Source organism: Streptomyces sp. NPDC058240 (assembly GCF_042882135.1).
Classification (GTDB): domain Bacteria; phylum Actinomycetota; class Actinomycetes; order Streptomycetales; family Streptomycetaceae; genus Streptomyces.
The window spans coordinates 911,657-967,862 of record NZ_JBHVWT010000001.1 but is presented as its reverse complement, the minus strand read 5'-3'; the positions used below and the strand labels follow the sequence as shown (position 1 = coordinate 967,862).

The 56,206-nt window shown below is 70.8% G+C and carries 50 protein-coding genes, 3 tRNA genes and 5 pseudogenes (1 of these 58 only partly in view); 31 read left to right on the top strand and 27 right to left on the bottom strand.

The window, feature by feature from the left end:
- Positions 1-1,864: the 3' portion of a hypothetical protein gene (locus ACFVX4_RS04345; protein ID WP_389971755.1), read on the top strand. It extends 1,307 nt beyond the left edge of the window; the window shows 1,864 of its 3,171 coding nt (coding positions 1,308-3,171); its start codon lies off the left edge, out of view; the stop codon is at positions 1,862-1,864.
- A 5-nt stretch (positions 1,865-1,869) separates the two neighbouring features.
- Here ACFVX4_RS04345 and ACFVX4_RS04340 read toward each other — a convergent pair whose 3' ends face one another.
- Positions 1,870-2,322 (bottom strand): hypothetical protein, encoded by a 453-nt coding sequence (locus ACFVX4_RS04340; protein WP_389971753.1) that lies wholly within the window; start codon positions 2,320-2,322, stop codon positions 1,870-1,872.
- Positions 2,323-2,523: 201 nt separating this feature from the next.
- Complete coding sequence (locus ACFVX4_RS04335) at positions 2,524-3,525, bottom strand: SEC-C metal-binding domain-containing protein (protein ID WP_389972104.1); 1,002 nt, start codon at positions 3,523-3,525, stop codon at positions 2,524-2,526.
- 78 nt (positions 3,526-3,603) lie between these two features.
- On the opposite strand from ACFVX4_RS04335, the gene ACFVX4_RS04330 reads away from it, so the two are divergent.
- The 6 genes from ACFVX4_RS04330 (at position 3,604) to ACFVX4_RS04305 (ending at position 8,528) form a co-directional block, all read left to right on the top strand.
- Positions 3,604-4,407: a class E sortase gene (locus tag ACFVX4_RS04330; RefSeq protein WP_389971751.1), complete on the top strand. Its 804-nt coding sequence runs from the start codon at positions 3,604-3,606 to the stop codon at positions 4,405-4,407.
- 55 nt (positions 4,408-4,462) lie between these two features.
- Positions 4,463-4,621: a DUF3311 domain-containing protein gene (locus ACFVX4_RS04325; RefSeq protein WP_389972102.1), complete on the top strand. Its 159-nt coding sequence runs from the start codon at positions 4,463-4,465 to the stop codon at positions 4,619-4,621.
- The gene (locus ACFVX4_RS04320; RefSeq protein WP_389971749.1) at positions 4,618-6,153 is read left to right on the top strand and encodes a sodium:solute symporter; all 1,536 of its coding nucleotides are present in this window, start codon (positions 4,618-4,620) and stop codon (positions 6,151-6,153) included. The genes ACFVX4_RS04325 and ACFVX4_RS04320 overlap by 4 nt, the downstream gene beginning before the upstream one ends.
- Positions 6,154-6,303: 150 nt before the next feature.
- Entirely contained in the window at positions 6,304-6,636 is a 333-nt protein-coding gene (locus ACFVX4_RS04315; protein ID WP_266418778.1) for a DUF6412 domain-containing protein, read from the top strand.
- Positions 6,637-6,760: 124 nt separating this feature from the next.
- The gene (locus ACFVX4_RS04310) at positions 6,761-7,531 is read left to right on the top strand and encodes a YidC/Oxa1 family membrane protein insertase (RefSeq protein ID WP_389971746.1); all 771 of its coding nucleotides are present in this window, start codon (positions 6,761-6,763) and stop codon (positions 7,529-7,531) included.
- A gap of 136 nt (positions 7,532-7,667) precedes the next feature.
- On the top strand, positions 7,668-8,528 hold the full coding sequence (locus ACFVX4_RS04305; protein WP_389971744.1) for a fumarylacetoacetate hydrolase family protein: 861 nt from the start codon (positions 7,668-7,670) through the stop codon (positions 8,526-8,528).
- Between the two features lie 83 nt (positions 8,529-8,611).
- On the opposite strand, the gene ACFVX4_RS04300 is transcribed toward ACFVX4_RS04305, so the two are convergent.
- Both ACFVX4_RS04300 and ACFVX4_RS04295 read right to left on the bottom strand, forming a co-directional pair.
- A complete protein-coding gene (locus ACFVX4_RS04300) occupies positions 8,612-9,091 on the bottom strand; it encodes a heme-degrading domain-containing protein (protein WP_389971742.1) in 480 nt (159 codons plus the stop codon).
- Positions 9,088-10,263 carry a Gfo/Idh/MocA family oxidoreductase gene (locus ACFVX4_RS04295; RefSeq protein ID WP_389971740.1) on the bottom strand — a complete coding sequence of 392 codons (1,176 nt, stop codon included), beginning with the start codon at positions 10,261-10,263 and terminating at the stop codon, positions 9,088-9,090. Before ACFVX4_RS04295 ends, ACFVX4_RS04300 begins: the two co-directional genes overlap by 4 nt.
- Before the next feature lie 56 nt (positions 10,264-10,319).
- Here ACFVX4_RS04295 and ACFVX4_RS04290 point away from each other — a divergent pair, with 56 nt between their 5' ends.
- From ACFVX4_RS04290 to ACFVX4_RS04245, 10 genes are all read left to right on the top strand, one after another.
- On the top strand, positions 10,320-11,435 hold the full coding sequence (locus tag ACFVX4_RS04290) for an ROK family protein (protein ID WP_389971738.1): 1,116 nt from the start codon (positions 10,320-10,322) through the stop codon (positions 11,433-11,435).
- A gap of 213 nt (positions 11,436-11,648) precedes the next feature.
- Positions 11,649-13,067: a hypothetical protein gene (locus tag ACFVX4_RS04285; protein WP_389971736.1), complete on the top strand. Its 1,419-nt coding sequence runs from the start codon at positions 11,649-11,651 to the stop codon at positions 13,065-13,067.
- Between the two features lie 60 nt (positions 13,068-13,127).
- Positions 13,128-13,898 carry a GntR family transcriptional regulator gene (locus ACFVX4_RS04280; RefSeq protein WP_389971734.1) on the top strand — a complete coding sequence of 257 codons (771 nt, stop codon included), beginning with the start codon at positions 13,128-13,130 and terminating at the stop codon, positions 13,896-13,898.
- Between the two features lie 144 nt (positions 13,899-14,042).
- Complete coding sequence (locus ACFVX4_RS04275; protein WP_389971732.1) at positions 14,043-15,167, top strand: TIGR03364 family FAD-dependent oxidoreductase; 1,125 nt, start codon at positions 14,043-14,045, stop codon at positions 15,165-15,167.
- Entirely contained in the window at positions 15,164-15,871 is a 708-nt protein-coding gene (locus tag ACFVX4_RS04270) for a phosphonatase-like hydrolase (RefSeq protein ID WP_389971730.1), read from the top strand. Before ACFVX4_RS04275 ends, ACFVX4_RS04270 begins: the two co-directional genes overlap by 4 nt.
- Positions 15,868-16,968: an ABC transporter ATP-binding protein gene (locus tag ACFVX4_RS04265; protein WP_389971728.1), complete on the top strand. Its 1,101-nt coding sequence runs from the start codon at positions 15,868-15,870 to the stop codon at positions 16,966-16,968. Before ACFVX4_RS04270 ends, ACFVX4_RS04265 begins: the two co-directional genes overlap by 4 nt.
- On the top strand, positions 16,961-17,920 hold the full coding sequence (locus ACFVX4_RS04260) for a 2-aminoethylphosphonate ABC transporter permease subunit (protein WP_389971726.1): 960 nt from the start codon (positions 16,961-16,963) through the stop codon (positions 17,918-17,920). Before ACFVX4_RS04265 ends, ACFVX4_RS04260 begins: the two co-directional genes overlap by 8 nt.
- Positions 17,907-18,704 carry an ABC transporter permease gene (locus tag ACFVX4_RS04255; protein WP_389971724.1) on the top strand — a complete coding sequence of 266 codons (798 nt, stop codon included), beginning with the start codon at positions 17,907-17,909 and terminating at the stop codon, positions 18,702-18,704. Before ACFVX4_RS04260 ends, ACFVX4_RS04255 begins: the two co-directional genes overlap by 14 nt.
- A gap of 66 nt (positions 18,705-18,770) precedes the next feature.
- Positions 18,771-19,832: a 2-aminoethylphosphonate ABC transporter substrate-binding protein gene (locus ACFVX4_RS04250; protein WP_389971722.1), complete on the top strand. Its 1,062-nt coding sequence runs from the start codon at positions 18,771-18,773 to the stop codon at positions 19,830-19,832.
- A gap of 3 nt (positions 19,833-19,835) precedes the next feature.
- Positions 19,836-20,003 (top strand): hypothetical protein, encoded by a 168-nt coding sequence (locus ACFVX4_RS04245; RefSeq protein WP_389971720.1) that lies wholly within the window; start codon positions 19,836-19,838, stop codon positions 20,001-20,003.
- Positions 20,004-20,109: 106 nt separating this feature from the next.
- Here the strand turns inward: ACFVX4_RS04245 and ACFVX4_RS04240 are convergent, their stop codons facing one another.
- Both ACFVX4_RS04240 and ACFVX4_RS04235 read right to left on the bottom strand, forming a co-directional pair.
- Positions 20,110-20,889 (bottom strand): HAD-IIA family hydrolase, encoded by a 780-nt coding sequence (locus ACFVX4_RS04240; protein WP_389971718.1) that lies wholly within the window; start codon positions 20,887-20,889, stop codon positions 20,110-20,112.
- Between the two features lie 59 nt (positions 20,890-20,948).
- Entirely contained in the window at positions 20,949-22,508 is a 1,560-nt protein-coding gene (locus ACFVX4_RS04235) for a recombinase family protein (RefSeq protein WP_389971716.1), read from the bottom strand.
- Between the two features lie 61 nt (positions 22,509-22,569).
- Here ACFVX4_RS04235 and ACFVX4_RS04230 point away from each other — a divergent pair.
- The 4 genes and pseudogenes from ACFVX4_RS04230 to ACFVX4_RS04215 all read left to right on the top strand — a co-directional run.
- Positions 22,570-22,709: pseudogene (locus ACFVX4_RS04230) on the top strand (TIGR01457 family HAD-type hydrolase); the annotation flags it as partial.
- A gap of 112 nt (positions 22,710-22,821) precedes the next feature.
- On the top strand, positions 22,822-23,382 hold the full coding sequence (locus ACFVX4_RS04225; protein ID WP_389971714.1) for a hypothetical protein: 561 nt from the start codon (positions 22,822-22,824) through the stop codon (positions 23,380-23,382).
- A gap of 1 nt (position 23,383) precedes the next feature.
- On the top strand, positions 23,384-24,064 hold the full coding sequence (locus ACFVX4_RS04220; RefSeq protein ID WP_389971712.1) for a class F sortase: 681 nt from the start codon (positions 23,384-23,386) through the stop codon (positions 24,062-24,064).
- 78 nt (positions 24,065-24,142) lie between these two features.
- Positions 24,143-24,576 (top strand): annotated as a pseudogene (locus tag ACFVX4_RS04215) (glycoside hydrolase family 6 protein); the annotation flags it as partial.
- Positions 24,577-24,628: 52 nt separating this feature from the next.
- On the opposite strand, the pseudogene ACFVX4_RS04210 reads toward ACFVX4_RS04215, so the two are convergent.
- Both ACFVX4_RS04210 and ACFVX4_RS04205 read right to left on the bottom strand, forming a co-directional pair.
- Positions 24,629-25,084: pseudogene (locus ACFVX4_RS04210) on the bottom strand (galactose oxidase early set domain-containing protein); the annotation flags it as partial.
- 416 nt (positions 25,085-25,500) lie between these two features.
- Positions 25,501-25,574, bottom strand: a tRNA-Lys gene (locus ACFVX4_RS04205).
- Between the two features lie 184 nt (positions 25,575-25,758).
- Here ACFVX4_RS04205 and ACFVX4_RS04200 point away from each other — a divergent pair.
- From ACFVX4_RS04200 to ACFVX4_RS04185, 4 genes are all read left to right on the top strand, one after another.
- Positions 25,759-27,093, top strand: coding sequence for a peptidoglycan-binding protein (locus ACFVX4_RS04200; RefSeq protein WP_389971710.1), 1,335 nt, complete (start codon positions 25,759-25,761; stop codon positions 27,091-27,093).
- 23 nt (positions 27,094-27,116) lie between these two features.
- Positions 27,117-28,673: an SPFH domain-containing protein gene (locus ACFVX4_RS04195; RefSeq protein WP_389971708.1), complete on the top strand. Its 1,557-nt coding sequence runs from the start codon at positions 27,117-27,119 to the stop codon at positions 28,671-28,673.
- Between the two features lie 208 nt (positions 28,674-28,881).
- Positions 28,882-29,472: a lytic polysaccharide monooxygenase gene (locus ACFVX4_RS04190; RefSeq protein ID WP_389971706.1), complete on the top strand. Its 591-nt coding sequence runs from the start codon at positions 28,882-28,884 to the stop codon at positions 29,470-29,472.
- Positions 29,473-29,498: 26 nt separating this feature from the next.
- On the top strand, positions 29,499-31,253 hold the full coding sequence (locus ACFVX4_RS04185) for an AMP-binding protein (protein WP_389971704.1): 1,755 nt from the start codon (positions 29,499-29,501) through the stop codon (positions 31,251-31,253).
- On the opposite strand, the gene ACFVX4_RS04180 is transcribed toward ACFVX4_RS04185, so the two are convergent.
- The 8 genes from ACFVX4_RS04180 to ACFVX4_RS04145 form a co-directional block, all read right to left on the bottom strand.
- Complete coding sequence (locus ACFVX4_RS04180) at positions 31,250-32,773, bottom strand: MFS transporter (protein ID WP_389971702.1); 1,524 nt, start codon at positions 32,771-32,773, stop codon at positions 31,250-31,252. The two genes, ACFVX4_RS04185 and ACFVX4_RS04180, sit on opposite strands and share 4 nt — an antisense overlap.
- 131 nt (positions 32,774-32,904) lie before the next feature.
- Positions 32,905-32,978, bottom strand: a tRNA-Lys gene (locus tag ACFVX4_RS04175).
- A gap of 63 nt (positions 32,979-33,041) precedes the next feature.
- On the bottom strand, positions 33,042-33,800 hold the full coding sequence (locus ACFVX4_RS04170) for an IclR family transcriptional regulator (RefSeq protein WP_389971700.1): 759 nt from the start codon (positions 33,798-33,800) through the stop codon (positions 33,042-33,044).
- A 166-nt stretch (positions 33,801-33,966) separates the two neighbouring features.
- A complete protein-coding gene (gene ehuA / locus ACFVX4_RS04165) occupies positions 33,967-34,827 on the bottom strand; it encodes an ectoine/hydroxyectoine ABC transporter ATP-binding protein EhuA (protein ID WP_389971698.1) in 861 nt (286 codons plus the stop codon).
- Positions 34,817-35,458: an ectoine/hydroxyectoine ABC transporter permease subunit EhuD gene (gene ehuD, locus ACFVX4_RS04160; protein ID WP_389971696.1), complete on the bottom strand. Its 642-nt coding sequence runs from the start codon at positions 35,456-35,458 to the stop codon at positions 34,817-34,819. The genes ehuA and ehuD overlap by 11 nt, the downstream gene beginning before the upstream one ends.
- Positions 35,455-36,195 (bottom strand): ectoine/hydroxyectoine ABC transporter permease subunit EhuC, encoded by a 741-nt coding sequence (gene ehuC, locus ACFVX4_RS04155; RefSeq protein WP_389971694.1) that lies wholly within the window; start codon positions 36,193-36,195, stop codon positions 35,455-35,457. The genes ehuD and ehuC overlap by 4 nt, the downstream gene beginning before the upstream one ends.
- 19 nt (positions 36,196-36,214) lie before the next feature.
- Positions 36,215-37,117, bottom strand: coding sequence for an ectoine/hydroxyectoine ABC transporter substrate-binding protein EhuB (gene ehuB, locus ACFVX4_RS04150; RefSeq protein WP_389971692.1), 903 nt, complete (start codon positions 37,115-37,117; stop codon positions 36,215-36,217).
- A gap of 257 nt (positions 37,118-37,374) precedes the next feature.
- The gene (locus ACFVX4_RS04145; protein WP_389971690.1) at positions 37,375-38,334 is read right to left on the bottom strand and encodes a D-2-hydroxyacid dehydrogenase; all 960 of its coding nucleotides are present in this window, start codon (positions 38,332-38,334) and stop codon (positions 37,375-37,377) included.
- Positions 38,335-38,520: 186 nt separating this feature from the next.
- On the opposite strand from ACFVX4_RS04145, the gene ACFVX4_RS04140 reads away from it, so the two are divergent.
- Both ACFVX4_RS04140 and ACFVX4_RS04135 read left to right on the top strand, forming a co-directional pair.
- Complete coding sequence (locus tag ACFVX4_RS04140; protein WP_389971688.1) at positions 38,521-39,315, top strand: decarboxylase; 795 nt, start codon at positions 38,521-38,523, stop codon at positions 39,313-39,315.
- A gap of 106 nt (positions 39,316-39,421) precedes the next feature.
- Positions 39,422-40,519 (top strand): LLM class flavin-dependent oxidoreductase, encoded by a 1,098-nt coding sequence (locus tag ACFVX4_RS04135; protein WP_389971686.1) that lies wholly within the window; start codon positions 39,422-39,424, stop codon positions 40,517-40,519.
- A gap of 39 nt (positions 40,520-40,558) precedes the next feature.
- Here the strand turns inward: ACFVX4_RS04135 and ACFVX4_RS04130 are convergent, their stop codons facing one another.
- The gene (locus tag ACFVX4_RS04130) at positions 40,559-42,427 is read right to left on the bottom strand and encodes a putative bifunctional diguanylate cyclase/phosphodiesterase (RefSeq protein ID WP_389971684.1); all 1,869 of its coding nucleotides are present in this window, start codon (positions 42,425-42,427) and stop codon (positions 40,559-40,561) included.
- Between the two features lie 409 nt (positions 42,428-42,836).
- Here ACFVX4_RS04130 and ACFVX4_RS04125 point away from each other — a divergent pair, with 409 nt between their 5' ends.
- Positions 42,837-44,051, top strand: coding sequence for a M6 family metalloprotease domain-containing protein (locus tag ACFVX4_RS04125; RefSeq protein ID WP_389971682.1), 1,215 nt, complete (start codon positions 42,837-42,839; stop codon positions 44,049-44,051).
- A gap of 71 nt (positions 44,052-44,122) precedes the next feature.
- On the opposite strand, the gene ACFVX4_RS04120 is transcribed toward ACFVX4_RS04125, so the two are convergent.
- The 3 genes from ACFVX4_RS04120 to ACFVX4_RS04110 all read right to left on the bottom strand — a co-directional run bounded on the left by ACFVX4_RS04120 (position 44,123) and on the right by ACFVX4_RS04110 (position 45,480).
- Positions 44,123-44,196 (bottom strand) — tRNA-Lys (locus ACFVX4_RS04120).
- Positions 44,187-44,894, bottom strand: coding sequence for a hypothetical protein (locus ACFVX4_RS04115; RefSeq protein ID WP_385324084.1), 708 nt, complete (start codon positions 44,892-44,894; stop codon positions 44,187-44,189). Before ACFVX4_RS04115 ends, ACFVX4_RS04120 begins: the two co-directional genes overlap by 10 nt.
- Positions 44,895-45,138: 244 nt before the next feature.
- The gene (locus tag ACFVX4_RS04110) at positions 45,139-45,480 is read right to left on the bottom strand and encodes a hypothetical protein (protein WP_389971679.1); all 342 of its coding nucleotides are present in this window, start codon (positions 45,478-45,480) and stop codon (positions 45,139-45,141) included.
- Between the two features lie 165 nt (positions 45,481-45,645).
- On the opposite strand from ACFVX4_RS04110, the gene ACFVX4_RS04105 reads away from it, so the two are divergent.
- Positions 45,646-46,872, top strand: a complete 1,227-nt coding sequence (locus tag ACFVX4_RS04105) for a recombinase family protein (protein ID WP_389971677.1) — start codon at positions 45,646-45,648, stop codon at positions 46,870-46,872.
- Between the two features lie 99 nt (positions 46,873-46,971).
- Here ACFVX4_RS04105 and ACFVX4_RS04100 read toward each other — a convergent pair.
- The 3 genes and pseudogenes from ACFVX4_RS04100 to ACFVX4_RS04090 all read right to left on the bottom strand — a co-directional run.
- A pseudogene (locus tag ACFVX4_RS04100) lies at positions 46,972-47,697 on the bottom strand (IS701 family transposase); the annotation flags it as partial.
- A gap of 160 nt (positions 47,698-47,857) precedes the next feature.
- Positions 47,858-48,295: a hypothetical protein gene (locus ACFVX4_RS04095; RefSeq protein ID WP_389971675.1), complete on the bottom strand. Its 438-nt coding sequence runs from the start codon at positions 48,293-48,295 to the stop codon at positions 47,858-47,860.
- 212 nt (positions 48,296-48,507) lie between these two features.
- Positions 48,508-49,527 carry a DMT family transporter gene (locus ACFVX4_RS04090; protein ID WP_389971673.1) on the bottom strand — a complete coding sequence of 340 codons (1,020 nt, stop codon included), beginning with the start codon at positions 49,525-49,527 and terminating at the stop codon, positions 48,508-48,510.
- Between the two features lie 405 nt (positions 49,528-49,932).
- On the opposite strand from ACFVX4_RS04090, the pseudogene ACFVX4_RS04085 reads away from it, so the two are divergent.
- A pseudogene (locus tag ACFVX4_RS04085) lies at positions 49,933-50,250 on the top strand (Scr1 family TA system antitoxin-like transcriptional regulator); the annotation flags it as partial.
- A gap of 21 nt (positions 50,251-50,271) precedes the next feature.
- On the opposite strand, the gene ACFVX4_RS04080 reads toward ACFVX4_RS04085, so the two are convergent.
- The 4 genes from ACFVX4_RS04080 to ACFVX4_RS04065 are packed head-to-tail and all read right to left on the bottom strand — an operon-like array spanning position 50,272 to position 55,265.
- Complete coding sequence (locus ACFVX4_RS04080; protein WP_389971671.1) at positions 50,272-51,606, bottom strand: AAA domain-containing protein; 1,335 nt, start codon at positions 51,604-51,606, stop codon at positions 50,272-50,274.
- Positions 51,603-53,210, bottom strand: a complete 1,608-nt coding sequence (locus ACFVX4_RS04075) for a hypothetical protein (RefSeq protein WP_389971669.1) — start codon at positions 53,208-53,210, stop codon at positions 51,603-51,605. The genes ACFVX4_RS04080 and ACFVX4_RS04075 overlap by 4 nt, the downstream gene beginning before the upstream one ends.
- Complete coding sequence (locus tag ACFVX4_RS04070) at positions 53,201-54,388, bottom strand: hypothetical protein (RefSeq protein WP_389971667.1); 1,188 nt, start codon at positions 54,386-54,388, stop codon at positions 53,201-53,203. The genes ACFVX4_RS04075 and ACFVX4_RS04070 overlap by 10 nt, the downstream gene beginning before the upstream one ends.
- Entirely contained in the window at positions 54,273-55,265 is a 993-nt protein-coding gene (locus ACFVX4_RS04065; RefSeq protein ID WP_389971665.1) for a phosphatase PAP2 family protein, read from the bottom strand. The genes ACFVX4_RS04070 and ACFVX4_RS04065 overlap by 116 nt, the downstream gene beginning before the upstream one ends.
- 244 nt (positions 55,266-55,509) lie before the next feature.
- Between ACFVX4_RS04065 and ACFVX4_RS04060 the strand changes: the two genes are divergently transcribed.
- Positions 55,510-56,106, top strand: coding sequence for a histidine phosphatase family protein (locus tag ACFVX4_RS04060; protein WP_389971663.1), 597 nt, complete (start codon positions 55,510-55,512; stop codon positions 56,104-56,106).
- Positions 56,107-56,206: the final 100 nt, after the last annotated feature.

Sequence of the window (56,206 nt, the reverse complement as noted above, 5' to 3'; positions counted from 1 at the left end):
GAAGTCCGAGCAGCTCGTCCAGGATCTCGCGCAGAAGTACACCGCCGCGCTGAACAAGGTCGACGAGGAGATCAAAAAGCTCCAGGAAGCCAACAAGGGCCTGATCGACAAGGCGAAGGACGCGATCGTCGGCGTCATCAAGACGATCAACGAGCTGAAGAACCTCCTGCTCGGCATCCTCGCCAAGGCCGCCTCCGCCATCATGAAGATCATCAAGGACCCCATCGGGTTCCTCGGCAACCTTGTACGCGCGGTCGGCGCCGGGCTCCAGCTCTTCGTCACCAACATCGCCGAACACCTCAAGACCGGCGTCGTGTCCTGGCTGCTGGGCACCGCCGTCAAAGCCGGCCTCGAACTCCCGCAGAAGTTCGACCTCAAGGGCATCATCCAGCTCATCGGCTCCCTCCTCGGCCTGAGCTGGGCCAACATCCGCGCCCGCATCACCCGCAAAGGCATCCCCGACCAGGCCCTGACCGCCGTCGAACAGTCCGTCCCCGTCGCCAAGAAACTCGCCGCCGAGGGCCCCGCAGGCGCCGTCAAGGAAATCGAGTCCGAGGCCGGCGACCTCAAGGCCACCATCCTCGAAAAACTCACCAGCTACCTGATCCCCACCGTCATCATCGCCGGGATCACCTGGATCATCTCCCTCCTCAACCCCGCCTCCGCCTTCGTCCGCGCGGTCAAGGGAATCATCGACATCGTCACGTTCATCGTGAACCAGGGCGCCCAGATCGTCGAATTCGTCAACGCCGTCCTCGACGCGGTCATAGCCATCGCCAACGGCGGCTCGGCAGGCGTTCCGAAGATGGTCGAAGCGGCCCTCGCCGCCAGCGTCCCCCTCCTCATCGGCTTCCTCGCCTCACTCCTCGGCATCGGCTCCCTCGCCAACAAGGTCAAATCCGTCTTCCACGCCGTCGCCAAACCCGTCAACCGGGCCATCGACAAAATCGCCAACTTCATCGCCAAAAAAGGCAAAGACCTCTGGAACAAACTCAAAGGCAAGGGCAAAGACGGGAAGGACGACAAGCAGCCGGACGGTCGAACCGACGCGCAGAAGAAGCGGGATCTCGACGCCGGTCTGGATGAGGCCGAGGCCCTGGTCAAACGGGATGTGACCGAACGCGACGTGCGCCGTCAGTTCCCGGATATCAAGCGGCGCCACCGGATGACCGAGCTGACGCTGACGGTTGAACCGGACCCGGGAGGCGAACAGCTCTACAGCATCGATGGAGCCGTCAATCCGCGTGCCAAGAGGACCGGGAAGACGGACGGCCCGAAGAGGGGGGACCATGTATTCGCCCTCGGGCTGGCGGGGACGCTGGGAGAAATCCAAGCGATCGCGACCGCCGGTCCGCAGCCACAGATTCAGAATGCAAAGAAGGGTCGCTTGATAACGTCTCTGGAGGGCGCCCGTAGTGCGGCGAAGGAGATTCCAGAAATCGTCGTCCGGAAAGGTGGTTCCAGCGAGGAAGGCGGGGATGCTCATTCTCAGGCCTACGGAATGCGGTCCCGTCAAGCGGTTTTCGCTATGACGTCACTGGTTCATGGCCTTGACCAATACTATGCAGAGTTCGTCGGGGAGGATGAATCCCGGCGCGAAGAAGATTCCCTGCGCAAGGCGCGAGGCCTTGAGACGTCCGCCGTTCACGCGCGGTTCGCGGTGGAACGGTGGCTGGAGCAGGTGGTGGACAGGGATTCGGTTCCCCTCCTTTCTTCAGGCCAGAGGGCTCAATTCCTCGATGGGGAGGACAAGCTCGAAGAGATCCGTCAAATCCTCGTCGTGGCCTGTGAAAGAACGTTTCCAGGGGTGCCGCAGGGGTGGCCGAGAAGCGGGGTGGGGTCGCGGAACCGCCCGCGTAACTGAGCCGCTCAGAACCCGATTCGTAGCACGTCGTCGTCGCCCGCGACGTCCGAAGCCTCGTGGAGGAATTCCAGGTAGGCGCGGTAGGTGGGCCCATAGGCTGCCCTCGCGGTGCGCACGCGTGCCTCCCTGGAGGCATCGTCCGCCACGATTGCCTCGTGCACCACGGCGCGGTAGTCGGTCAGCTTGGCCGATGCTGTGTCGGCGCTGTCCACCACCGCGGTGGGCCCCTGCGTACGGAGCGAGGCCTCCGCAGGCCCGAAGGCTTCGACCGGTTCGTTCCAGAGCAGCCGCGCCTCGGCGAGGAACTGCGCCGCTTCCCGCTGGGTCGTTCCGACGGCCAGCGCGGCCTGGACGCCTGCCTTGCGGCACAGGTCGAGTCGCTCCTTGAACTGCGCGGCGTACGCCAGGTATGCGACCTTGCGTGAGGCGCGGTCCACGCGTTCGGATTCGGCGTCCATCCGGCCAGCCTCCTACATCGCGGCTGTGCTGTCAGGAGGGCGTCGCCGTACGGCCGACAGGAACGCCGGCGCGGCGACGGCGACCCGCTGAGGCCGCTCGGCCGGGTCGAGCAGGGACGTCATGGGGTGCGGAGTCGGGGGACGGAGACGGCCTCGACCGTGCCGGACGGATTTCGGGGGCCGTCTCCGTACCGTCGTCGTTCACTTCGCCCCGTGGCACTCCCGGTAAGCCCGCCCCGATCCGCACCAGCAGGCCGCGCTGCGGGCCGGGGGCCAGGGGACTGCCCGGCCGCGGGCGGCCAGGGTGGTGGCGTACTGGGGGAGGAGGTCCGGGTCGGTCGGGGACGCGGCCTCCGAGGCGGCGAAGGCCTCGTACGACGGGACCGTGCCGGTCACGATGCCGAGGTTCGGGGTGCCGGCCTGGTGGAGGTCGCGGAGTGAGGCCTCCAGGCGGGCCAGGTGCTCGGGGTGGGAGGGGTATTCGTTGCGCAGGTCCGGGTAGGCGGTGAGGAGTTCGGCGAGCTCGGTGGCCGGCCAGTGCAGCACCGCGACCGGGAACGGCCGGGACAGTGCCGTGCGGTACGTGCCCAACTCGGCGCGGAGGCGGGTGATCTCGGCCCGGAGCTCGCCCGGGTCCGAGGAGCCCAGCGACCACAGGCGCTTCGGGTCGTGGAGCTCGTCCAGCGGGACGTCGGCGGTGTGGAGGGTGTCGGCCAGCTCGTCCCAGGCGTCGTGGTCGACGCCCATCAGCCTGCGTACCCGGTGGCGGCCGAACAGCAGCGACTGAGTGGCATACGGGACTTCCTCGCCCGGCGTCAGGAGCAGCGTCAGCGCGGTCGAGAAGTAGTCGTGGGCGGCTTCCAGCTCGTCGTGGGCTTCGAGGGTCTCCGCCGCGATCTCCCAGGGCCCGGGGTCGAGCGGGCCCGCGGCACGGATGCCTTCGATGATCGCGCGGGCCTCCGCCTCGTGTCCGTACTCCCACAGGTTGGCCGCGTTCAGGGCCTTGACCAGGTGGGGGTGATCGAGGTCGGGGGAGCCGAGGAGCTCGTCGTAGAGGGTGGTGGCGCGGGCGCGGTCGCCGGCGAGTTCCAGATGGGCCGCGGCCTGGAGGAGCAGCGGCTCACGGTCCTCGGGGTACCGCGCCGCGGCGCGCAGCAGGCGCTCGGCTTCGGTGGTGTGGTCGGCAGGCGTGTCGGGGCGCATGAACCACACCGTACTGCTGTACGGCTCCGGGGCGGAGGGTTGTTCCAGGCCTGGAGACTTACGGGCCATGGGCCTATCGTGCGGGCCGTGCGGGAGCGGATACCGGTTGTGGTGCAGCGGAACTCGCGAGGGCGGCGGGTCGCCGCGCGCGGGCTCTGGACGGGTGCCGAGCTGGTGGTGACCCTCGGCGTCGTCCTGTTGTTGCTCGTTGTTCATCAGCTGTGGTGGACCAACCGGCAGGCCCGCGCCGGAGCCGAGCACCAGGTGCGGGCCCTTCAGCGGGAGTGGGGGGAAGAGCGTGGGGGAGCGGGAGCAGTGCCCGACGATGATTCCGACGGTGATGCCGGGGACGGGGTCGGCAAGACGGGCGGGGCCGGGGGTTCCGGTGGCCGGTCGGCCGGGAGCGGCACCGCGCACTCCGCGCCCCGCTGGGACCAGGCGTACGCCGTCATCCGCATCCCGCGGCTCGGGCTGGTCGCCCCCGTCGCCCAGGGCATCAGCAAGAGCGGCGTCCTCGACAAGGGGTACGTCGGGCACTACCCGCGCACCGCGCAGCCCGGCCGGGCCGGGAACTTCGCGCTCGCCGGACACCGCAACACCCACGGTGAGCCCTTCAGATACATCAACCGGCTGCGGCGCGGGGACCGCATCGACGTCGAGACCCGGGACGCCGTGTACACGTACACCGTCGACCGGACGCTCGCGCGGACGAGCGCACGCGACAGCGGTGTCATCGCCGCCGTCCCGCGCAGCAACGTGAAGCCGTACGCCGGGTACGCCGAGGCCGGTTCCTATGTGACGCTCACTACCTGCACGCCCGAATTCACCTCCCGGTACCGGCTTGTCGTATGGGGAAAACTCATGGATGTCCGGTCGCGGTAGCGGCGTCGCACTAAGGTTCCCTCACGTGCTCAGACGACGTCCGCAGTTGTTGTGGTTGCTGGTCCCCTACGTGCTGTACCTGGGGATGCTGCCGCTCGTGAACCGGGTCCACCCGGTGGTTCTCGGGCTGCCGTTCCTCTTCGTGTGGCTGCTCGGGGCGACCCTGCTGACCCCCGTCGCCGTATGGCTGACCCGGCGGGGGGACCGCCGGTGAACGCCACGGTCGCGACCTCCGTCTTCGGGGTCTTCATGGTCGCCACCGTCGCCCTCGGGCTGCTCGCGACGCGTGGGCGGCGCAAGGGGAACGGCGAGGGCGGCGGGCTCGCGGAATGGTCCGTGGGCGGACGCAGCCTCGGGACGGTGTTCATCTGGGTGCTGATGGCCGGCGAGGGCTACACCAGCTTCAGCTACCTGGGCGCCGCGGGATGGGGCTACAACTACGGGGCGCCGGTGCTCTACGTGGTGGCGTACATGTCCTGCGGGTACGCCATCGGCTACGTCGTCGGGCCGATGCTCTGGGCGTACGCGCGCAAGCACGGGCTCGTCGGGATCACCGACATGGTGGCGCACCGCTTCGGACGGCCCTGGCTCGGTGCGCTCGTCGCCGTCCTCGCGACCGTCTTCCTGCTGCCGTACATCCAGCTCCAGATCACCGGCATGGGTGTGGTCGTCTCGACCATCTCCTACGGTGCCATCGGCCTGAACCAGGCCTACTTCATAGCCTTCGCCGTCACCACCGGTTTCGTCGTGGTGAGCGGGCTGCGGGGCAGCGCCTGGGTGTCCGTGCTCAAGGACGTCCTGGTGATCGCCACGCTCGGCTTCCTGGCCTTCTACGTGCCGATGCACTACTTCGACGGGTACGGGCCCTTCCTCGACCGGCTCGTCACCGAGAAGAGCGAGTGGCTGACCTTCCCCGGGCACGGGGACAGCGGGCTCGGACAGGCCTGGTTCATCACCACCTCGTTCCTCAACTCGCTCACCGTGGTGATCTTCCCGACGACCGTCGCGGGCTACCTCGGCGCGAAGAACGCCGACGTGCTGCGCCGCAACGCGATGCTGCTGCCCGCCTACAACGTGCTGCTCTTCGTGCCGATGCTGCTCGGCATGGCGGCCCTCTTCGTCGTGCCGGGGCTCGTCGGCGCCGAGTCCAACCTGGCGCTCTTCCAGCTCGTCGTGGACTCGCTGCCCGCCTGGGCGGTCGGCGTCATCGGTGTGGCGGCGGCGCTGTCCTCGATCGTGCCGATGGCCGTCTTCATGCTGGTCATCGGCACGATGTGGGGGCGCAGCGTGCTCTCGCTCGTACCGCGCCTGGAGCGACGGCAGAAGGGCGCGGCGCAGGTGGTCGTCGTGATCGCGGGGAGCCTGGCGCTGCTGCTCACGTACACCGCTCCCAACACCCTGGTGCGGCTTTCCCTCATTTCGTACGAGGGGATGGCGCAGCTGCTTCCCATGGTGCTGCTGGGGCTGATGTGGCGGCGACTGACCCTGCTCGGGGCGATGAGCGGTCTCGTCGTCGGCGTGGGCGTGGTGTGCGGGTTCGTGTTCACGGAGAACGATCCGGTGTGGGGGGTGAACGCGGGCATCGTGGCGCTCGGCGCCAACCTCCTCGTCGCGCTCGCCGTGACGTACGCGGGGCCGTGCGAGCGCGACGACCGGCCGGACGACGAGGTGCTCGCGCGGGACGAGATCCGGCCCCCGGAACAGCAGGCGGAACCCGACGGCGTTCCCTCGGGAACGGGCCACTGACCGACGCCGGGCGGGCCGGCGCGCCGGACCCATCGTGTATAACGGCTGGAGAGCATCAGGCGCGCGCGTGTGCGAACGAACACGGGCGCACGAGCCCGGTCGAACGGCCGGACGGCCGACCGGCCGCGAAGGGGAAGAGGGGAGGGGCCGATGAACGGCGACACGAGCCGTCTGCGCAATGGCCTCGCCCGGCTGCTCCGCCCCGCCGGACTGCTGCTCTTCCTCATCACCGAAGTCCTCCTCGCCGAGGGCGGCAGCCTGTCCGCCGCGGTCGCGCTCGCCGCGACCGCCGCCGCCGGCTCCGCACTCGCCGTCGCCTCGCTCATCAGCGCCCGCTGCGCCGCCCCGGTGCCCCGCACCCGGGTCCGCACCGCCATCCGCGACCGGGAGAAACGCACCGCGTTCCTGCCGCAGCGGGACCCTGACGCCAAGGGGCGCAGACGCCCCCGAGCCCCCGGCCGCGCCCTTCCGACGGCCGCGTAGGGGCTCGCAGCAGCAACCACCCCAGCAGGTGCCCCCGTAGGTGCGCCATGGGCGCCCCGCGCGGTTCGTCATGCCGAGTCCGTTCTTCCTCCCGGCACGACGAGACCCCCCGGAGGGCTCACCCATGTCCGTCTTCATGTCCGCATTCGCCGGCCTGGTCGGCGCGCTGGCCGACGCGCTGCACCCGCTGTTCCAGACCGCGTCCACCGCCGCCGCCATCGTGCTGTTCACCGCACTCGTACGGCTCGCCGTGCACCCCCTGTCGCGGGCCGCGGCGCGGGGGCAGAAGGCCCGCACCCGGCTCCAGCCGCAGATCACCGAACTGCGCAAGAAGCACGGCAAGAACCCCGAGCGCATGCAGAAGGCGCTCATGGAACTGCACAAGGAGGAGAAGGTCTCGCCGCTCTCCGGCTGCCTGCCCAGCCTGTTGCAGATGCCCGCCTTCTTCCTGCTCTACCACCTCTTCTCCAGCCAGAAGATCGGCGGCGACCCCAACGAGCTGCTCGGCCACCAGCTTCTCGACGCCCCGCTCGGCGAGCGCTGGCACGACGCGCTCGCGCACGGCGGGCTGTTCGGCGCGCAGGGCGTGGTCTATCTCGGCCTGTTCGCGATCGTCGCCGCCGTGGCCACGTTCAACTTCCGGCGTACGAAGCGGCAGATGGCCGCCAACCCCGTCACCCCGGCCGCCGGCCCCGACGGACAGCCGGTGCCCGGCATGGGCGCGATGACGAAGCTGATGCCGCTGATGTCCTTCGCCACCCTCTTCACCGTGTCCGTCGTACCGCTCGCCGCCGCGCTGTACGTCGTCACGAGCACCACCTGGACCGCGATCGAGCGGGCCGCCCTCTACCGCGACATGCCGGCCGCCGGAACCGCCATGGCCACCGCGGCGTGATCGGGGCGGCGAGTGCGCCGGTCCAGTACGTGAACAGGGTCTTGCGGAGTGATCGGACGTCTTGGACGATCGGACAAGCCTGCGATGGCCGCCACCCATCCGACGGGCCCGATCACGACCAAGGAGAGACAGACCGTTGAAGCTGCTTCGTGTGGGTACGGCAGGCGCGGAACGACCGGCGCTGCTGGATGAGAACGGAACCCTGCGCGACCTGTCGGGAGTCGTCACCGACATCGACAGCGCCCTGCTCGCCGACGAGTCGGCGCTCGCCCGGGTACGGGCCGCCGCGGCTGCGCCCGGCGAGCTGCCCGAGCTCGACGCCGAGGGGTTGCGGGTCGGGCCGCCGCTCGCCCGGATCGGCAAGATCGTGTGCATCGGGCTGAACTACCACGACCACGCCACCGAGACCGGTGCGGCGATCCCCACCGAGCCGATCCTGTTCTTCAAGGCGCCGGACACCGTCGTCGGGCCCGACGACACGGTGCTGGTGCCGCGCGGCAGCGTCAAGACCGACTGGGAGGTCGAGCTCGCGGTCGTCATCGGGCGCACCGCCCGCTACCTGGAATCCGCCGAGGAGGGGCTGGCGCACGTCGCCGGATACGCGACCGCGCACGACGTCTCCGAGCGCGAGTTCCAGATCGAGCGCGGGGGCACCTGGGACAAGGGCAAGAACTGCGAGACGTTCAACCCGCTGGGGCCGTGGCTGGTGACGGCGGACGAGATCGCCGACCCGCAGGCGCTGCCGCTGAAGCTCTGGGTCAACGGTGAGCTGAAGCAGGACGGCACGACGGCCGACCAGATCTTCCCGGTGGGCGAGGTGGTCCGGTACCTGAGCCACTTCATGACGCTGTACCCGGGCGATGTGATCAACACCGGGACGCCGGCCGGGGTCGCCCTCGGCCGGCCCGAGCCCAAGCCGTATCTGCGGGCCGGGGACGTCGTGGAGCTGGAGATCGCCGGGCTGGGGCGGCAGCGGCAGGAGCTCAAGGACGCGTAGCGCGGTGGCCGGGGCGGGGAGGCCGCCGGGTGTGTCCGGCAGCCGCCCCGCCCCTCGACGCGTCTCTCCCTACGCGTCTTTCCCTACGCGTCGAGCGTCGTCGCGAACTGCTCCAGCGCCTCGACCACCATGGCGTGGTCCTCCGCCTGGGGCAGGCCCGAGACCGTGACCGAGCCGATCACGCCCGCGCCCTCGACCGCGATGGGGAACGAGCCGCCGTGCGCGGCATAGACGCTCGGGTTCAGCCGCGAGGAGTCGTCGAAGGTCGTCCCCTTCGCCCGGAACCGCGTTCCGACCAGGTACGAACTCTCGCCGTACCGTTCCACGACCTTGCGCTTGCGGTCGATCCAGGCGTCGTTGTCCGCGCTCGACCCCGGCAGCGCGGCATGGAACATCTGCTGTGCGCCGCGGCGGATGTCGATCGCGACCGGGGCGTGCCGTTTCCGGGCCATCGAGACGAGCAGGTCGCCGAGCGCGTACGCGTCGTCGTAACTGAAATGCGGCAGCGTCAGTCGGCGCTCCTGGGCGATGAGCTCGGAGATGGTCGGAGCGTCGGGGCTCATACGGGCTGCTCCTCTGTATCGGTGGAGGCGGAAGCTGCACTGGTCGAAGCCGCACCGGCGGAGGCGGAGAGCTTCACGGTGACGCCCTCGTGGGCCGAGCGGCGGGCCGCTTCCAGAACATCCAGCGCCGCCGCGGCCTGCAGGGCGTTCACCGGATTCTCGCCTTTTCCGCGCAGCGCGTCGGCGACCGCCGCGTAGTACGCGGGATAGTCGCCCGGCAGCGTGCGGACCGGGGTGCCGCCGCCGGTCAGCGGGGACTCGCCCGAACCGATCCGGCCCCACAGCTCCTCGGGCTCCTCGCCCCACGGCCGGTCCGCCGTCGGACGCACGCCCGCGCGCAGCTCGGCCTCCTGCGGATCGAGGCCGTACTTCACATAGCCGGCGGTCCGGCCGAGTACCCGGAAGCGCGGGCCGAGCTGGGCCGTCGTGGCGCTGACGTACAGATGCGAGCGGACCCCGTTCACATGGGTGATCGCAAGGAACGTGTCGTCGTCGGCGGCGGCGCCGGGGCGGCGAACGTCGGACTCCGCGTACACCAGCGCCGCCGGCCCGAACAGGGTGAGCGCCTGGTCGACGACATGGCTGCCCAGGTCGTACAGCAGCCCGCCGATCTCCTGCGGGTCGCCCGACTCGCGCCAGCCGCCCTTCGGCTGCGGGCGCCACCGCTCGAAGCGGGACTCGAAGCGCTGTACCTCGCCCAGCTCGCCGTCCGCGACCAGGCGGGCGAGGGTGAGGAAGTCGTTGTCCCAGCGGCGGTTCTGGAAGACCGAGAGCAGCAGCCCGCGCTCCTCGGCGAGGGCCGCGAGCCCACGCGCCTCGGCCGCCGTACCGGCGATCGGCTTGTCCACGACGACCGGCAGACCGGCCTCCAGCGCGGCGGTCGCGATCGGGACATGGGTCTTGTTCGGCGAGGCGATCACGATCAGATCGAGTGCGTCCGCGCGCTCCCACAGCTCCTGCGGCGACGCGGCGAACCGTACGCCGGGGAACTCGGCGCGCGCCTGCGCCCGCCGCTCCTCGTCCGAGGTGACGACCGTGTCGAGGACGAGGCCGTCGGTCGCGGCGATCAGCGGAGCGTGGAAGACGGAACCCGCCAGGCCGTAGCCGACGAGTCCGACGCGCAGGGGGGTGTCGGACGGTCCGGGCGTCTCGTGAGTCGCGTTGCCAGTCATGCCTGCCACTTAAGCAACGCTGTTGCCATAGTGCAAGCGACAGGGACAATGGGGTGGTGAACAGGAGCAATAGCGGCGCGAACCTGCCGACGCTGCGCAGCCACAACGCCGCGCTGGTGCTGGATCTGCTGCGGGTGGCGGGCGCGCGCGGCATCAGCAGGCTCGAACTCGCCGAGCGCACGGGGCTCACGCCACAGGCCGTCAGCAAGATCACCGCCCGGCTGCGGGCCGAGGGCCTGGCCGCCGAGGCGGGCCACCGGGCGTCCACCGGAGGCAAGCCGCGCACCGTGCTGCGGCTGGTGCCGGACGCCGGGTACGCGATCGGCCTGCACCTGGATCGCGACGAACTGACGGCGGTGCTCGTCGACCTGTCCGGCACGGTCGCCGCGAGCCGCACCGCCCCGCTGGACCTCGGCGCCCCGGCGGACCAGGTGCTCGCGGCGGCGACGGACGCGGTGACGGCGGTACGGGGCGGGGGCGCGGGACCGGGGGACCGGCAGGTGCTCGGGGTCGGCGTCGCGGTGCCGGGCCCGCTCGACCACCGGGGCGGGGTGCTGCACCGCGTCACCGGGTTTCCGCAGTGGGACGGCTATCCGTTGCGGGACGCGCTCGCCGTACGGACCGGGCTGCCCGTCGTCGTCGACAAGGACACCAACGCCGCCGCCCTCGGGCTCGCCCTGCGGCCGGCGGGCGGCGGTGACTTCGCGTATCTGCACCTCGGGACCGGGCTCGGCGCCGGGCTGGTCCTCGGCGGGGCGCTGCATCGCGGGGCCCGTACCGCGGCCGGTGAGTTCGGGCACCAGACCGTCCAGCTGGACGGGCCGGTCTGTGGCTGCGGCGGGCGCGGCTGCATCGAGGCGCTCTGCCTGGCCGCGGTCGCCCGGGGCGATGTGGCGGAGGCCGCCCGGGTGCTGGGGACCGGCGCCGCCAACCTCGTGGGACTGCTCGACATCGACCGGGTGGTGCTCGGCGGACGTACGGTGGCGGCCGATCCCGACGCCTACGTACGGGGCGTCCGCGCCGTGATCGACGCGCGCGCCGGGCTGGGCGGTATCGACGCGCCGGTGCCGGTCGTCGCCGCCGGGGGAGGGGACCGGCCGGTCACGGACGGAGCCGCCCAGCTGGTCCTGGCCCCCTTGTTCGGGCGGGCCGGCGGCGCGGACGGGGCGTGAGCGGCGGGCGGGGCCGGCCGGCGGGCCGAGCGGAGGCGCGGGCGCGGGCGGCTGGGCCGATCCAGCGGATTCCGGCGGCCGGCCGGGCGGCCGGTCGGCATGTCGGCGCCGGCCGCCTCGCGCGTGCGTGGCAGCGTCGCGGCCCAGAACCGGTGAACTCCGGCGCTCGGGGTGAGCCGACCGTTTCGCGAGCAGCGAAGGATGATCCCCCCGATGCCCCCCACCCCGACCCCGGCCCCCACCCCGGCGGGCGCGTCTTCCGGGCCCGCCTCACCAGCCGGTTCCGCGACCGGTTCCGCGACCGGCTCCACGCCGGGCCGAGTACTCGGTTCGATGTCCGGCCGCGTCGCCGACCCCGTCCCCACCGCATTGCCCGGCCGCGCCGCCGCCCCCGTGCCCACCGCAATGCCCGGGACCGCGTCGGCCCTGGCGTCCTTCCCCGCCACCAGTCCCACGTCCGTCCCCGTGACCACGGCCGCGTCCATCCCCGTGACCACGGCCGCGTCCATCCCCGTGTTCGCCGCCCCGGCGCGTCCTCCCTCGCCCTCGCCCCCGCTGCCCCCCGGGCGGAGCCGGCACGGATTCGCGCTCGGGCTGGTCGCGGCGAGCGTCGTCCTCGGCGGCACGTCCGTCGCGCCCGCCTCCGCCGCGTCCTCGGCCACCCCGGTCTCGTCGCCCGGCTCCACCACCGCCGACCAGCAGCCCACCTGCGGTGATCCGGCGGCGAAGGACTTCCCCATCAGCACCCGCATCCACGGCGGCCCGGACACGTACGCGTCCGGCGGCGGCTACGGAACCTGGTTCCTGGACCTGACCAACACCACCACCGAGTCGTGCCGGGCCATCCACCCGGTGCTCGTCCTCACCGACGAGGACCGGAAGCTGACCTCCGACCAGATCCAGCTGAAGTTCCACGAGCAGGCCCGCCCCGGCACGGAGCACCGCGTCACCTGGGAGACCACCGACCGGGACGAGCACATCGGCGTCTTCGGTGGCGTGGGCGGCGACTCCTTCGGCGGTTTCACCGTCCCGGCGGGCCGCACCATCACCATCCAGGTCAGGATGGCGTTCACCTCCGACACCAGTCCGGGCCGGATCACCGTCAACGCCGCTGTCGTCCAGCGGCAGCGCGTGGTGAGCGGCACGGCCGGCAAGGCGGGCAAGGACGACGGGGCCTGGGTCGGCGAGTCCGAGGACTACCCCTTCACCGTCGTCGACGACAGCGACGGAGGTGAGACGGCCGAGACCGGCGAGACCGCCGAGACCGGTGAGACGGCCGAGACCGGTGAGGTCGGCGGCACCGGGGACACTCCGCGCGAGGACCTGCCGGACGGAACCCGGCCCACCACCGACGGCACCGGCACCACCGGCACCATCGACGGCACCACCGACGGCACCGGCACCACCGACGGCACCACCGGCACCACCGACGGCACCGACATCACCGACACCACCGACGGCACCCGGCGGCCGGCCGAGCCCGGCCGGACCCCGGCGGAGAGCGGTCGCCCGGAACTGGCCGCGACCGGCGCGGGGATCATCCCGGCGCCCGGCCTCACCGTCACCGGGCTCCTGATCGGCGGCGGGGCGATGGTGGTCCGGGCCCGGCGGCTGCGTCGCGCACACCCCTGAACCGCCTGTTCCGCGCCCGGACGTTCACAGATGTTCATGTCCGTCTGCCACCATCGGGCCGTGGACTACCCGCACGACCAGGCACCTGGCGCACCCATCCGTTCCGGCATCCCGGAGCACGGCCGTATTCCCAAGTACTACGCCGTCAAGGCTCATGTCTCCGTCCTCATAGAGGAGTTGGGCGAGGGCGGCATGCTGCCCACCGAACGCGATCTCGCCGAACGCTACGAGGTCTCGCGCGAGACGGTGCGCCAGGCGCTGCGTGAACTCCTGCTGGAGGGACGGCTCGCCCGCCAGGGGCGCGGCACCGTCGTGGCGGGTCCCAAGCTGGAACAGCCGCTCTCGCTGGCGAGTTACACGGAAGGCGTACGCCGCCAGGGCCGTACGCCGGGCCGCCACCTCATCGGCCTGGAGCGCTTCCCCTGCCCCGACGCGCTCGCCGTCGACATCGGGGTGGAGCGCGGAGAGCCGGTCTGGCACCTGGAGCGGGTGCTGCTCGCCGACGACGACCGGGTCGGCCTGGAGAGCACCTACGTCTCCGTCGCCCGGGTACCGGATCTGGACACGGAGTTCGACCCCGACTCGTCCTTCTACGCCTACCTCCGCGACCGGCTCGGGATCCCCTTCGGTGATGCCGACGAGCGGATCGAGACGGTGCTCGCGACGCCGCGCGAGGCGCTGCTCATCGGTACGCCGCCCGCGCTGCCCATGCTGCTGATCCACCGCATCTCGCGTGACCTGGCCGGGAAGCCGCTGGAGCGCGTACGGACCCTCTACCGCGGCGACCGATTCTCCTTCACCGCGCACCTGGGCCCGCAGGACGGCCACTGAACGACCGCCCCGGGGCCGCCTCCGGAGATCGACTCATCACGATAACGAGAACGTAACGGGTCTAGGCCAAGCTTGGGGCCCAGTTCACCCTCCCGTTGCCGTGCGGATCCGTACGGGCCACCCGCCCCGAGGAGCGTAGCCGTCGTGAGAGTCATCGTCGTAGGAGCCGGCGTGGTGGGAACCATGCACGCCTGGCACGCAGTGAACCGCGGCCACGAGGTCGTACAGATCGAGCGCGAGAGCGAGGCGCGCGGGGCATCGCTCCGCAATTTCGGACAGATATGGGTCAGCGGCCGGGCCAGCGGCGAGGAGCTGGAGACCGCGCTGCGCGCCCGTGAGCTGTGGGAGGGCATCGGGGCACAGGTCCCCGGCCTCGGCTTCCGGGCCTGCGGCTCGCTCACCCCGCTCCGTACCGGGCGGGAGATCGCCGTCGCCGAAACGGCCGTCGCCCGCCCCGACGCGGCGGCCCGCGGCTACAAGCTGCTCACGGCCGACGAGGCCCGCGCGATCAACCCCGCGCTGCGCGGGGACTTCGCCGCCGCCCTGTGGTGCGAGCGGGACGCCGCGGTCGAGCCCCGCACCGCGCAACTCACCCTGAAGCAGGAGCTGTTGCAGTCCGGCCGGTACACCTTCCTCGGCGGGCGCGAGGTCCGCGAAGTGGTGGGCACCGCCTCCGTCCGCGACGACCACGGCGACGTGCACACCGGCGACGCCGTGATCCTGGCCACCGGCGCCTGGCTCGGCGGCCTCGTCCGCGAACTGGCCGGCCCCGATCTGCCGGTGCGCCGCGTCCGCCTCCAGATGATGCAGACCGACCCCCTCGGCGAGCCGCTCACCACCTCCGTCGCCGACGCGGACAGCTTCCGCTACTACCCGGCGTACCGGAGCGAGGCGCTGGACGCCCTCAACGCCGAGCAGGCCCAGGCGCCCACCGCCGCGGCGCACAAGATGCAGCTGCTGATGGTGCAGCGCCGTGACGGCGGACTGACCATCGGCGACACCCACGAGTACGAGCACCCCTTCTCCTTCGACACCGTCGAGGAGCCGTACGAGCACCTCACCGAGGTCGTCGAGTCCTTCCTCGGCCGCCCGCTGCCGAGGATCCGCCACCGGTGGGCCGGGGTCTACGCCCAGTGCACCGACACCGGCCGGGTCGTCCACCGCCAGCAGGTACGGGACGGCGTCTGGCTGGTCACCGGACCGGGCGGCCGGGGCATGACCTGCTCGCCCGCCATTGCCGAAACGACCGCCGACGAACTGGGCTGGTGAAGAAGTTGACCACGCAGAACCCCCACAACCTGATCGTCCTCGACATGGCCGGCACCACCGTCGCCGACGGCGGCCTCGTCGAGCAGGCCTTCTCCGCCGCCGCCGAACGCCTCGGCGTCGAGCCCGGCTCCGCCGACCACGCCGAGAAGCTCGACTACGTGCGCGCCACCATGGGCGAGTCCAAGATCTCCGTCTTCCGGCACCTCTTCGGCGACGAGGACCGGGCCCAGCAGGCCAACACCGCCTTCGAGGAGGCGTACGGGGAACTGGTCGACGGTGGCCGCATCGCGCCGATCCCCGGCGCCCGCGAAGCCGTCGAGCGGCTCCAGGGCGAGGGCCGGACCGTGGTCCTGTCCACCGGCTTCGCCCGCACCACCCAGGACGCTATCCTGGCCGCGCTCGGCTGGCAGAACCTGGTCGCCCTGACCCTCTGCCCGGCCGACGCGGGCGGGCGCGGCCGCCCCTACCCGGACATGGTCCTCGCCGCGTTCCTGCGCACCGGCGCCGTCGACGGCGTCCAGCAGATCGTGGTCGCGGGCGATACCTCGTACGACATGCTCAGCGGCGTGCGCTCCGGGGCCGGGATCGTCGCGGGGGTGCTCACCGGCGCCCACGGCAAGGGCCGGCTGACCCGCAACGGCGCCACGCACGTGCTCGGCTCGGTCGCCGAGCTCCCGGACCTGATCGCGCGGGCCGAGGCATGACGGGCGGAGAGCGGTCCGTCCGCAGCGGAATCAGGTTCGACCAGGTCAGCGTCGCGTACGGCGGCAACACCGTCCTCGACCGGCTCGATCTGACCGTCGAACCCGGCGAGGTCATGGCCCTGCTCGGCCCCTCCGGGTCCGGCAAGACCACCGCCCTGCGCGCCGTCGCCGGATTCGTCCGGCCCGCCTCGGGCCGGGTGTACCTCGGCGACCGCGACGTCACCGGGCTGCCGCCGCACAAGCGCGGCATCGGCATGGTCGTCCAGCAGTACGCCCTCTTCCCGCACATGCGGGTCCAGGACAACGTCGCCTTCGGACTCAAGGCCCGCAAGGTCGCGAAGGCCGAGATCCCCGAACGGGTCGCCGAGGCCCTCGAACTCGTCGGCATGGCCGCCTACGCCAAGCGCTACCCGCGCGAACTCTCCGGCGGCCAGCAGCAGCGCGTCGCCATCGCCCGCGCGCTCGCCATCCGGCCCGGCGTCCTGCTGCTCGACGAACCGCTCTCCGCCCTCGACGCCCAGCTGCGCTCCGGAATGCTCGCCGAACTGGCGCGGCTGCACCGCGAGTTGCCGGACGTCTCCATCCTGTACGTCACCCACGACCAGGTCGAGGCGCTCACCCTCGCCGACCGGATCGCGGTCATGGACCGGGCAAGGCTCCAGGACTGCGGCACCCCGCAGGACCTGTACCGCCGCCCGCGTACCGAGTTCACCGCCTCGTTCGTCGGCAACGCGAACCTGCTGCCGGTCACCGTCGCCGACGGCGCCGACACCGTCGACTTCGCCGGACGCGCGCTCGACGTACCGACCGGCGAGGTGTCCCGCGGGGTCACCGCCACCCTGTGCGTCCGGCCCCACCTGGTCGGGCTCGGCGACGGGCCCAACGCGCTGAGCGGCACCATCGCCGAGGTCCAGTGGCGCGGCTCCACCCACCGGCTGTACGTCGACATCGACGGCCACCGGGTCAAGGCGGACCTGCGGGAGCTGCGCGAGACGCCGGCGCTCGGCGACCGGGTCACGCTGCACTTCGCGGCCGAGGACGCGGTGCTGCTGCCCGCGGGCGCGGCACCGGGAGCCGGGGGAGGGGCCGATGGCTAGCACCGCGCACCCCGCCACGCCCGGCATCACGGCGACGAAGACGCCCCGGCAGCGCAGCGGCGACAGCGGAACCGGCCCGTCCGGGGCGACGCCCCCGGCGACCGGTCCGCAGGCCCCGGCCCGCGAGGCCCGCCGCATCCCCCGCTTCGTCTGGGCGCTGCCGCCCGTCGCCGTCCTCGCGCTCGTCTTCCTCTACCCGCTGGCCCTCGTGGTCCAGCAGTCCGTCAGCCCGGACGAGGGCGGCACCTCGATCGCCCCGTACGGCGACGTGTTCGCCTCCGAGTCGTTCCGCTCGGCCCTGACCACCACCATCTGGCTGGCGGTCGGCTCCACGGTCGGATGTCTGGTGCTGGGCTTCGTCCTGGCCATGATCATCGCGTTCGTGCCGTTCCCGGGCGGCCGGGCGGTCGCCAAGTTCATCGACGTCTTCCTCTCCTTCCCGTCGTTCCTGATCACGCTCGCCCTGCTGTTCATCTACGGCAACGTCGGCATGGCCAACGGGGTCTGGACGGACCTCACCGGGGCGTCCAGTGGCCCGTTCGACTTCCTCACCACGCCGTGGGGCGTGCTGCTCGCCGAGATCACCTACTTCACCCCCTTCGTGATGCGCCCCCTGCTCGCCGCGTTCTCGCAGCTCGACAGCGCGCAGCTGGAGGTGGCGTCCTCGCTGGGCGCGAAGCCGGCCCGGATCGTGCGGCAGGTGATCCTCCCCGAGGCGCTTCCCGCGCTCGCCGCGGGCGGCAGCCTCGTCCTCGTGATGTGTCTCAACGAGTTCGGCATCGTGCTGTTCACCGGCGCGAAGGGCGTCACGACCCTGCCGATGCTCGTCTACAGCAAGGCGATCCTGGAGTCCGACTACCCGGCGGCCTGTGTCGTCGCCGTCGTCAACATTGCGATCTCCGTCGGTCTCTACAGCCTGTATCGGATGGTGAGCCGCCGTGTTGGTGCATAGCCGTACGGGGAAATGGGCCACCTGGGCCGTGTTCTTCGTGCTCTTCGTCCCGCTGTTCGCGGTGCCGCTGCTGGTCATCCTCGCCGCGTCGTTCACCACCAACTGGTCCGGCGCCTTCCCCTCCGGACCGACCACGAAGCACTACGTGGCGGCGACCGGCGGCGACTCCCTCCAGGCGCTGACCACCAGCCTGATCACGGCCGTCAGCGCCAGCCTGCTCGCCCTGACCATCGGCTCCTGGGCCGCGCTCGCCGCCGCCTCGATGCGCAGTCGCGGCAGGAGGCTCCTCGACGCGCTGTTCATGCTGCCGGTCGCCGTGCCGTCCGTCGTCGTCGGCCTCGCCGTGCTCGTCGCGTTCAGCAAACCGCCGATGCTGCTGAACGGGACGCGCTGGATCGTGATCCTGGCGCACACCATTCTTGTCACGGCGTTCGCCTATTCGTCGGTTTCGGCGGCAATAGTGCGTCTCGACCCGATGTATGAGCAGGCGGCGGCCAGTCTGGGTGCCCGCCCCGGTTACGTCCTGTGGCGCATCAAGCTGCCGCTCCTGCTGCCGTCCCTCACGGCGGCCGCAGGGCTCTGCTTCGCGCTGTCCATGGGTGAGTTGAGCGCCACGATGATGCTCTACCCGCCGGACTGGACACCGCTCCCGGTGCAGATCTTCGCGGCCACCGACCGCGGCTCGCTCTTCACCGGAGCGGCCGTCGCCGTGGTCCTGATGGGAACGACGCTGCTCGTACTGCTCGGCGTCTCCCGGATCCGCACCAGGGCCTCGTACCGCTGATCCGCCGACACCTCCCCGTACTGACTCCGGCCGGCTTCCGGCCGACATCCAGGAGATACGACTGCCATGCGCAAGAACCACCTCAAGCCCATAGCCGCCGTCACCGGCTGCCTCGCCCTCGCCGCCACGCTCTCCGCCTGCGGCGGCTCCTCGGCCGCCTCCGACGAGAAGGTCGTCACCGTCTACAGCGCCGACGGCCTCAAGGGCGAGAACGGCGACGGCTGGTACGACAAGGTGTTCAAGGACTTCGAGAAGAAGACCGGCATCGAGGTCAAGTACGTGGAGGGCGGCTCCGGCGAGATGGTGCAGCGCGCCGTCCGCGAGAAGTCCAACACCCAGGCGGACGTCCTGGTCACCCTGCCGCCGTTCATCCAGCAGGCCGACAGCAAGGGCCTCCTCGCCGCGTACGCGCCGGCCGGCTCCGACCAGGTCGACGGCGCCGACAAGGCGTCCGACTCCAAGTGGACCTCGGTCGTCAACAACTACTTCGGCTTCATCTACAACAAGAAGGAACTGAAGTCGGCGCCCACCACCTGGGAGGAGCTGCTGGACGGAAGGTTCAAGAACAAGATCCAGTACTCCACCCCCGGAGTCGCCGGTGACGGCACGGCCGTGCTCATCAAGGCCATGCACGACTTCGGCGGCAAGGAGCCGGCGATGGCGTACCTGAAGAAGCTCCAGGCCAACAACGTCGGCCCGTCCGCCTCCACCGGCAAGCTGGCCCCCAAGGTCGACAAGGGCGAGCTGCTCGCCGCCAACGGCGATGTCCAGATGAACTTCGCGCAGTCCAAGGACATGCCGAACCTCGGCATCTGGTTCCCCGCGAAGCAGGGCGGCAAGTCCACCACCTTCGCCCTGCCGTACGCGGCCGGCCTGGTGAACGAGGCCCCGCACAGCGACAACGGCAAGAAGCTGCTCGACTTCATGCTCTCCGAGCAGGCCCAGAAGGACGTCAGCGCGGTCGGCGGCGGCTTCTCCGCCCGCAAGGACATCGAGGCCACCGACGCCAACGCCATCGAGCTCGCCAAGCTGATGGACGGTGTGGAGGTCTTCGAGCCCGACTGGTCGGACATCGGCACCAACCTGGACACCTACGTCGAAGCCTGGAAGTCGGCCACCGGCAGCTGACCGTTGCCGGAGGATTCACGGCAGACGTACACCGCCGACACCGTCTCGAAGGCCGAATCCCTCACCCTCCAGGTCCCGGCCGGGGCCACCACCGCACAGGTCCGCTTCCGGTACACCGGCGGCAACAACTGGTTCTGGGCGATCGACGGAGTGACACTCACGCCCGCGTGATCCGGCCGTTCCTGCCCGTCGAACGGAAACGCCGTTCTCGGGGCCCGTGAACGTCTTGCTCCGGCTGTCCGGCACTCCGCTGCGGGGCGGAGTGCCGGACCACCACTCAGACGAGGTCGACGAGGTCCGCGATCGAGTCCACGACCTTCGTCGGGCGGTACGGGTAGCGTGCGATGTCGCTCTTGGACGTCAGCCCGGTGAGTACCAGGAAAGTCTCCATTCCGGCCTCCAGCCCGGCCAACACGTCCGTGTCCATCCGGTCGCCGATCATGGCTGAGGTCTCGGAGTGTGCGCCCAAGGTGTTCAGCGCACTGCGCATCATCAGCGGGTTGGGCTTGCCGACGAAGTACGGCTCCTTGCCGGTCGCCTTCGTGATCAACGCGGCGACGGAACCAGTGGCGGGCAACGCCCCCTCGGGTGAGGGCCCGGTGTTGTCGGGGTTGGTGGCGATGAAGCGGGCCCCGTTGTTTATCAACCGGATGGCCTTGGTCAGTGCCTCGAACGAGTAGGTCCGCGTCTCGCCCAGGATCACGAAGTCGGGCTCGGTGTCCGTCAGCACGTATCCGGCTTCATGCAAGGCGGTGGTCAGCCCCGCCTCACCGATCACGTAAGCAGTGCCGCCGGGGTGCTGGTTGTCCAAGAACTTGGCGGTTGCCAGGGCCGAGGTCCAGATGTTTTCCACCGGCACTTCGAGGCCGATGCGGTTGAGCCGCATATGCAGGTCTCGGGCTGTGTAGATCGAGTTGTTCGTCAGGACGAGGAACGGCTTGCCCGAATCACGGAGCTTCTTGATGAAGGCGTCCGCGCCGGGGATCGGCACGCCTTCGTGCATCAGCACCCCGTCCATGTCGGTGAGCCACGATTCGATGGGCCTGTGATCTGTCATGGGGGTGGCTCCTGCCTTACGAGAACTCACGAGATGACCATGCTATTCACTCATCGCACTCAGAGCCTGAACGTCTCGTAGCCCGGACTGGTCGCAGGGAGGCGCCGCACGGGCTGCTTCCACACGATCTCAATGAGTTCCGGGCGGAACACTCCGCGCTGTGCGCCACCCTTGCCCGCTCCGCTGATCATCACGGACTCGATGCTCTTCGAGATCTCCTGCCGCTTCATGTCCACGGTGCGGCTCCCCCACTCACGGACGATGCGGGCAGCCGCGGAGCCCCCTCGGACGGGCGCCTCCGAAAGCGTCGAGACCTTTTCCTTCGTCTCCGACTCCTTGTCCTCCAGGCGGCGGATCTCGCGGGCGTACTCGCCGAGGGAGAGCAGGTCGTCGGCTCGGAGCTGTCGAGCCTCGGCCTTGTCCGCCTCGATCTTCTCCAGCGTCTTCCTTGCCCGGGTCAGCTCGGCATCTTCCTCCTCGGCGGGCTGGGCATTGCGAGACCGACTTTCAAGGCTGCCGATAAAGACCTTCTCCACGTAGTCATCGACCGGGGGACCGCTGCGGGACAGCTTTCCGCACCCGCCGCTCGCCTTCTTGCACAGGTAGTAGTACCCGTGCTTCTCGTAACTGGGGGTGCCCTTCGCGTACCTGGCGGATTGCAGGCCGGTTCCGCACTTTGCGCAGCGGGCGATGCCGGTCAGGAGGCGCTTGGTGACCGTGGTGCCGGTCTTGCGGCCCTTGCCGGTGTTCTTCCGGGCGTCCAGTACATCGATGAGTTCTCGCCACTCCGCGGGCGTGAAGATCGTCTCCCACTGCCCGATGACCGGTGTGCCGTCCGTGCGCTCGACCAGATATTCGGCGGGGTCCACGCGGCCGGACCTCTCGCGGATTTCCTGCGGGATGTAGGCGCGGTACCCGCACAGGCGAGGGTTCCTCAGCACGTACTTCACGCTGGTGTATCCGATCGTCCTGCCGGGGGGAGTCTGGGGGCTGCGTACACCTAGCTCTGTCCACTCTTCGTGGAGAGCGGCGATCGTCTTTCCCTCGACGACGTCCCTGCGGGCCTTCTGGAGAAGCTCGGCCTCCCACTCGTCGACATGCTCGATGTCCTTCCAGCCGAAAGCCCGCTGCCCCTTGTGCGGCTTCCCGTCCCTGGCCTCGGCCAGCTTCTGCCGGGCGACTCGGCGGGCCGCATCCGCGGAGAACTTGTTGGCGACGGTCACGTAGATGCGGGCCTGAAAGCGTCCGTCTCCGGTCGTCAGGTCGTAGTCACCCGCGGTGGTGCCGAAGACCATCGGCCGGCGGGCCTGCTCGTAGATGTCGATGAGACGTTCGAGGTCGCGCGGCCGGCGGGCGACGCGGTCGATGTTGTAGGCCAGGATGCCGCTGATCACACCGTTCTGGAGGTCGAGGACCATCGCCTCGAAGTCCTTGCGCTTCACGCGGCGCTTGTAGGCGGAGGTGTCGTTGTCCTCGTATACGCGGTGGATGTTCACGCGTATCTCCCGGGCCAGGTCGTACACGTCGTCGCGCTGGCGGGCGACCCCTTCCCGGCCGTCGCGTCCGTCGCCCATCTGCCCGATGTCGGAGATTCGGGTGTATCCGCCCACTGTGATCATGTCTGCCCCCCCCCAGTGCTGCCTTCAGGATCGTTCTGCAGCATATGTTTTATCAGCGCGTAGTGAGACCCGAACGTACAGCTTCGAGGCGCTCACCGAGGTGATCCGGCTGGTCAACGGCGGCGTCCGCTTCATCTGTGCCGACCCCGACGAGACCGGCCCGTCCGCCGAGGCCCGCTGCTCGTCACCGGGTCCGTCGCCCCTCCCCACAGGGTGGGGGAGGGCTCCGGGCGGTGCCCGCGGGCCCGTCCCCCGCGCTCCTGCGGATGCGAAAACCCTCCGGAGGCGTGAACCTGCACTGAGGAGGTTCACGATGCGTTCCATACACCTCACGTTCTGTGCCGCCGCGGTCGTCGCGGCGACCCTGGTGCCGGCTTCCGCCGCACTGGCCGACTCAGGCTCCGGGTCCGCCCAGGAGAAAGACCGCACCTCACTGACGGCCACCCCGTCCTCCACCGTGCCGGGCGGCGAGGTGGATCTGCGGCTGGAGGGCTGCAAGGGCCGCGAGGCCACGGGCCGATCCGATGTCTTCGTCTCCGAGGCGCGCTTCTCGCCCGCCGCGGACGGGGGCCTCTTCGCCGAGGCCCGGATCAGCTCGGACGCCTCCCCGGGCGACCACGACATCCAGGTCGACTGCAAGGACGACAAGGGTGCCAAGGCCACCGGCACGGTCACCGTCGTGGACCGAGGCCGGGCCACCCCGCTCGCCCCGGTCGCCGCGGGCGGCGGCGGCACCGCCCTGTTCGCAGGCCGGGACGCCCGGCAGGAAGGCCCCGGCACCGTGCACGCGGTGATCGGACTGGCCCTGGCAGCCGTCGCGGCCGTCGCCGTCGCGTTCCGCAGCGCGCGCCGCCGCCGTTCGGCCACGGACTGACATGTCCGCCTCGGACCGCCCCGCGGATCACGGCAGGCTGCTCGCCGGAGTGGTCTGGGCCGTCCTGTTGCTGGGCCTGTGGCTCTGGGGCCGCGGCATCACCGACGGCTCCGGCGCCAGCTCCGCCCCGACCACCGGCGATGTCGCCGCGGTGGGGCGCCCCCTCGGCGTACCGCTGCCCCCGCCGCACGACCCGATCGCGGGTGCCGTGCCGGAGCGGGTCGAGATCCCGTCGATCGGCGTCGAGGCACCCGTGGTCGCCCGCGGCCTGGACAAGGACGGGGCGATCGAACCGCCCTCGTTCGACACGCCGCAGACCGTCGGCTGGTACGGCGGTGGCACCAAGCCCGGGGCGAAGGGGCCGGCCCTCCTCGTCGGCCATGTCGACACCGAGACCAGACAGGCCGTCTTCTACGGGCTGAGCGCGGCCCGCCCCGGCGCCAAGGTCGAGATCACCCGCGCGGACGGCACCGTCGCCGAATTCACCATCGACGACGTTCAGGTCTTCACCCGGGCGCGCTTCGACGCCGACAAGGCGTACGGCCCGCGCAAGGACGGGCGGGCGGAGCTCCGCCTGATCACCTGCGGCGGCACCTACGACCGAACATCGCGTTCGTACGACGCGAATGTGGTCGTCTCCGCCTACCTGACCGGCGAGAAGCCCGCGGGTGACCACGCCTGAGCTGTCAGGATGGAACGGATGCGGCAGCGCACCGACGCCCGCACCGAGGGGGAGCGGATGTACGGCACTCATGACGGACCCGGCGCCCGCGTCTACGTGGATGCGGGCAACGCCGGCTGGCGCACCCCCGACGCGCTCTTCCGGCCGCTGCGCCGCGCGGGCATCGGGGCGGCCGACGGTTTCGCCGTCAATGTGTCCAACTTCGAGACCACACGGTCCAGTACGGAGTTCGGCAAGCGGCTCTCCGCGAAGGTCGGCGACAAGCCCTTCGTCATCGACACCAGCCGCAACGGCAACGGCCCCTACCGCGGCGGCGCCCCGGCGAGAACTGGCGCAACCCGCCCGGCCGCGCGCTCGGCGAGCCGCCGACGACCGACACCGGTGACCGACTGGTCGACGCCTACCTCTGGGTGAAGCGGCCCGGCGAGTCCGACGGTGAGTGCCGGGGCGGCCCGAAGGCGGGCGCCTGGTGGCCCGAGTACGCGATGGGGCCGGCACGGGCGACGAAGTAGCCGGAGCGGATGCGGGGCACTCCGGTCACCGGGCGCCCCGCACCGTCCGTCGCTACGGAACCTCGACCCACATCCCCTCGGACGGCGTCCCCCTGTCGTCCGTCACGAACAGCATGTACCAACCCGACGGCACCAGCGCCCGGTTGCCCGGCACCGTGACCGTGATCCCGCCCGCCGTCCGCTCCAGCCCCAGCGCCACCGAGAGCTGGTCGGTGTCCGTGACATGGGTGACCGCACTGGGCCGGATCAGCTTCGCCGAGGTGATCGCCGTCCCCCGCGCCGTCGTGAAACTGCCCGTACCGCCGCGCCGGATGTTCTTCGGCCCCGCCGTCAGCACCGGCCGTGAACTCCGGTACAGACAGGGCGGGGTGTGGATCTCGATGCGACCCGCTGGTACATGTGCCCCCGGGTCGTACAGCCGCGCCTGGAGCACATTCGAACCACCGCGCCCGCGGTAGTCGTTGGAGCTTCCGGTGACCAGCCAGTGGTCGGGCCGCATCAGCCAGGCGAACAGGCCGAGCGCGTTGCGGACAACCGGAACTTCCCCCTCTGCAGCCCCCAACTGCACGGTCCATCGGCCTGGTTGGAGCCGATGACCACTGGACAGGTTGTCCGACCCCGGCCCCGATCGTGGGCGAAAAGAGTGGGTTACCAGTCGTACATACCATTCGTGGCTCCCTTGTGGAGGGGGCGTATGGAGGCGTATCGGGGCACCCTTCGCGCCACTGAGTGACTGCATGGTGACTGTGTGACGCTTGCGCGATGGCTGTGCGCCGCCTGTGCGGGTAGTGGTTCAAGGTGGCGCCGTGGAGGGCGTCGCGGGGCGGAGGTCCGGCGCGAGGCTTCCGTGCGGGGGCTTCTGCGCGGGAGGTTCATGAACGAGCAAAGCCCCCTCACGCGTGGTGAGGGGGCTTTGACTCTGCGTGCGCCGCCAGGGACTCGAACCCCGGACCCGCTGATTAAGAGTCAGCTGCTCTAACCAACTGAGCTAGCGGCGCCTGCTGACCTGGAGAACTCTACCCGAAGGTGGGGGGTGCTCCTGACCATTTACCGTCCATCGCGGCCTGTCGGATGGTCGTTTTTTCTCTTCTGTCCGTCAAAATGCGATATGTCAGGAGAGTTGAGACACTGGCGCCCGTGCAGATGCGCCCAAAGATCTTGACGAGTGCGGAGGGGAATCGCATGACTGTGCCGGCTTTCGAGGAGTACGTGCCCACCACCGACTGCACCTGTGCGGGGTGCGCCGCGCAGCGGCGGACCGCCGCCAGTGCACTGCCCCTGCGGTACGGAGGCCATCCGGCCGCGCATGGCGCACGCCGCGCCCTGGTGCTGGCCACCGCGGCCGGAGTGGTGCTGAGCTCCGGCGTCGCCGAGGCGGCGAGCTCGACGGGCACGACGGGCGACCGGGCGGCGGAGGCGGCCGGAGCCGCCCGGACGGACCCGGACGGGGACAGCCCGCAGGGCGGCCCCGGACCGCTGCGGGGCGGCGGTGCCTCGGGGCCGCCCTCGTCCACGACGACCACGCCCAAGCTGCGCAAGAGCAGCCGGGCCGACATCATCAACCGCGCGAAGAAGTGGGTGTCCGCGGAAGTTCCGTACAGCATGCTCAAGTACTGGAAGGACGGCTACCGGCAGGACTGCTCCGGCTTCGTGTCGATGGCCTGGAACCTGACCGGCAACGAGTGGACCGGCAGCCTCGCCGCGTTCGGGAAGCGGATCGCGCGGGAGAAGCTGCAGCCCGGCGACATCCTGCTCTTCCACAACCCGGCCAACCCCTCGAAGGGCTCGCACGTCACGATCTTCGGCGGCTGGACCGACTACACGCACACCCACTACACGGCGTACGAGCAGACGAAGCCGCACACCCGCAAGAAGACGACGCCCATGGCGTACTGGACCAACTCCGGCAACTACGTCGCGTACCGCTACAAGGGCCTCAGCGGCGGAAGCGCCGGCAGCGGTTCGTCGGTGAGGGGGTTCCCGGGTGCCGGGAAGTTCGGCCCCGGTACCAGCAACAAGTACGTCACCCAGCTCGGCCGGATGCTCGTGGAACGGGGCGGCGAGCGCTTCTACACGGTCGGCCCCGGGCCGGGCTGGGGCGACGCCGACCGGCGCGCGACCCGGGCGTTCCAGCAGGCCCAGGGCTGGCGGGGCAAGGAGGCGGACGGCATCCCCGGCCCCGACACCTGGCGGCTCCTGGCCAACGGAACCGGCCGGGACATCCCCGCCGCCGGAACCGGCAGCGGAACGGGAGCCGGCCACGGCGACTCGAACCCGGATTCGAAGTTCCCCGGGCGGGGCTATTTCCGGCCCGGACAGTCCAACAGCCATGTCGACAGACTCGGCAAGCAGTTGGTGAAGAAGGGATTCGGCAAGTACTACACGTCGGGCCCCGGGCCCCGGTGGACCGAGGCGGACCGGCGCAATGTCGAGGCCTTCCAACGGGCGCAGGGCTGGCGGGGCGGAGCGGCCGACGGCTACCCCGGTCCGGAGACCTGGCGGCGACTCTTCGGGTGACGACGGACATGACGGAGGCGGGTATGCGATCCACGGTGTCGGACAGCTCCGGAACCCCGGAGGGCGGAAGGCCAGGGAAGGGGGCGCGGGAGCGGGAGCCGGTCGGGGTGTGCGGCCCGGACCGGGTGGCGCCGCCCGAGCGGGCGGACGGCGGCCCGGGCGGGCCCGCCGGAGCGACGGATTCGGCGAGGGCCGCGGGTGCCGGCGCGGGGCCGGGGTCCGAGCCGGCCGCCGGTCCGGACTCCGTGGTCGACCTCGTGCTGGATCTGGTCCCGGGCGAGGACATGGATGCCGCGCTCGGCGCGACCTCTGCCTCGGTGTCGGTCCCGGCCGCGGTGCCGGGCATCGCGCCCGTCCCGTCCTCGCCCCGGATCCGCACGGCCCCCGACACCGTCTTCGACTCCCTCCCCGTCTCCGGCGGCGACGGGGCCGAGCAGTCCGGCGAATCGCTGTGGGGGACCGGGCGGCGCCACGCGGTCATCGCCAATGAGCGGACCGCGACCATCCCCGTGCACCTGCTCTTCCGCGAGGACGCCGCCCGTGTCGACGCGGCGGCGCTCCCTGCCGGTGTGATGCTGCGGGGAGCCGATGGCGAGCAGTCGCAGGCGGGGGTGCGGCGGCCGCCCGTGCCGAGGGGGCCGCAGGTGCGGCCCTCGACGCGCCCGGCGCCGGTCGGTGATCCACGGCTCGCCGAGCGGCCGGGGCCCGCCCTCCCCGGCTGGCTCGCGCTGCTCGCCGGGCTGGCCGGGGGCGCCGCCGGTGGCGCCGTGCTCTGGTGGGTCGGCGCACTGCCCGCCGCCGCGCTCGCCCGGTTCGGGATCGGCTCGCGCCCGTACGACGGGATCGGGATCGGTGCCTGGGCGGCGCTCGCCGCGCTGGCATCGGTGGTGCTCTTCACGCTCGGCGGCCTGAGCCGCGGACGCGTGGGGTACGCCTGGGTGCTGACGCTGTTCGGCGAGTACCGGGGGAGCGTGCGGCGGACCGGGCTGATGTGGATCAGCCCCCTGCTGCTGCGCCGCCGGGTCGACGTACGCCTGCGGCACTGGCGCAGCGAACCGCTCCCCGCCGTGGACGCCAACGGTACGGCGCTGCGCGTCGTCGTCCTCGTGGTGTGGCGGATCAAGGACACGGTGCGGGCGGCGCTCGGGGTCGCCGACCACGAGGCGTATCTGCGCGAGCAGGTCGAGGCGGCGATGGCCCGGGTCCTCTCGCAGCTGCCCGCCGACGCCTTCCACGAGGACGCGCACACCCTGCGCAACGCCGAGGCGGTCGGCGACGCGCTGACCCGGATGCTGAAGGCGGACTGCGAGCCCGTCGGCATCGAGGTGTACTCGGCGCAGCCGACCGGAATCGAGTACGCGCCGGAGGTCGCCGCGGCGATGCAGCGCCGCCGGATCGCGGCCATCGACGCCAAGCACCGCGACAGTGTGCTGACTTCGGTGGTCGACGCGGTCGACGACACGGTCAACCGGCTGACCGCCCGGGGCATCGTGGAGCTCGACGACTACGAACGGAAGTCCCTGGTCAAGGACTTGACGGTGGCGTTCTACACCGGACGCAGCGGCGGGGAGGGGGCCTGAGGGTCCCGCGGGGCCGTTGAACCACCTTTGGGATACGGGCAATTGGGAGGCGGCGTCCCCAATTGCCCGTCGGCCCAAGGGGAATAGGACTCCCATTGGTCTGGACATGTTCATATCCCGTCAATAATCTGAGACTTGGTCTAGACCGCAGGGCATGCGCGCAGCACAGCTCATGGAACCTCCCCCACGTTCTTGAGGAGCGACAGCAATGCGTAAAAGGGCAAGCGCGGCCGTGGTCGGCCTGGCAATCGCGGGCGTCTCGACGTTCGCGACGAGCAGTGCCGGCAGCCACGGCTACACCGACAACCCCATCAGCCGTCAGAAGCTCTGTGCCAATGGCACGGTGACGGGCTGCGGCAACATCCAGTGGGAGCCGCAGAGCGTCGAGGGCCCGAAGGGCTTCCCGGCGGCAGGTCCGGCCGACGGCAAGATCTGCTCCGGCGGCCACGGGGAGTTCGCCCAGCTCGACGACCCGCGCGGCGGCAAATGGCCCGCCACCCAGGTCACCGCGGGCCAGGGCTTCAACTTCCGCTGGCAGTTCACCGCGCGCCACGCCACGACGGACTTCCGCTACTACATCACCAAGGACGGCTGGGACCCCACCAAGCCGCTCACCAGGGCGGACCTGGAGCCGCAGCCCTTCATGACGGTGCCGTACGGCGGCAAGCAGCCCCCGGCGACCCTGACCCAGCAGGGCACCATCCCCACCCAGAAGAGCGGGAAGCACATCATCCTGAGCGTCTGGAACATCGCTGACACGGCGAACGCGTTCTACGCCTGCTCCGATGTTCAGTTCTGACGCATAGTCAGTTACCGTGCGGCGCCATGAGGAGCGCAGGCACCGTAGCGGAGCTCGTACAGCGCCAATGGGGCGACCACCGGCCCGGACTGAGGCATCGGGACACCGTCCTCACTCATCACCAGGTCGCCTCGGGCGCTGCCGCACGGGCCGCGCTCCTGGCGGATCTGCTGCCGGCGGACGGCGAACCGCACCTCGGGGTGCTGCTGGACAACACCCCCGAATTCCCAATCTGGTTGAGCGCGGCGGCCCTGGCCGGGGCCGCCGTGGCCGGTATCAACCCCACCCGGCGAGGCGCCGAACTGGCCCGGGACATCCTGCACACCGACTGCCGGGTCCTGGTCACCGAACGCGCCCACCTGCCGCTGCTCGACGGCCTGGACCTCCCGGGGGTCCGGATGCTGGTCACCGACACCGACGCGTACGCCGAACTCCTCGCCCCGTACGCCGGAGCCGAGCCGGGCGACACGGTCCGGCCGGACATCGGCCCCGGCACCCGGATGCTGCTCTACTTCACCTCCGGATCGACGGGCGCGCCCAAGGCCGCGATCTGCACCCAGGGACGGCTGGCGGCGGCCGGGCGGTCGCTCGTCGACCACTTCGGCGTCCGGCGCGAGGACGTCCACTACATCTGCATGCCGATGTTCCACGGCAACGCGGTGATCGCCGACTGGGCGCCCGCACTGGCCGGCGGGGCCGCCGTCGCACTGCGCCGCCGCTTCTCGGCCTCCGGATTCCTCGACGACGTGCGGGTGCACGGGGCGACGTACTTCACCTATGTCGGCCGTGCCGTGCAGTACCTGCTGGCCACCCCCGAGCGCCCGGACGACCGCGAGCACCCGCTCCGGCTGGGCTTCGGCACCGAGGCCGGTGCGGTGGACGCGGCCCGGTTCCGGGAGCGGTTCGGGGTGCGGCTGGTCGAGGGCTACGGCTCCTCCGAGGGCGGTGCGGCGATCCAGCGGACCCGGGACACCCCGGAGCGGGCGATCGGCAAGGCGTCGGCCCGTGACGATCTCGCGGTCGTGGACCCGGAGACCGGCGAGGAGCGGGCCACGGCCGTCTTCGACGGGGCGGGCCGGCTGACCAACGGAGCCGAATCGATCGGGGAGCTGGTCAACCGGGGGCGTACGCCCTTCGAGGGCTACTGGCGCAACGCGACGGCGGACGCCGAGCGGGTGCGCGGCGGCTGGTACTGGACCGGGGACCTCTTCTTCCGCGACGCCGACGGCTTCCTCTACTTCGCGGGCCGCACCGACGACCGGCTGCGGGTGGACAGCGAGAACCTGGCCGCCGCGGTGATCGAGAACATCCTGGCCCGCTGGGAGGAGGCGGCGGCCGTGGCGGTGTACGCGGTGCCGGACCCGGTCGCCGGGGACCAGGTGATGGCGGCGCTCGCCATGCGGGCGGGGGCCGCCTTCGACCCGGCCGCCTTCGCCGCGTTCCTCGCGGCGCAGACGGACCTGGGCACGAAGATGGCCCCCGCCTTCGTACGGATCGTCCCGTCGATGCCGGTGACGGCGACGAACAAGGTGCACCGCGTGGGGCTGCGCCGGGAGGGGTTCTGGTGCGGTGATCCCGTGTGGTGGAACGGGACCGGCGTCGGGTACGAGCCGTTCGGCGATGAGCAACTGGGCGCTCTGCTGCGCGAGTACGAGGCACACGGGCGGCGTGCCGCATTCTGTCCTCGATCGCCGGACGCGCCGAATGTGCCGGACGGGCGTGGAATTCAAGCCCGTCCGGCGATCGAGGACACAGCGGCGGCGCGGGTGGACAGGCCCTAGTTCGTCAGGGCCGGCTCCCCCTGCGCGTCCGCCTCCGCGGCCCCCGCCCTCCGCAGCAGCGTCGCGGCCAGCACCGCGCCCGCCAGCAGCAGCGCGGCCCCGGCCACCGAGGCGTACTGCATGCTGTGCACGAAGGCCTCCCGCCCGACCGAGATCAGCGAACCGTCACCCGTGGCCACCGCACCGGCGAGGGTCTTGCGGGCGACCTGCGGAGCCGAGCCCGGCATGTCCGCGGTGTAGATCGCGGTGGCCACCGCGCCCAGCAGGGCCATCCCCATCGCACCGCCGAACTCCTGGCCGGTCTCCAGCAGCGAGGCCGCCGAACTCGCCTTCTCCGGCGGGGCCGTGGACAGCGCCAGGTCCGACACGAGCGCCATCACGGTGACGATGCCGCAGCTCATCACGGCACAGCCGCCGAGCAGCAGCCACAGCGAGTCCGTCCCGGTCAGGGCAAGGACGGCGAAGCCGGCGGCGGCGATGACGAAACCGGCACAGATGACCCGGGCGCGGTCGGTCCGCTGGGCGACGGCCGTGGCCGTCGGGGCCGCGGCGCCCACCGCGAGCGACGGCGCCAGGCTCCACAGCGCGGCCTCCATCGTGTCCATGCCGAGCACCGACTGCAGATACTGCGTGGTGAAGAACGAGGAACCCATCATCGCGAACGCGGCCAGCGCGTTCAGCCCGATGCCCACCGAGAAGCCGCGGTCGCGGAACAGTTCCCGGCTGATCATCGCGTCACCGCGGACGCGCTGGCGGCGGACGAAGAACCAGCCGACGAGCAGCCCGGCAGCGATGATCAGCCCGTTCCGCACGTCGAGCCCATGGGCGGCGCTCTCCTTGATGCCGTAGATGACCGGCAGCACGGACCCCATCGACAGCGGCACGCTCAGGAAGTCGAACCGTCCGGGGTTCGGGTCCTTGAACTCCGGGACCAGCACCGGGACCAGGACCAGCAGCAGCACCATCGCCGGCACATTGATCAGAAAGACCGAGCCCCACCAGAAGTGCTCCAGCATGACCCCGCTGAGCACCGAGCCGAGCGCGATTCCGCCCGCCATGGCCCCCGACCAGATCCCCACGGCCCGGCCGCGCTGGCGCTCGTCGCGGAACATGTTCCGTACCAGCCCCATGGTCGACGGCATCAGCGTCGCCCCGCCGATCCCGAGCAGGGCGCGGGCCGCGATCAGCATCTCGGCGCTGTTGGCGTACGCGGCGGCGACGGATGCGGCACTGAACGCGAACGCGCCCAGGAGCAGCAGCTTGCGACGGCCGATCCGGTCGCCGAGCGAGCCCATCGTGATGAGCAGGCCGGCCAGGGCGAAGGCGTACACATCGAAGATCCAGAGCTGCTGGGTGGCGCTGGGGGCGAGGTCCCGGTCGATGGACGGGATCGCGAAGAAGAGGACGGAGATGTCCATCGAGACGAGGAGGAGGGGAAGCAGGAGGACCACGAAGGCGGTCCATTCCCGGCGACCGGCGAGGTGGCCGCGCTCGTCGGTGTTGCTCGTAGCGTTCGTCATGCCAGGAAATGTACGAGCGTTTAAAACGCTTGTCTAGTACGAGCGTGTAAAACGCTCGTACATGTCGACGGGCAGCAAAAAACGCACTGGGCGGTTCACGTGTGTACGTGAACCGCCCAGTGCGTTGTCTGTGCGCCGCCAGGGACTCGAACCCCGGACCCGCTGATTAAGAGTCAGCTGCTCTAACCAACTGAGCTAGCGGCGCCTGCTGACTCGAAAATAATACCTGCTCCCGAGGGGTGCTGATGACACCCCCGCCGGGCGGACCCTAGAGCGCCAGTGACAGGAGGACCGGCGCCGCCCGCCGGTTCAGCGTGTCCGCCGCCGAGCGCAGGCGGTGCGCGTCCTCGATCGGCAGCGACAGTGCCAGGCAGCCCGCCGACGACCCGGCCGTCAGCGGTACCGCCGCGCACACCGTGCCGACCGCGTACTCCTGGATGTCGAGCACCGGGACCGTCGCCGACTGGCTGTCCAGCTTGGAGAAGAGCACCTTCTCGTTGGTGATCGTCCGCGAGGTGAGCCGGGGCGTCTTGTGGCGGGAGATGTGGTCGCGGCGGCCGTTCTGGTCGAGCTGGGACAGCAGACACTTGCCGACCGCCGAGGCGTGCGCGGCCGACCGGAAGTCCACCCACTCGTTGACCGCGGGGGTGAGCGGGCCGTCGGCGTACTGCGTGACGCGGATCTCGCCGTCGACGTACCGGCTGATGTAGACCGCCGCGCCGACCGAATCGCGCAGCTGCGCCAGTGTCTGCTGGAGCTTGGTCTCCAGCGCCTGTCTGCGGGCGGGACCGGAACCGAGGAGCAGGAGCGAGGAGCCGATGACGTATGCGCCGTCGGTGACCTGCTCCACGTAGCCCTCGCGGCGCAGTGTCAGCAGCAGGGGGCCGAGATGCCCGATGGGTAGTCCCGTCTCCCGGGAGATCTGGGTGTCCGTCACGCCGTTGCCGTGCTTGGAGACCGTTTCGAGAACACGAAGGGCGTACTGCACCGAATGGAACGGTGCGGTCGGTTCGGGCTTCAACGCCACGGTTTCCCCCTACCAGGTTGTGACCGCAAGCTCTGCCCTCACGATAGCCGCCAAGGCTCCTTTCCGGACCGGCTGTTGACGACTCGTCGGTGCGCCCCGGCTCCGTGAGCTGGGGCGCATCCGTCCGGCATATGCCAAGGTCATTGTCAGGGGGCGAGTGGCGAGGTCACAGCACTGCGTCGAGGAACTCGCGGGTGCGTTCGTGCTCCGGATCGGTGAAGATTTTTTCCGGTGATCCGGATTCGATCACCCGTCCCGCATCGAACATCAGTACCGTCTCTGAGACGTCCCGGGCGAAGTTCATCTCGTGGGTCACACAGAGCATGGTGATGTCGGTGTTCCTGGCGATGTCGCCCAGCAGGTCCAGCACGCCCGCCACCAGCTCCGGGTCGAGCGCCGACGTCACCTCGTCCAGCAGCAGGATCTCCGGCCGCATCGCCAGCGCGCGGGCGATGGCCACCCGCTGCTGCTGACCGCCGGACAGCTGGGACGGGTGCGCGTCGATCTTCCCCGAGAGCCCCACCAGGTCGAGCAGCTCCCGGGCCCGGCTCTCCGCCTCGTCGCGGTCCATGCCCAGCACGTTGACCGGGGCCTCGGTGATGTTCTGCAGCACCTTCATGTTCGGGAAGAGGTTGAACTGCTGGAAGACCATGCCGATCTTCTTCCGGGCCTCGCGCAGACGCTTCTCGCTCGCGGGCTTCAGCGATCCGTCGGGCGCCGCGATGTGGGACAGCGGGTTGCCGTCCACCCAGATCACGCCGTCGCTCACCTTCTCCAGCGTCATCAGCAGCCGCAGGATCGTGGTCTTGCCCGAACCGCTGGGGCCGATCAGGGTGATGTGCTCGCCGCGCCGCACCGAGAAGTTCAGCCGGTCGAGGACGACATGGTCGCCGTACCGCTTCACGACGTCGTCGAAACGGACCAGCGGTTGGCCGGTCTCCGGCGCGGCTTCGGGCACGGCGGCCGGCACGGCGTCCCGGGGGGCCGCGGGCGCCGGCTTGTGCAGGGGGAGGGGTTCAGTGGCCAAGACGCTTCTCCAGCTTTCTCATCAGGAGCGAGGTGGGGTAGCTCGCGACCAGGAAGATCAGGCCGGCGAGCGTGAAGACCTCGGTGTACGCGAAGTGGTCGGCGCCGTACTTGCGGGCCTCGAAGACCATTTCCTGCACCGTGATCACGGCGAGGAACGGGGTCTCCTTGAACATCGAGATCGCGTAGTTGCCGAGGGCGGGCAGCACACTGCGCACCGCCTGCGGCAGGATCACGGCCTGCCAGGTCCGCCGCGGGGTGAGCGAGAGCGCCCGGCAGGCCTCCCACTGGCCCTTCGGCACACCGTCGATCCCGGCGCGGTACACCTCGGAGGTGTACGTGGCGTAGTGGACGCCGAGCACCACGATGCCGATCGTCAGCGGCTGCACCGAGGTGAACAGGGCGGCGGCGCCGACCAGTTGGACGAGCAGCGGGGTGGAGCGGATGAACTCCATCACGACCCGCACCGGCACCGTCACGAACCTGCTCGGGGCCCGTCCGGCGACCGCGATGGCCAGCCCCAGGACGGCGGCGACGAGCGTGCCGAGGACGGTCGCCAGCAGCGTGACCTCGAAACCCTGGAGCAGCAGGGGCAGGGCGTCCCGGGCGGCGTCCCAGTCGAAACCGTTCACCGGGCACCTCCCGTCGTCGTGGCGACGGCTTCGGTGGCGCTGCGGCTGCGCAGCAGCGAACCCGCGCCGGTGCGCAGCCCGAGCCGCCGCTTGGCGCTCCGCTCCAGCAGATTCATCAGCAGGGTCAGCGCGTACGCCAGCACGAAGTAGACGGCCAGCAGGGTCAGATACGCGGTGAACGTCTCGCCGGTGCGGTCGCGCAGCTGCTGGACCACGGTCATCAGGTCGGCCGCGGAGATCAGCCACAGCAGCGGGGTGCACTTCAGCAGCTGGATCAGCAGATTGGTGAAGGACGGGATCATCTGCACCCAGGCCTGCGGGAGGATCACCTTCCGCATCCGGTGCAGCGGCGACATGTTGAGCGCGACGGCCGCCTCGTACTGGCCGCGCGGCACGGAGCCGATCGACCCGCGCACCACCTCGGCGCCGTACGCGCCGTAGTTGAGACCGAAGGCGACGACACCGCAGAGCAGCGGGTCCAGCTGGTACCCCGTCAGCGTCGGCATCGCGTAGTAGAGCCAGAACAGCTGGATGTAGAGCGAGGTGCCGCGGAAGAACTCCACGACCACGCGTGACACACCGCGCAGCACCAGCAGCCGGCTGATCGACATCAGGCCGAGGACGAACGACAGGAGCAGGGCGGCCAGTGCGCCCAGGACGGTGGCCTCCAGGGTCACCCACAACCCGGAGCGCAGCTGCGGCAGATCGTCGAGGAAGGCGGAGAAGAAATCACTCATGCGGCGCGGTCCGTCCCCGTCAGCCCTTGCACAGGTCGGCCGTCTTCAAAGTGGCCGGCGGAAGCTCGGTGCCCCCGAAGCCGTACTCCTGGAGCAGGCCCACGTAGCGCGACCTGTCCGCGACGATCTTCTTCAGCTCGCGGTTGAAGGAGTCCCGCAGGTCCTCGTTGCCCTTGCGGAAGACGGCGCCGCCGGGGCTGTACTGCTTCTTGCCGTCGAGTTCCGGCAGGAAGGCCTCGGTGACCTCGGTGTCCGGGTTCGTCTTCGCCAGCCAGCGCAGCGAGATCCCGGTGAGCAGGAACGCGTCGATCCGGCCGCCCTTGAGCGCGTCGGCACCGTCCTGCGGCTTCTGCAGTGTCTTGATCCGGTCCGCGGAGATGCCGGCCCCCTCGGCGTACTTGGCCTCGACGGCGCCCGACATCACCCCGACGGTGATCCCGGCGGCCTTCGCGGAGGCCAGGTCGGTGACCTTCTTCGGGTTGCCCTTCTTCACCATCAGAGCGGTGGGGGAGATGAACTCGGGCTCGGAGAAGAGGGCGTTGGAGCAGCGCTCGGGCGTGATCGCCATCCCGGCACTGACCACGTCGTACTTGCCCGCCTGGAGTCCGGGGACCAGACCGTCCCACTCGGAGAGCGTGGGCTTCAGCTCGTCGACGCCGAGCGCCTTGAAGATCTCCCGGTGCAGGGTGGGCGCCTCGCCCTTGAGCTCCTTGCCCTCCAGATAGCCGTACGGGGCCTCATTGGCGTACGCGACCCGGACGAAGCCCTGCTTGCGGAGCTTGTCGAGCGCCCCCGCGCCGTCCGCGGAACCGGCGTCGGTCTTGCTGCACGCGGAGAGCAGACCGGGAACGACGAGCAGGCCACCCACGGCTGCCGATCGGTTCAGAAAGCCCCGGCGGGACAGGTTCGGGAAGTCAGCCATGGTTCGCAATCTCCTGGAGGGGTCGAACAGTCCGGACAGGGTGAGCGCCTGCCCGATCCCGTACGTCTATGCAGGAAGGGGCTGCATGTGATCGAACGGTGTCCGGACGGTGACCTTCCCGTGTCCCGTGCGGGAGCGGGGGCGGCGTCCGGTGCACGGCGCGTACACCCCTATGCGAAACGGCTCATGACGGTCGGTCATGGGCAAGGGCCGGTGGCGGGAGGACCGGGTCGGCCATCCGTCCTGACCGGCCCGGGTCACTCGCCCGGTTCCCGGACGGGGACGTAACCGCGCCGCTTGTCCACCACGTTCGGCAGGGGCTCCCCGGCCGACCAGAGTTCGTACATCGCCACGAACTGCTCGCTCAGCCGGTCCCGCCAGCCCGCGGTGTCGCCGCTCATGTGCGGTGACACGATCAGATCCGGTACGTCCCAGAGCGGGCTCTGCGGCCCCAGTGGTTCCTGCTCGAACACGTCGAGCGCCGCGCCCGCGATCCAGCGCCTGCGCAGTGCTTCGGCCAGATCCTCCTCGACGACCATCGGCCCGCGCCCCACGTTGATGAAGCGGGCCGACGGCTGCATCAGCCCGAAGAACCGGGCGTCGAACATGGCGCGGGTCGACTCGGTCAGCGGAGCCGCGCAGATCACCCAGTCGGCCAGGGCGGTCAGCCGGTCCAGATCCTCGGCGCCGTGGATGGTGCGCCGCGCCCTGCGTCCCACGAGGGCCACCTGGACCCCCAGCGCGATCAGCAGCCTGGTGATCTCCCGCCCGATCGGGCCCGCGCCGACGACCACCGCGCGACTGCCCGCGAGCCGGGTGCTCTCGCGGTGGCGCCACTGCCGCCGCCGCTGGAGCTCCAGCGTGCCGGGGAGGTCCTTGGCGAACGCCAGCACCAGGCCGGTCACGTATTCGGCGATCGGCCGCTCGAAGACGCCCCGGGCGTTGGTCAGCACCGTGTTGGAGGCCGTCAGTTCCGGGCAGAGCAGCCGGTCCACGCCCGCGCTCGCCGTGTGCACCCAGGCCGGGCGCGGGCCGTCGCCGGGCCAGGCGGCCCGTACCGCGTCGGAGGCGAAGTCCCACACCAGCAGCACATCGGCCGACGGGAGCCGCGCGGCGAGACCGGCCTCGTCCGTGTACCGGATCCGGGCCCGGCCGGTCAGCCGGCCGAGACGCGGCGACGGGTCGGTGTCCAGGACGAGCAGGGTGGGCTCTGACATGAGAGGCGGTCGCTCCGCTGCGTCTGGGAGGTGCGGATTGACCACGCTCGCACCCGGGCCCGTACCCGTCAACAAGGCGCCGTGGGAGTCACGACATATGGGGGAATACTTGGAGAGAATAGGGCATGCGGGCGCGGGTGACGCCTCCCCGCCCCGGACCGGAACAGGAAGGGCGGACCTGTGGACATGACGACCGTCGGATTTCTCTACCCTGGCCACTTCGCGGAGGACGACTTCCCGAGGATGGAGGTCCTGCTCGACGCCGTCAGGCTGGTGGTGAGCCGCACCGACGTCGAGGAGGACGTCTACGGGATCGACGCGCTGATGCGGACCGGCGCGCCCGAGCGCCTAGCCGCCGGGGTGGAGGAGCTCCAGCGCGCCGGTGTCGAGTCCGTCGTGTGGGCGAGCTGCGGCGGCAGCTTCCTGTACGGGTGGGAGGGCGCCCATGAACAGACCGCCGCCCTGGCCCGAGCGGCCGGCGTGCCCGCCTCCAGCACCTCCTTCGGCTTCGCCCACGCGGTACGGGAGCTGGATGCCGAACGGGTCGCCGTCGCCTCCACCTACTCCGAACGCGTCACCGGCCTGTTCGCCGACTTCCTGCACGCCGCGGGCATCGACGTGGCCGTCACCCGTGCCGCCTCGCTCGGCTCGGCCACCGAGGCCGCCGCCTGGGACCTGGACCGGGTGAAGGAACTTGCCGCGGCCGCCGACCGGCCGGAGGCGGACGCGGTGCTGCTGCCCGACACGGCGCTGCACACCGCCGGGCACGAGGCGGAACTGGAGGAACTCCTCGGCAAACCGGTCCTCACCGGCAACCAGGTCACCGTCCGGGAGGGGCTGCGGCTGGCCGGCCGTCGCGCGTGGTCCCCGAGGCTGGGCAGGCTCTTCGCCGCCCGGGAGGCGCCGCCGGCCCCGGTGGCCGCCTGGGGCGAGGGCCGGGAACGCGCGCACAGCGGCAGGCGCGGGTGGCCCGGAAAGTAGCCCGGCCTTTGCCCGAGACGTACCGGGAATAACCGGAGACAACCTCCTGTTATGTGCTGGCGGACATACGAGCCGGACGCAGGCGCATCACCGGAGAGGCCAGGACGTGGACGAGATTCGAGGCGACGAGATCCGTGGCAGGGCGGAGGGAACGGCCGCCGTTCCACTCTCCGTGCTGGACCTGGTGACCGTGGGGCAGGGCCGCACCGCCACCCAGGCGCTGCGCACCGGCGTGGACATCGCACAGCTCGCCGAGCGCCGCGGATTCCACCGCTACTGGGTCGCCGAGCACCACTCCATGCCGGGCGTCGCGTCCTCCTCCCCGGCCGTGATCCTGGCCCACCTCGCCGCGCACACCGAGCGCATCAGGCTCGGCTCCGGCGGCGTGATGCTGCCCAACCACGCACCGCTCGTCATCGCGGAACAGTTCGGCACCCTGGAGGCCATGGCCCCCGGCCGCATCGACCTCGGCCTCGGCCGCGCCCCCGGCACCGACGGCGCGACGGCGGCCGCCCTGCGCCGCACCGACCGCCTCAACGAAGGTGCCGACGACTTCCCGGAGCAGCTCGCCGAGCTGACCCGGTTCCTGGACGACGACTTCCCCGACGGCCACCCCTACGCCCGTATCCACGCGGTTCCCGGCCCGGTCCAGGCCACGGCCGACGGCGGCGTCCAGTCGCCCGCCCGCCCGCCGGTCTGGCTGCTCGGCTCCTCCGGCTTCAGCGCCCGGCTGGCCGGTGTGCTCGGCCTGCCCTTCGCCTTCGCCCACCACTTCTCGGCCCAGAACACGGTTCCGGCGCTCGACCTGTACCGGGAGTCGTTCCGGCCGTCCGCGGTGCTCGACGCCCCGTACGCCCTGATCGGCGTCTCCGCCCTGGCCGCCGACGACGAACGCGAGGCCCGCCGCCAGGTGCTCTCCGGCGCCCTGTCCATGGTCCGGCTGCGCACCGGCCGCCCCGGTCTGGTCCCGACGCCCGAGGAGGCGGAGGCGTACGCCTTCAGCCCGATGGAGCGCGAGTTCGTCGACAGTTGGCTCGCCAACATCGTCCACGGCACGGCGGACCAGGTCCGTACCGGCCTCGACGACCTGGCCAAGCGCACCGGCGCCGACGAACTCATGATCACCGCCAACGCCCACGGCGGTGAGGCGAGGCTGCGCAGTTACGAGCTGATCGCGGACGCGTACGGGCTGCCCACGGCCTGACCCCGGTTGCGGCACGGCTGTCCGGACGGCCGTGCCGCGTCAGCCCTGCATCGGGCGGGTGCCGATCAGCTCGGCGATCCGCTCCGGGGCCACCGCGCGGGAGTACAGCCAGCCCTGCCCGGTGTCGCAGCCGATCCTGCGCAGCCGTTCCGCCTGGCCGGCCGTCTCCACGCACTCCGCGGTGACGGTCAGGCCCAGCCGGTGCGCCAGCTGCACCATCGCCTCGACGATCGTCTCGTCGGCGGGGCTCGGATGGGCGCCGCCTTCGTAGCGGAAGCCGCGTACGAAGGAGCCGTCCAGCTTCAGCACCGAGACCGGCAGCCGGCTCAGATAGGCGAGGTTGGAGTAGCCGGTGCCGAAGTCGTCGATGGCGATCCGCACGCCCATGTTGCTGAGCGACTGGAGTGCCTGGATGGGCTGGCCGGCCGAGCCCATCACCGCGGACTCGGTCAGCTCCAGCTGGAGCAGCGAGGGATCGAGGCCGGTCTCGGCGAGGATCTCCGCGACATCGGTGACCAGGTCGGAGTCCCAGACCTGGCGCACGGCGACATTGACGCTGATGAACAGCGGCGGATCGGTGGGGTGTTCCAGCTGCCAGCGCCGGGCCTGGCGGCAGGCGGACTGCAGCACCCAGCGGCCGAGCTGGACGATCGAGCCGTCCTCCTCGGCGATCGCGACGAACCTATTCGGCGACAGCATGCCGAACTGGGGGTGGTTCCAGCGGACCAGGGCTTCCACCCCGCGCACGACTCCGTCGGCCATGCCGACCAGCGGCTGGTACTCGATGGTGAACTCGCCGCGCTCCACGGCGGGCCGCAGATTGGACGAGAGCGTCTGCCGGGTCATCCGGTGGGCGTTGCGCTCCGGGTCGAAGACCGTCCAGCGGGCCTTGCCGTCCGCCTTCGCCCAGTACAGCGTGGTGTCGGCGGCCTGCATCAGACCGGTGGCCGAGGTGCCGGTCACGGCCCGTTCCACCACCCCGATCGAGGCGGACACGGAGATCCGCTGCCCGGCCAGGTCGAAGGGCTGCTGCAGTGCGGCGAGGACCGTGCGGGCCAGGTCGGTGAGCTGCTTCGTACCGGCCGAGTCCTCGACCAGGATCGCGAACTCGTCGCCGCCGAGGCGCGCCACGAGATGGGCGCCGGAGCGGTGCGGGCCGTCCTGGGCCGCGCAGTCGGTGAGCCGTGCGGCGACGGCGGCGAGCAGCCGGTCGCCGATCCGGTGGCCCATCGTGTCGTTGACGGCCTTGAAGCCGTCCAGGTCCAGGTAGCAGAGCCCGACCCGGCCGTGCCCGGAGGCGCTGTCGTCGTACGCCGGGGTCTCCAGGACGGCCGAGAGCCGTTCGAAGAACAGCGTCCGGTTGGGCAGCCGGGTCACCGGGTCGTGCATCTGGAGGTGGCGCAGCCGCTTCTGCAGCTCGCGCCGGTCGCTGATGTCCGAGACGGAGAGCAGTACCCGGCCGGGCCCGGAGCCGTCGCCCGCGCCGGTCTCCTGCTCCGGCATCGGTACGACGGTGACCTCGGCCCACAGCGCGCGTCCGTCGGGGTGCTTGAGCCGGTGCGTGCAGCGGAACCGTGAGCGCCGCCCGTGCAGCACCTCGCGGTACGCGTGCCAGGTGCGGCCGTCCGCCGCGAGGTCGAGCAGATCGGCGGCGGACTGGTTGGTCAGCCCCGCGGCGGGGAGGCCGAGGAGGCCACCGAGGGCTTCGTTGGCGGTGACGACCAGGCCCTCACGATCGACCACGGCCATCGGGAGCGTGGCGGCCAGGAACGCGGCCCGGTAGCCGTGCGGCTCGGAGCACTCGGCTCCGGCAGGGGGCCACGGAGTGTGACGATCCGCGGTCGCCGGACCTGCGGAATGCCGGGGTGTGCCCGCCGCGGGCCCGGGGCCTTCGGAGGTTCCGCTCACCGTTCGCTCCCGCCGTGCAGTTCTGTCCTGAACAGGTGTGGCCGGACTGGCCCGCCGCGTGGAGCGCCTGGGTCGGAGGCGGAAACCACGCGGGAAAGCCTGGTGAAGCATAGAGGTTGGTGCGTCGGCCGTTCCAGCGCCCGACCCTTCCACGCCCCGCGTTCGCCCCACATGGGCCATTCGCGCACGGCGCCGTTTTGCCCGTAACCGATCACTTCTGAGCAATTATGTTCTCCTGCAATGCCTCAGCGATCGATTGTGACTGTCTGTGAGGGTCAGGGGCCCGGTCGACCGCTGACTCGACTGGGGCAGCTCAACAGGACGAAAGCTCTGAATCATCACAGGGTGGGTGGGTGACCGCGTCCCGCACCCGGAGGTAGATGTGCCGCGTCAGCACAGATCCGGGGGAGTGGAGAGGCCGAGCCTGCGCGCTGTGGGTGCCGCCGTGACCGCTCTTCTGGCGCTGGCTGCCACCTCCCTCGTCGCCGGGCCCGCCGTGGCCGCCACCGGTGGGGCGGGCCCCTGCGCCCTGCCCCGGACCGAGGCGCACCACTCGCTCGGCGTCAGCGACTGGAACGGTGCCTACCCCCGCCCCGACCATCCCCTCGACGCGGTCATGATCTTCCTTTCCTTCCCGGACCACACCCCTGTCATGACCCCCGGCGAGCTCACCGCCGACCACTTCCCCGCCACCACCCGGTTCTTCCAGCGCGCCTCGTACGGGAAGTTCACCCTGCGCCCGCACCCGATGCGGCAGTGGATCCGGATGCCCAAGACGTCCGACCGGTACGGCATACGGCGCGACTGGGACAACGACCGGCGCAGCAGCTATCTGCGCGACGCCGTCGCCGCGGCCGATCCGAAGGTGGACTTCTCCCGGTACGACATCGTCTATCTGGTTGCCGACCCGGAGGCCCCGGGCGTCGACTCCGACGCCACCAAGGTCGTCAACTTCGACCAGCCGCTGCACGCCGACGGCACGGCCATCCGCCGCGTCGTCACCGTCTTCGAACAGCACCCGCCGGACCGCAATGTGCTGGCCCACGAGACCGGGCACGTCTTCGACCTGCCGGACCTCTACCACCGGCCGTCCGACGGCAAGGGCGACTGGGACACCTATGTCGGCGACTGGGACGTGATGGGCAGCCAGTTCGGACTCGCGCCGGACTTCTTCGGCTGGCACAAGTGGAAACTGGGCTGGCTGGACCGCAGGCAGGTGGTCTGCGTCCAGGGCAGCCGGGACATCACCCTGGAGCCGATGGCCGCCGTGCCCGAGGCCGGGGCCTCCATCGGCATCCGGCTCGCGGTGATCAGGACCGGCGAGGACAGCGCCGTGGCCATCGAGGCCCGCAGCGCCACCGGCAACGACAGCACGACCTGCACCGAAGGCGTCCTGCTCTACCGGGTGCGCAGCAAGACCCCGTCCGGCGGCGGCCCGGTCGAGGTCATCGACACCCACCCCCGCACCGACGCCTGCTGGGACCGCTCGGTCTACGCGCCGCTCGCGGACGCCCCGCTGCGGGTCGGCGAGACGTACAGCATCCCCGGCGGGCACACGAAGGTCGAGGTCGCCGACCGGACGCCGTCGGGTGCCTGGACGGTCCGGATCGCCAGCGGAACGTAAGGGGCGGTTCTCCGGGCTTCCCCGAACACGAAGAAGCCCCCTCGCTTCCGCGAGAGGGCTTCTTCCGTCTGTGCGCCGCCAGGGACTCGAACCCCGGACCCGCTGATTAAGAGTCAGCTGCTCTAACCAACTGAGCTAGCGGCGCCTGCTGACGTCGTAGACATTAGCATCCGGATCGGCGGGAGGAAAAATCGAATTCCTGGCCACCGACGAGGGCGCCGACCTGGTCACCCGCACACAGGCCCAGAGCAGTACATCGGGGCCCGGCAGCCAGGGGCTGCGGGTGTCGGGGGCGACCAGCCAGCGGGGGCCGGGGGTGGTGGAGGTGCAGGTCAGGGGCGGTACGGTCACCGCGTCCCCGGTGCCGTGGCAGAGCAGCGGCGGGACCTTGCCGTCGCCGCCGTCCCGCCCTCTCGGGCCCATGGCGGCCCGCGGTTCGGGCCCGCCGCCCCACTCCTCCCAGTCGAGCAGCGAGGGGAGCCGCTGGGCGGTGCCGGGCGAGGCGAACAGCAGCATCCGGCCGCGGTGCGTGGCCACCGGACCGGAGCCGGGGCCGTCGGACCACAGGTGTTCCAGCATCCGGCGCCCGAAGAGGGTGGGCACGTTCACCACGTCGAAGGCCGAGCCGCACGGCAGCACCCCGGGCGAGGAGGGGTGGGCCTCCCACTGGGCCAGCGTGCTGCGCGGATACGCGGCGGCGCCGGCGAGCCAGGCGGCACCGGCCGCCGTGACGTGCGCCGTCTGGTTCGCGCCCTGATTCCGCAGAACGGCGAAGACATCGGCGCCGTGGTGGAGGGCGTCGCCGTGGTGCAGGGTCGAGTTGTCTGGCAGCCATGCGGTCATGCCGACATATCTACCTGGAGTGATCGAGTGGATTCCAAGAGTTGCCGGAAACCGGGACAGGCCGGGGTGGGGAGGAGTATCTTGCGCTCGGGCATATGCCAGTGGTGCTACCCGGAGTCGGGACCGGGCGGGACGGGCAGCCTGCTCGGGGTGCCGGCCGGGGCCCGTCACCTGCCCCGCGGAGGGGCGTCACCGGTCCGATGGCCGTGCTCCGGCCACCTGCGACGGCCGGGCCGGTACGGCCTCAGGGCGTGGAACCGCCCAGCAGGCTCCGGCCGAACTCCACCATCTTCTTGGCATAGTCCTCGGTCCACTGCGCGCGCTGCGCGATGTCCGCGGTCGTGAGCCGGTCGAACCGGCGCGGATCGGCGAGCTGGGCGGCGGCGATGGCCTGGAACTCGACCGCGCGGTCGGCCGCGGCACGGAACGCCAGGGTCAGCTCGGTGGCGCGGGACAGCAACTCCTTCGGATCGTCCATCGACTCCAGGTCGAAGAAATGCTCAGGATCGGCGACCGCCGCCGACGGCTCGAAGAGCAGGGGCGCGGGGCGCAGCCGCTGCTGCCCGTTCCGCTCGGGTTGTGCCATGTGGTGTTGCCTCCTTGGATCGGGCCGATGGCCACCTTCCATTGTCCAACGTCCCGCAAGAGGGCCTGGCGTACGGCGAGGACCCGGGCCCTCGCCGCCGTCACCCCGCCCACCGCACCCGGTGCTCCGCCAGATGCGCCAGTACTGAGTGGTTCGCCTCCGCCGGTGAAGTCGAGGACGTGTGTTGTCTCCGGCGCGGTCAACCTGGACGACCGGCCGAAGCTGGGACGATGGATGAAAGACCTGCTCTGGCACGAGTGGGACGCGATCATGGTGACGTCGCTGGACCGGATCACTCGGGATCAGCACCACTGGGACAGGTTCGCGGAGCGCTGCCGCAAGGGCGGCAAGGAGATCGTCTGTATCGATGACCCGAGCCTGGACATCCACACGCCCACGGGCCGGATGATCGCCTACATCAAGGCGACCCAGGCGCAGGAGTACCGCGAAGCCATCGTGAAGAAGCGTCGCAACCAGACGCAGTATTACCGGGACGCAAGCCTGTGGGGCGGCGGCACGTGGCCCTTCGGCTATCGGCCTGTCGTCGTGGATTACCACGGCAAGCAGCGGTTCAAGCTCGTGATCGACCCGGTGACCGGCCCCCTCATCCGGGAAGCGTACGAACGTATCGCGGAGCAGGGATGGTCCATGAGCCAGCTCTGCACTGCTTGGAACGCTCGCCCCCGGCATATCGCGGATTGCGTCGAGCAGGGCAGCGAGACGCCGCAGTGCGACTGCCCGCGCGGTGTCCTGACCTCCCAGGACTACCAGCGGAGCATCAACGCCGAAGAGAACAAGGTGGGCGTCAAGACGCACATCAAGGGGACCAAGTGGAGCACGTCCACTCTCGGCAAGATGTTGAAGAAGCCCACGCTCAAGGGCGTGGCCATGCACAAGGGTGAGCCGCTGCTCAGAGACGGACTGCCCGTCCGATGGGCTGATCCGATCCTGACGGACGAGGAGTTCGACAAGCTACAGATCGCAGTCGCCGACTTGGGGAAGTACAGGGCGGGGATCAAGTCGAACGCGTCCCCCATGACGGGAGTCCTGTACTGCCCGTGCGGCATGAAGATGTACGAGAACAGCTCCCTGGTGACCCTGCGGACAGGCGAGACCAAGAAGCACCGGTATTTCCGCTGCGCCTCTTGGTCCAACGGTGAGGCGTGCCGGTTCTCCACGTCGTGGCCACAGGAAGAGATCTACCAGGCCGTAGAGGAGTCGTTCCTCTCCGAACTGGGAGACCAGTACATGACTGAGCGCTCGTACGTCCCCGGCAAGGACAACAGGGCTCAGATCAAGAAGCTGGAGGCGGCGATGGAGAACCTTTCCCAGGCCATCGCCCAAGCCTCCTCGGCTGCTGCCGTTACGGCACTCATAGAACGTAGTAAGTAGTGAGTAGGGGCCCCTCGGTCGGGCCCCTCTCATTTCACTCTGCCTATCGCAGGACCTTGAAGGGTCCTGGACCAGCCAAGGCCAGTGGAGTTAGGTAACGGCTCCGGCCGACAGCTTCTGCCAGCCGCGTTTGGGTACTTTTCTGGCCAGGGTGTCGGCGCGGAACTTCCCTGCTGTGGTGGCGACTTCGTGTGAGCAAGCCACCGCGAGAGCGTAGCCGGAACCGCATTCCTCCAGTGCGGCGCGCAGTTTCGGGTTGCCGCCGTAGACCTCGTCGCCCGCCACCCACGCAGCAGGGTGGTCGGCGGCCAGGAACCGGGCGACCATGCGCGCGGCCAGTTCCGGCTTGGTGGCGAAAGTGGTGTCTTCGTCGAGCCCGGCGGCACGACAGCGGTCGGGATCGGAGGTCCAGGAACGTGGGACGTACAATTCCCGGTCCACCGCGGCGTGCCCGCGCCGACCGGCGTGGACCAGGTAGACGGCAACCTGGGCATTCTCGATCCTGCCGGCCGTGCCGGTGTACTGACGCTGGACGCCGACGGTGCCAGTGCCCTTCTTCACGTCGCCGGTCTCGTCGACCACCAGTACCGCCCGCTCGTCGTGCAGATGTTCCACCACATAGCGCCGCACATCGTCACGGACCGCGTCGGCATCCCATTTGGCCCGACTGAGCAGGTGGTGCATGGCGTCCGGAGTGGACTCCCCGACCCACTCGGCGATCGTCCAGCAGTTCTTGCGCGGGAGGTCCGATAGGAGTCCGAGCACCAACCGCTTAACTCGCCGCCGGGGTTCCACGCGCGCGAAACGACCCGCGATCCGGTGCATCAGGCCCTCGAATGCGTCCTGCCATCGGGCCGGGTCTACGCTGTGACCTGCGGCCACCGCTTGATCGTTCGTTGTCTTCACAAACCACGAGGATCACCGGTGGCCGCAACCATCTCGTCCCCGGTTCGCATGGCGGGACCGCGCGGCGACGGCCGGGATGCTAGGCCATCCAGCAGTGCAAGCCATGCCCCCGCACCTCGGCGGAGCGGGCCAGGTCCGCCAGATCGCTCAGGAGTTCCCCCACCATCTCCGGGTCGAACGCCTCGCCCTCGGTGGCCCGTTCCTGGATCCACAGCTCGCCGACCCCGGCAAGGCGATCCGCCGAAGCACCGGCCAGCGCCCCTTGAAGCGCAGCCGAGATGACGAACAGAAGCGGGCCGCCCTCTTCTCCCGGGTCAGCAATCGTATGCGGCTCGTCGGATGCGACGAGCGCCTCGAAGCTTTGCCCGGTGAGCACGCTCTCCCACTCGATCAGCGCCTCGGAGGCATCGAAGTTACCGCAGCTCATTGAGCCGAAGACTCCGTCCGGCCCGCTACCCACGATGCTTGCCGCCGAGGTGTCGTAAGGGGCGACGAAGTACTTGATGACGATGCTCACCCGTGCATGGTGTCTGCTCAGACTACCTCGGGACAGCCCCCGCACGAGCCCAGGGAACCCAGCCGTAAGCCATCAAGATCACGATCTGCGGCCGGAGTGTTGAAGAAGGCTTGCGGACGTAGTCCTATTTCTCGCCAGTGACCAGCAGGAAGACAGCAGGGCGGGCGGCAGGCCGAATGGCCCACCGTCCGCCCTATGGGCGTGACGTCGTCTCAGTCCCGGGTCTTCCTGGCCGGATGTGACGGGGCATCGCCGCGGCCGCAGCCCGCCTCTGCTTCAGGCGTCTTGCGAGCCAGCGCCCGGGTCGGCCCCTCGCCAATCACGAGGAAGAGCACGGCGCCCATCAGCAGCGCCGTGCCGGTGCCAACGAGCGCGTTCAGCCGCTCACCGAAGACTGCGATGCCAATGACCGCGGCGGTGAGAGGCTCGACCAGGGTGACCACAGAGGCCGTTGAAGCCCGGACGACGCTGAGCCCGGCGAAGAACAGCGTGTACGCCAGCGCCGTCGGAATCGCACCCAGGTAGCCGATCAGCGCCACCGTCCACACCGCCTGCTCCATGTCGGGCAGGAGACCTTCCAGCAACGCCAGCGGCAGCAAGCAGACCGTGCCCACCGCGAAGCCCGTCACCGTCGACTCGAACGCGCCGCCGGAATTCTTGCGGCCGGACGCGCGTCCCAGCAGCGTCACACCCGCGTACCCGGCGGCGGAGAGCAGCGCATAGCCGATCCCCAGTAGAGGGCCCGGGCCCGTGCTTCCGTCGGCGCCACCCATCAACAGCACCAGGCCAACAACACCGCTCGCCACGGCGGCTGTCCCGGCCGCGCCGGCGCGCTCGCCCAGCAGAAGCCGTGCCCCCACGGTGACCAGCACCGGGCCCGACCCGAGGGTCACCACGGTGGCCACCGACAGCCCAGCCTGCTGGACTGCAGCGAAGTAGGCGGTCTGATACACCGCCAGACCGAAGCCGGTGATCAGGGACCTGCGCTTGTTCGCCAAGAACGTCGCGTGCAGCGAAAGGGCCGTGTGAGGACGACGGGCCCGCCGGACCAGGTGAGCCGTCAGAAGCAGCCCGAGCCCCGTCAGGAACCGCCAGAAAGATACGGAGACGGGGCCGATACTGTCGACGCCGTACAACTCGGCCGCAACAGCACCGCCGGTGCCCCACGCGGTGGCCGCAATTGCGACATAGAGGACACCCTGCCGGAAAGGCAGGGAAAAAGAGGAATGCAACGAAGATCTCCTCGCTTGATTGCCATCACGATGTCGTCGTGGGCACTCAACGCAGCCGCTCTGGCATGCCCGGGGCGGCTGGGAGACGGTGCCCGTCTAGACGGCGGGCGGCGGAGGAGTCAGAAACAGCTGCATGTCCCCAACCTACTGGCAGTATGCGGACGCCGACAGGCTACGTTCTCGCGGCGGCTAGCCCACACGAAGTCGCCGCCGCAGCAGGGAAGTTCCGCGCCGACACCCTGGCCAGAAAAGTATCCAAACGCGGCTGGCAGAAGCTGTCGGCCGGAGCGAAGGGCCACCGCTATTACCACTGGGCCGTCATCGACCCTGCCGACCCCCGGCCCGGGAGTCGGCAGCTGCTGATCCGACGGAACCGTAGCAGCGGCGAACTCGCCTACTACCGTTGCTATGTTGCGGTACCGACTGTGCAGCGCGGAGACCATGGCGGCACAGCTTGGTCACCTGCTCGGGGTCATGGATCTCCAGAACGTAGCCGTGGGGCTCATCCCGTTCTCAGCTCAACGAGCCGTGTGGCCCATGCCCACCTTCACGATCTTCGACGACACCAGGGTGCACGCGGACACCCTGGACGCTACTGCCACCCTCACGCAGCCCAGCCAGGTCGAGCTGTACACCCGGGCCTTTGAACGGCTGTCACAGGGAGCCGTGCGGGGAGCGGCTGCACGTTCTCTCATAGCGGGTGCGCTGGCGTCCCTGGACTGACTGCCTGCGCGTCATTGCAGCTCACGGCCGCCAGGACACACGGTGCTCCAGGAGGTGAAGGTATGTGGTAAACATTGCGTCCCAGCCGTCCGGGAACTTCACCGTGACGCCCAGCTGCACCGGCTCCGTCGACGGGTGCTCGTCCAGCAGCTCGGCGACGCCCGCCCGGCACACCACGATGCAGGCGTGCCGGTGGCGCGAGGCCAGCACGCAGAGCCGGCCCGTCTCCAGATGGAAGGCCGTGGCGTCGGGCCGGCCGGACAGCGGGTGCAGGACCACCGTCACATCGAACTCGCGGCCCTGGAGCCGGTTCGCCGTGTCCACCGCGACGCCCGTCACCCCCAGCTCCGCGAGCGCCGCCCGGACCGCCGCGGCCTGGTCGCGATGGGCGGTACCGACCGCGACCCGGTCCGCCGTCACCGGCACCGGGTCCGGGGAGCGCTCGCTGGTCGCCGCGCCGCCCCGGTCCAGCAGCCGGCGGACGACCAGGGCCACCGCGCGCACCGCCTCCGGGTCGGTGCGCGGGGTGTGCCTGGCCGGGAGTTCGAGCAGGCCCCAGCCGGACTCCGCGGCCTCGTCCAGCACCTGGTCCGGGGCCGAGCCGTCGGACGCGACGCCGAACGACAGCCGCCGGTCGCCGTGGTCCGTACCGCTGCGGAACGGGGTGTACGGGTAGAACGCGTCCGAGACCAGCGGTGCCGCGGACGCGGGCAGCCGCCACGAGACCGGCAGCCGGTGCTGCGGCAGATGGGGATTGTGCGCGAGCAGCGTGGAGACCGCACTCGCGGAAGGGTCGTACGAAAGCCCCGCCCACTGGTCCGCGCCGACGATCGAGAACGGGTCCAACTGGCCCGGATCGCCGACGAACAGCGCCCGCTCGAAGAGCCCCGCGACGGCCAGCAGCGCGTCCGAACGCATCTGGTACGCCTCGTCGACGATCGCGTGGCCCCACGGCTCGACGTTCTTGACATGCGCCCACTTGGCGGCCGTCGAGATGACGACGTCGAGCCCGGCGAGATCGGACGCCTTCGCCGACTTCCGTACGTTGGCCAGCCCGTCCAGGACCTTGTCGTACGGGTCGGTGTCATTGCTGTGCAGCCGGCCGACCGGCAGCCCCGGATCCTTCTCGGCCAGCCGCACCACCAGGTCGTCGACCTGGGCGTTCGTCTGCGCGACCACCATCAGCGGATGGCCGGCCGAAGCGAGTTCGAGTGCGGCGCGCACCACGAGCGTCGACTTGCCGGCGCCCGGCGGGGAGTCCACCACGATGCCGCGCGACGTACCGCCCAGGGTGTCGGCGAGGATCGCGTCGGTCGCCCGCGCGGCCTGGGCGCCCGGGTCGAATACGGTCGTCACAGGAGGTCCTCCGCGGTCACGGGGTCGGGGCTCTCGGCATGCCCGGCCGCACCCGGCGGGCCGCCGTGCGTCCAGGGCGTCTGCTCCGGGTCCGGCAGCTTCGGGCCGCCGCGCTGATCGTGCTCGAAGAGCGTCCAGGCGATCCGGTCACCCTGCTCGGGCACCGAACCCGGGGCCGGCTCCTTGCTCCGGCCCATCCGGTCGAGGATCCGCAGCACCAGCGGGGGCGCGCCCCCGCCTTCCGGCTCGGCGTACCCCACGAACTCGGCGGTCTGCGGCCTGCCCTCCAGCGAGCGGTACACCTTGGTGCGCTCGCCGAGATGCGGGTGCTCGTCCGTGCGGACCGTGACCAGCGGGCGCGGCGACGGGCGCTTGGACTCGCTGTACGCCATCACCACCTCCGTCACCTCGGCGAGGAAGGCCTCGCCGGCCAGCCGCCGCCCGGCCAGCACCAGCGGATCGTCCAGCGCCTCCTGGGCCTCCAGCTGGGCCTGGGCCGTCTCCCGAGAGGCCAGCTTCTGCGCCGCCGTCACCGCGTCGTCCCGGCGCGGCTGCGGCGGCTCACCCGAGCGCACCCGGTCCCGGTGACCGGTGAACGACCAGCGGTCCCTGGTCCAGCGGTCCTCGGCCCTGGCCCCCTCGGGGAGCTCCCTCAGCAGGTCGAGCCCCCGCCACACCGCGTCCCACGTCGGCCGTGTCACCCCGGCCAGCCGCGCCCTGATCTCCCGCTCGGCGGCGGTCAGTTCGGCGAGCCGGGCATCGGCCGCCAGACCGTCCTCGGCCGCCGCGAGCGAGGTGCGCGCCCGGTCGTACTTCTCGATGGCGGGCGCCAGCAGCCGGTTGTCGAACGCCGGGTCCGTGGCCGGACCGGCCGGCGGGCACAGCAGCTGTCCCTCGCCGTCCCGCGCCAGCTCGGCACGGAGCGCCGCCGAGGCGCCCGACTCGCCCGCCGGGGTGTCGATCCAGGCCAGCAGCGCACCCAGGTGCTGATCCTCCAGGCTGCTCTGCCCGGTCGCCCAGTGCCGGTTCAGCAGATCGGTCGCGGCGAGCAGCAGCGAGGAGCCGGGCACCCTGGCCCGCTCCCCGTAGTGCGTCAGCCAGCGGCCCAGCAGCGGGACCCGGGCGGGCGCGGGGTACGGGGCGTCGGGATCGTCCTCGGCGGTGCGCCGGAACCGCATGGAGCGGCCCAGCAGCCGCACGAACTCGATGCCCGCCCGGCTCGGCACGATCAGCTGCGGCGCGTCCGCACACAGCTCGACCTCGACCTTGACCTTCTTCCCGGTCTCCGGATCGGTCTCGTTGCGCTCGGCCGGCTCGACGACGTCCTCGTACGCCTCGATGTGCGGCAGCACCGCCTCGGCCAGCTCGGCGAGGAACGCGAACCGCAGGTCCCGGTCGCGCGGCTGCGAGACCGTCAGCAGCCGGGGCGCATCCCGGTCGGTCCCGACGAGCGCACCCAGCGGGGCGCCCGCCTCACCGGCCGTGGTCAGCGGAACCAGGACGAGGGGCCGGTCGGTGAGATGGCGGTGCAGGACCGTCGCCATCGGCCGGGCCCGGCCGCTCTCCACGGCCTCCAGCCGGGCCAGGGTGCTGATCAGCGACATGCCGGACCGCCCTCCAGCGCCTCGGCGCGCAGGGCCGCCGCGCGCCGCAGGGCCGCGACCGTCGGATCCGCCGGGTCGCCCTCCTTGCCCGCGGCGGCGGCCAGCACCTCGCCCACCGTGGTCAGCCCGCCGAGCTCACCGCGCACACTCCGCCCCAGCGCCTCCACGGCACCGGCCTCGCGCGCCTTCGCCCGGCAGTGGAAGGCCAGCTCGCAGGCGGCCAGGCACTCCGGGGCGTACGCCGCGCCGACCGACTCGACCGCGGCGTCGAGCTGCTGCCGGGGGCACTCCGGGTCGAAGGTGGTGCCCTCGGGCAGGGCCGCCGCGATGTCCTCGATCCGGGTCAGCCTGGTCAGCTGGCGGCGGGTGACCGCGCGCTGCTTGCGTACGTCGACGACCGAGGCGGTGGGCAGGTTGGAGAAGTCCTTCGGGCAGACCAGCAGCACCCGGTGGCCGACCTCGGCGCCCTCGGTCAGCTCCGCGATCCGCTCCAGCGCCAGCACATACACGGCGGACTGCCGGGCCGCCGCGCCGACCTTCGCCGCGTCGGCCGAGCCGTCGACCATGGGGAAGGACTTGATCTCGACGACCGTCCAGGTGCCGTCGGGGTGCACCGCCACCGCGTCCGGCTCCAGATAGGCGGGGGAGCCCGCCACCTCCAGGGCCAGCATCGGGTGGTCCAGCAGCGCCCAGCCGCCCGCCTCGGTCGCCTCCCGCAGCGCCAGCGCCGTACGCGCGGCGCGGCCCTCGGGCCCGGCCGCGGTCAGATCGGGCACCGCGACCTCGTGCGGCGCCCCGCCACCGCCGCCGAGGCGCTCGTGCAGCAGCCGCATCAGCTCCGTGCCCCCGTCGGCCTTGACCTTGGCCTCGAAGGCGTTGCCCCGGATGAAGGCGAACTGCGACTGGCCGAAGGGGGCCGGTGAACCGAGCGCCGTGGCCAGTGCGGCCTTGTCCACTCCGGCGCCGTCCAGCAGGGCGCGGCGCCGGCAGCCCGGATTGGCGGCGAGGGCGGCCAGCGCGCGGGCGTCCAGCGGACGTGGCGGGACGGCCGGTCCCCGCAGCTCAGCGAGCCGCTGCCGGAGTGTCGTCCCCCGCCGCTCCCGCTCCTGCGGGGGCGCCGGTGTCGGCCCGGGGTGCGCGACCGGCCGAGGCGTCTGCGTCGGCCGATGCCGCGGCATCGGTGGAGTCTGCGGAGGTGGTCCGCTGGCCAGGGATTCGCTCACCCGCGGAAGTCTTGCATCCGGCACTGACAATCGGGGACTTCGCGACCGGGGCGACCCGCGGGAAGCGGGCTCCGACCCGGTCCCTGATCCGGTCCGCGAGACGCATCACGGGCCGGGCCAGCAGGGCTCCGACGCCCATCACGGCGGCGCCCGCGACCGCGTCGAGGAGGTAGTGGTTGGCCGTGCCCATCACCACGAACGTGGTGATCAGGGGGTAGGCGACACCCGCGGCCCGGACGTACGGGTTCTTGCTGTGGCGCCACAGCAGGATTCCGCACCAGAGCGCCCAGCCGACGTGCAGGCTCGGCATCGCCGCGTACTGATTGGTCATTCCGCCCATGCCGCGCGGGGCGCTGGCCTCCGTGCCCCACCAGCCGTAGGAGCTGTACTGCGCCATCGTGTCGACGAAGCCGTGCCGGGCCTCCAGCAGCCGGGGCGGGCAGGTCGGCATCAGCGTGAAGCCGATCAGGCCGAGCAGGGTGGAGGTCATCAGCCAGGTGCGGGCCCTGCGGTAGACCTCCTGGCGGCGGCGGAAGAGCCAGATCAGGACGGCCGGGGTGACGAGATAGTGCAGGGACGCGTACGCGAAGTCGGAGGGTATGCCTATCGAGGGGTGCGCGGTGAGCAGCCGGTTGAGGGGGTGCTCGGCGTTGATGTGGAGCGCCTTCTCCAGGCGCAGGAGGCTCAGTCCGTGGTCGACGGCGGTGGACACGTCGCCGCGCGCCACCAGCCGGCCCGCCGAATAGGCCGCGTACACCAGGGCCAGCAGCGGCAGCTCGGTCCACCAACGGGGCCGCGGGCGCGGCACGGGCGCGGTGCTGGCATGCTGCATCCGGAAGCTCTCCATCATGTGTTCATGCGACCGACGGCGGGCGTTCAACCGTACGGTGCGGCTCGGTCGCGATTCCCCCGGGGTCCTTTCGGAGCCCCGTGCGCGCGCAGATTTCTCTGCGCAGAGTGGGACGTCGGTCCGGCCCGGGAGGTTGCTTCGCGATCAGGTGCGCGATGATGGGAAAACCGGATGATCCATATCGTCTCGATCGCCGGTCTCAGATCTCAGTTCAGGGAGAGCCGTCATGGCACCGCGTATCCTGCTCGCCCGGCACGGCCAGACGGAATGGTCCGTCAAGGGCAATCACACCGGCAGGACGGACATCCCGCTGCTCGACACCGGCCGTGCGGGCGCGAAGCTCCTCGGCGAGCGGCTGCGGCACGGGCCGTGGGCGGACCTGCCGGGCCTGGAAGTGCGCACCAGCCCGTTGCTGCGGGCCAGGGAGACCTGCGACCTCGCGGGATTCGCGGACCGGGCCGAGCCGTGGGACGCGCTCATGGAGTGGGACTACGGGGCGTACGAGGGGCTGACCCCGGCCGAGATCAAGGCGATCCGTCCGGACTGGTTCATCTGGCGCGACGGGGTGCCGGAGGGGGAGACCCTGGCCGAGCTGTCCGCCCGCGCCGACGAGATCGTGGCGTGGGCCCGTTCGGCCGACCGCGATGTGCTGGTCTTCGCCCACGGTCACATCCTGCGGGCGCTGGGCGCGCGGTGGCTCGGCGAGGACGTGTCGTTCGCGGCGCGGATCCGGCTCGATCCGACGTCACTGTCGGTGCTCGGGTGGGCGTACGGGGCCCCCGCGATCGAACGCTGGAACGACACGGGCCACCTGGACCGCTGAGAGCCTGTCGGGGGGGATCCCACCCGAGGGGACCCCCAAAAGGCTCCCGCCAACGCAGGAATTGAGGGATCCCTCCCCCCCCCTCACCTCCTCCAGAACA

Coding starts and splice junctions, on each gene's coding strand:
- ACFVX4_RS04110 (WP_389971679.1), bottom strand. CDS start 45,480: ATGGCACAACCCGAGCGGAACGGGCAGCAGCGGCTGCGCCCCGCGCCC.
- ACFVX4_RS04265 (WP_389971728.1), top strand. CDS start 15,868: ATGACGGGCGGAGAGCGGTCCGTCCGCAGCGGAATCAGGTTCGACCAG.
- ACFVX4_RS04220 (WP_389971712.1), top strand. CDS start 23,384: ATGTCCGCCTCGGACCGCCCCGCGGATCACGGCAGGCTGCTCGCCGGA.
- ACFVX4_RS04185 (WP_389971704.1), top strand. CDS start 29,499: ATGAGGAGCGCAGGCACCGTAGCGGAGCTCGTACAGCGCCAATGGGGC.
- ehuC (WP_389971694.1), bottom strand. CDS start 36,195: ATGAGTGATTTCTTCTCCGCCTTCCTCGACGATCTGCCGCAGCTGCGC.
- ACFVX4_RS04295 (WP_389971740.1), bottom strand. CDS start 10,263: ATGACTGGCAACGCGACTCACGAGACGCCCGGACCGTCCGACACCCCC.
- ACFVX4_RS04335 (WP_389972104.1), bottom strand. CDS start 3,525: ATGCGCCCCGACACGCCTGCCGACCACACCACCGAAGCCGAGCGCCTG.
- ACFVX4_RS04240 (WP_389971718.1), bottom strand. CDS start 20,889: ATGACAGATCACAGGCCCATCGAATCGTGGCTCACCGACATGGACGGG.
- ACFVX4_RS04075 (WP_389971669.1), bottom strand. CDS start 53,210: ATGTCGCTGATCAGCACCCTGGCCCGGCTGGAGGCCGTGGAGAGCGGC.
- ACFVX4_RS04145 (WP_389971690.1), bottom strand. CDS start 38,334: ATGTCAGAGCCCACCCTGCTCGTCCTGGACACCGACCCGTCGCCGCGT.
- ACFVX4_RS04235 (WP_389971716.1), bottom strand. CDS start 22,508: ATGATCACAGTGGGCGGATACACCCGAATCTCCGACATCGGGCAGATG.
- ACFVX4_RS04070 (WP_389971667.1), bottom strand. CDS start 54,388: ATGCCGCGGCATCGGCCGACGCAGACGCCTCGGCCGGTCGCGCACCCC.
- ACFVX4_RS04200 (WP_389971710.1), top strand. CDS start 25,759: ATGACTGTGCCGGCTTTCGAGGAGTACGTGCCCACCACCGACTGCACC.
- ACFVX4_RS04180 (WP_389971702.1), bottom strand. CDS start 32,773: ATGACGAACGCTACGAGCAACACCGACGAGCGCGGCCACCTCGCCGGT.
- ACFVX4_RS04310 (WP_389971746.1), top strand. CDS start 6,761: ATGTCCGTCTTCATGTCCGCATTCGCCGGCCTGGTCGGCGCGCTGGCC.
- ACFVX4_RS04250 (WP_389971722.1), top strand. CDS start 18,771: ATGCGCAAGAACCACCTCAAGCCCATAGCCGCCGTCACCGGCTGCCTC.
- ACFVX4_RS04225 (WP_389971714.1), top strand. CDS start 22,822: ATGCGTTCCATACACCTCACGTTCTGTGCCGCCGCGGTCGTCGCGGCG.
- ACFVX4_RS04115 (WP_385324084.1), bottom strand. CDS start 44,894: ATGACCGCATGGCTGCCAGACAACTCGACCCTGCACCACGGCGACGCC.
- ACFVX4_RS04190 (WP_389971706.1), top strand. CDS start 28,882: ATGCGTAAAAGGGCAAGCGCGGCCGTGGTCGGCCTGGCAATCGCGGGC.
- ACFVX4_RS04140 (WP_389971688.1), top strand. CDS start 38,521: ATGACGACCGTCGGATTTCTCTACCCTGGCCACTTCGCGGAGGACGAC.
- ACFVX4_RS04340 (WP_389971753.1), bottom strand. CDS start 2,322: ATGGACGCCGAATCCGAACGCGTGGACCGCGCCTCACGCAAGGTCGCA.
- ACFVX4_RS04195 (WP_389971708.1), top strand. CDS start 27,117: ATGCGATCCACGGTGTCGGACAGCTCCGGAACCCCGGAGGGCGGAAGG.
- ACFVX4_RS04315 (WP_266418778.1), top strand. CDS start 6,304: ATGAACGGCGACACGAGCCGTCTGCGCAATGGCCTCGCCCGGCTGCTC.
- ACFVX4_RS04300 (WP_389971742.1), bottom strand. CDS start 9,091: ATGAGCCCCGACGCTCCGACCATCTCCGAGCTCATCGCCCAGGAGCGC.
- ACFVX4_RS04065 (WP_389971665.1), bottom strand. CDS start 55,265: ATGCAGCATGCCAGCACCGCGCCCGTGCCGCGCCCGCGGCCCCGTTGG.
- ACFVX4_RS04285 (WP_389971736.1), top strand. CDS start 11,649: ATGCCCCCCACCCCGACCCCGGCCCCCACCCCGGCGGGCGCGTCTTCC.
- ACFVX4_RS04060 (WP_389971663.1), top strand. CDS start 55,510: ATGGCACCGCGTATCCTGCTCGCCCGGCACGGCCAGACGGAATGGTCC.
- ACFVX4_RS04260 (WP_389971726.1), top strand. CDS start 16,961: ATGGCTAGCACCGCGCACCCCGCCACGCCCGGCATCACGGCGACGAAG.
- ehuB (WP_389971692.1), bottom strand. CDS start 37,117: ATGGCTGACTTCCCGAACCTGTCCCGCCGGGGCTTTCTGAACCGATCG.